The 56,190-nt window shown below is 52.5% G+C and carries 55 protein-coding genes, 1 tRNA gene, 1 rRNA gene and 1 pseudogene (1 of these 58 only partly in view); 44 read left to right on the forward strand and 14 right to left on the reverse strand.

The features are described from left to right. Positions 1–238 precede the first annotated feature (238 nt). From rrf to IE076_RS14265, 6 genes are all read left to right on the forward strand, one after another. Positions 239–353, forward strand: a 5S ribosomal RNA gene (gene rrf, locus IE076_RS14240). Positions 354–444: 91 nt separating this feature from the next. Next, positions 445–521: transfer RNA gene (locus IE076_RS14245), tRNA-Met, on the forward strand. Positions 522–735: 214 nt separating this feature from the next. After that, the gene (locus IE076_RS14250) at positions 736–1,206 is read left to right on the forward strand and encodes a GNAT family N-acetyltransferase (RefSeq protein ID WP_189437470.1); all 471 of its coding nucleotides are present in this window, start codon (positions 736–738) and stop codon (positions 1,204–1,206) included. Between the two features lie 237 nt (positions 1,207–1,443). Next, complete coding sequence (locus tag IE076_RS14255) at positions 1,444–2,157, forward strand: sulfite exporter TauE/SafE family protein (protein WP_189437471.1); 714 nt, start codon at positions 1,444–1,446, stop codon at positions 2,155–2,157. 221 nt (positions 2,158–2,378) lie between these two features. Then, complete coding sequence (locus IE076_RS14260; RefSeq protein ID WP_189437472.1) at positions 2,379–2,753, forward strand: MmcQ/YjbR family DNA-binding protein; 375 nt, start codon at positions 2,379–2,381, stop codon at positions 2,751–2,753. Positions 2,754–3,133: 380 nt separating this feature from the next. Then, positions 3,134–3,655 (forward strand): hypothetical protein, encoded by a 522-nt coding sequence (locus IE076_RS14265; RefSeq protein WP_189437473.1) that lies wholly within the window; start codon positions 3,134–3,136, stop codon positions 3,653–3,655. Positions 3,656–3,663: 8 nt separating this feature from the next. On the opposite strand, the gene IE076_RS14270 is transcribed toward IE076_RS14265, so the two are convergent. Next, positions 3,664–4,470: a class I SAM-dependent methyltransferase gene (locus tag IE076_RS14270; RefSeq protein ID WP_189437474.1), complete on the reverse strand. Its 807-nt coding sequence runs from the start codon at positions 4,468–4,470 to the stop codon at positions 3,664–3,666. Between the two features lie 266 nt (positions 4,471–4,736). Here IE076_RS14270 and IE076_RS14275 point away from each other — a divergent pair, with 266 nt between their 5' ends. From IE076_RS14275 to IE076_RS14290, 4 genes are all read left to right on the forward strand, one after another. Further along, positions 4,737–5,468 (forward strand): energy-coupling factor ABC transporter ATP-binding protein, encoded by a 732-nt coding sequence (locus tag IE076_RS14275; RefSeq protein ID WP_189437475.1) that lies wholly within the window; start codon positions 4,737–4,739, stop codon positions 5,466–5,468. Next, complete coding sequence (locus IE076_RS14280) at positions 5,465–6,076, forward strand: energy-coupling factor transporter transmembrane component T family protein (protein WP_189437476.1); 612 nt, start codon at positions 5,465–5,467, stop codon at positions 6,074–6,076. Before IE076_RS14275 ends, IE076_RS14280 begins: the two co-directional genes overlap by 4 nt. Positions 6,077–6,173: 97 nt before the next feature. Next, a complete protein-coding gene (locus tag IE076_RS14285) occupies positions 6,174–6,740 on the forward strand; it encodes a biotin transporter BioY (RefSeq protein ID WP_189437477.1) in 567 nt (188 codons plus the stop codon). A gap of 10 nt (positions 6,741–6,750) precedes the next feature. Continuing rightward, positions 6,751–7,362: a GrpB family protein gene (locus tag IE076_RS14290; protein ID WP_244649683.1), complete on the forward strand. Its 612-nt coding sequence runs from the start codon at positions 6,751–6,753 to the stop codon at positions 7,360–7,362. Between the two features lie 57 nt (positions 7,363–7,419). On the opposite strand, the gene IE076_RS14295 is transcribed toward IE076_RS14290, so the two are convergent. Next, complete coding sequence (locus tag IE076_RS14295; protein WP_189437478.1) at positions 7,420–8,628, reverse strand: ROK family protein; 1,209 nt, start codon at positions 8,626–8,628, stop codon at positions 7,420–7,422. Positions 8,629–8,772: 144 nt separating this feature from the next. Continuing rightward, positions 8,773–10,011, reverse strand: a complete 1,239-nt coding sequence (locus IE076_RS14300; RefSeq protein ID WP_189437479.1) for an MFS transporter — start codon at positions 10,009–10,011, stop codon at positions 8,773–8,775. 128 nt (positions 10,012–10,139) lie between these two features. Here IE076_RS14300 and IE076_RS14305 point away from each other — a divergent pair, with 128 nt between their 5' ends. The 3 genes from IE076_RS14305 (at position 10,140) to IE076_RS14315 (ending at position 14,054) form a co-directional block, all read left to right on the forward strand. Then, complete coding sequence (locus IE076_RS14305; RefSeq protein WP_189437480.1) at positions 10,140–11,411, forward strand: ArsB/NhaD family transporter; 1,272 nt, start codon at positions 10,140–10,142, stop codon at positions 11,409–11,411. A gap of 415 nt (positions 11,412–11,826) precedes the next feature. Beyond that, entirely contained in the window at positions 11,827–13,206 is a 1,380-nt protein-coding gene (locus IE076_RS14310; RefSeq protein WP_189437481.1) for an AAA family ATPase, read from the forward strand. Further along, entirely contained in the window at positions 13,203–14,054 is an 852-nt protein-coding gene (locus tag IE076_RS14315; RefSeq protein WP_189437482.1) for a DUF4435 domain-containing protein, read from the forward strand. The genes IE076_RS14310 and IE076_RS14315 overlap by 4 nt, the downstream gene beginning before the upstream one ends. Before the next feature lie 281 nt (positions 14,055–14,335). Here IE076_RS14315 and hppD read toward each other — a convergent pair whose 3' ends face one another. Beyond that, complete coding sequence (gene hppD / locus IE076_RS14320) at positions 14,336–15,448, reverse strand: 4-hydroxyphenylpyruvate dioxygenase (RefSeq protein WP_189437483.1); 1,113 nt, start codon at positions 15,446–15,448, stop codon at positions 14,336–14,338. A gap of 135 nt (positions 15,449–15,583) precedes the next feature. Here hppD and IE076_RS14325 point away from each other — a divergent pair, with 135 nt between their 5' ends. From IE076_RS14325 to IE076_RS14355, 7 genes and pseudogenes are all read left to right on the forward strand, one after another. Next, positions 15,584–16,051 carry an Lrp/AsnC family transcriptional regulator gene (locus IE076_RS14325; RefSeq protein ID WP_189437484.1) on the forward strand — a complete coding sequence of 156 codons (468 nt, stop codon included), beginning with the start codon at positions 15,584–15,586 and terminating at the stop codon, positions 16,049–16,051. A 121-nt stretch (positions 16,052–16,172) separates the two neighbouring features. Continuing rightward, entirely contained in the window at positions 16,173–16,952 is a 780-nt protein-coding gene (locus tag IE076_RS14330) for a tellurite resistance TerB family protein (protein ID WP_189437485.1), read from the forward strand. Positions 16,953–17,037: 85 nt separating this feature from the next. Beyond that, positions 17,038–17,505 (forward strand): DUF1203 domain-containing protein, encoded by a 468-nt coding sequence (locus IE076_RS14335; RefSeq protein ID WP_189437486.1) that lies wholly within the window; start codon positions 17,038–17,040, stop codon positions 17,503–17,505. Positions 17,506–17,588: 83 nt separating this feature from the next. Beyond that, a complete protein-coding gene (locus tag IE076_RS14340) occupies positions 17,589–19,196 on the forward strand; it encodes a GMC family oxidoreductase (protein ID WP_189437487.1) in 1,608 nt (535 codons plus the stop codon). A gap of 103 nt (positions 19,197–19,299) precedes the next feature. After that, positions 19,300–19,869, forward strand: coding sequence for a GNAT family N-acetyltransferase (locus tag IE076_RS14345; protein ID WP_189437488.1), 570 nt, complete (start codon positions 19,300–19,302; stop codon positions 19,867–19,869). A gap of 134 nt (positions 19,870–20,003) precedes the next feature. Next, positions 20,004–20,420, forward strand: a pseudogene (locus tag IE076_RS23095) (carbon-nitrogen hydrolase family protein); the annotation flags it as partial. A gap of 51 nt (positions 20,421–20,471) precedes the next feature. After that, the gene (locus IE076_RS14355) at positions 20,472–21,359 is read left to right on the forward strand and encodes an NAD(P)/FAD-dependent oxidoreductase (RefSeq protein WP_189437489.1); all 888 of its coding nucleotides are present in this window, start codon (positions 20,472–20,474) and stop codon (positions 21,357–21,359) included. A 73-nt stretch (positions 21,360–21,432) separates the two neighbouring features. Here the strand turns inward: IE076_RS14355 and IE076_RS14360 are convergent, their stop codons facing one another. Beyond that, complete coding sequence (locus IE076_RS14360) at positions 21,433–22,131, reverse strand: helix-turn-helix transcriptional regulator (protein WP_189437490.1); 699 nt, start codon at positions 22,129–22,131, stop codon at positions 21,433–21,435. A gap of 113 nt (positions 22,132–22,244) precedes the next feature. Here IE076_RS14360 and IE076_RS14365 point away from each other — a divergent pair, with 113 nt between their 5' ends. Next, entirely contained in the window at positions 22,245–22,709 is a 465-nt protein-coding gene (locus tag IE076_RS14365) for an SRPBCC family protein (protein WP_209009132.1), read from the forward strand. 58 nt (positions 22,710–22,767) lie between these two features. On the opposite strand, the gene IE076_RS14370 is transcribed toward IE076_RS14365, so the two are convergent. Then, positions 22,768–23,454 carry a helix-turn-helix transcriptional regulator gene (locus tag IE076_RS14370; RefSeq protein ID WP_189437491.1) on the reverse strand — a complete coding sequence of 229 codons (687 nt, stop codon included), beginning with the start codon at positions 23,452–23,454 and terminating at the stop codon, positions 22,768–22,770. Positions 23,455–23,641: 187 nt separating this feature from the next. Between IE076_RS14370 and IE076_RS14375 the strand changes: the two genes are divergently transcribed. Then, positions 23,642–24,085 (forward strand): RidA family protein, encoded by a 444-nt coding sequence (locus IE076_RS14375; protein WP_371871509.1) that lies wholly within the window; start codon positions 23,642–23,644, stop codon positions 24,083–24,085. A 48-nt stretch (positions 24,086–24,133) separates the two neighbouring features. On the opposite strand, the gene IE076_RS14380 is transcribed toward IE076_RS14375, so the two are convergent. Further along, on the reverse strand, positions 24,134–24,589 hold the full coding sequence (locus tag IE076_RS14380; RefSeq protein WP_189437722.1) for an acetyltransferase: 456 nt from the start codon (positions 24,587–24,589) through the stop codon (positions 24,134–24,136). A 162-nt stretch (positions 24,590–24,751) separates the two neighbouring features. On the opposite strand from IE076_RS14380, the gene modA reads away from it, so the two are divergent. From modA to IE076_RS14455, 15 genes are all read left to right on the forward strand, one after another. Beyond that, on the forward strand, positions 24,752–25,537 hold the full coding sequence (gene modA, locus IE076_RS14385) for a molybdate ABC transporter substrate-binding protein (RefSeq protein ID WP_189437493.1): 786 nt from the start codon (positions 24,752–24,754) through the stop codon (positions 25,535–25,537). Then, positions 25,534–26,238 (forward strand): molybdate ABC transporter permease subunit, encoded by a 705-nt coding sequence (modB, locus tag IE076_RS14390; RefSeq protein ID WP_189437494.1) that lies wholly within the window; start codon positions 25,534–25,536, stop codon positions 26,236–26,238. The genes modA and modB overlap by 4 nt, the downstream gene beginning before the upstream one ends. After that, entirely contained in the window at positions 26,231–27,298 is a 1,068-nt protein-coding gene (gene modC / locus IE076_RS14395; RefSeq protein ID WP_189437495.1) for a molybdenum ABC transporter ATP-binding protein, read from the forward strand. The genes modB and modC overlap by 8 nt, the downstream gene beginning before the upstream one ends. A 203-nt stretch (positions 27,299–27,501) precedes the next feature. Further along, positions 27,502–29,298 carry a sensor histidine kinase gene (locus IE076_RS14400; RefSeq protein ID WP_244649698.1) on the forward strand — a complete coding sequence of 599 codons (1,797 nt, stop codon included), beginning with the start codon at positions 27,502–27,504 and terminating at the stop codon, positions 29,296–29,298. Beyond that, entirely contained in the window at positions 29,279–30,646 is a 1,368-nt protein-coding gene (locus tag IE076_RS14405) for a sigma-54-dependent transcriptional regulator (RefSeq protein WP_189437723.1), read from the forward strand. The genes IE076_RS14400 and IE076_RS14405 overlap by 20 nt, the downstream gene beginning before the upstream one ends. A gap of 179 nt (positions 30,647–30,825) precedes the next feature. Continuing rightward, on the forward strand, positions 30,826–31,827 hold the full coding sequence (locus tag IE076_RS14410; RefSeq protein WP_189437497.1) for a DctP family TRAP transporter solute-binding subunit: 1,002 nt from the start codon (positions 30,826–30,828) through the stop codon (positions 31,825–31,827). 142 nt (positions 31,828–31,969) lie between these two features. Beyond that, a complete protein-coding gene (locus tag IE076_RS14415; RefSeq protein ID WP_189437498.1) occupies positions 31,970–32,602 on the forward strand; it encodes a TRAP transporter small permease in 633 nt (210 codons plus the stop codon). 5 nt (positions 32,603–32,607) lie between these two features. Then, the gene (locus IE076_RS14420; protein WP_189437499.1) at positions 32,608–34,008 is read left to right on the forward strand and encodes a TRAP transporter large permease; all 1,401 of its coding nucleotides are present in this window, start codon (positions 32,608–32,610) and stop codon (positions 34,006–34,008) included. 202 nt (positions 34,009–34,210) lie between these two features. Beyond that, a complete protein-coding gene (locus tag IE076_RS14425) occupies positions 34,211–35,227 on the forward strand; it encodes a DctP family TRAP transporter solute-binding subunit (RefSeq protein ID WP_189437500.1) in 1,017 nt (338 codons plus the stop codon). Between the two features lie 83 nt (positions 35,228–35,310). Next, a complete protein-coding gene (locus tag IE076_RS14430; RefSeq protein WP_189437501.1) occupies positions 35,311–36,495 on the forward strand; it encodes a citrate/2-methylcitrate synthase in 1,185 nt (394 codons plus the stop codon). A 345-nt stretch (positions 36,496–36,840) separates the two neighbouring features. After that, the gene (locus tag IE076_RS14435; protein ID WP_189437502.1) at positions 36,841–37,773 is read left to right on the forward strand and encodes a LysR substrate-binding domain-containing protein; all 933 of its coding nucleotides are present in this window, start codon (positions 36,841–36,843) and stop codon (positions 37,771–37,773) included. Between the two features lie 304 nt (positions 37,774–38,077). Then, the gene (locus IE076_RS14440) at positions 38,078–39,724 is read left to right on the forward strand and encodes a U32 family peptidase (protein WP_189437503.1); all 1,647 of its coding nucleotides are present in this window, start codon (positions 38,078–38,080) and stop codon (positions 39,722–39,724) included. A gap of 344 nt (positions 39,725–40,068) precedes the next feature. Continuing rightward, entirely contained in the window at positions 40,069–41,448 is a 1,380-nt protein-coding gene (locus IE076_RS14445; protein WP_189437504.1) for a methyl-accepting chemotaxis protein, read from the forward strand. 476 nt (positions 41,449–41,924) lie between these two features. Next, positions 41,925–42,473, forward strand: coding sequence for a hypothetical protein (locus tag IE076_RS14450; RefSeq protein ID WP_189437505.1), 549 nt, complete (start codon positions 41,925–41,927; stop codon positions 42,471–42,473). Position 42,474: 1 nt separating this feature from the next. Next, positions 42,475–42,915: a hypothetical protein gene (locus IE076_RS14455; RefSeq protein WP_209009135.1), complete on the forward strand. Its 441-nt coding sequence runs from the start codon at positions 42,475–42,477 to the stop codon at positions 42,913–42,915. Between the two features lie 95 nt (positions 42,916–43,010). Here IE076_RS14455 and IE076_RS14460 read toward each other — a convergent pair whose 3' ends face one another. Next, on the reverse strand, positions 43,011–44,093 hold the full coding sequence (locus tag IE076_RS14460) for a MaoC family dehydratase (protein ID WP_189437506.1): 1,083 nt from the start codon (positions 44,091–44,093) through the stop codon (positions 43,011–43,013). A gap of 531 nt (positions 44,094–44,624) precedes the next feature. Here IE076_RS14460 and IE076_RS22550 point away from each other — a divergent pair. From IE076_RS22550 to IE076_RS14470, 3 genes are all read left to right on the forward strand, one after another. Next, a complete protein-coding gene (locus IE076_RS22550) occupies positions 44,625–44,816 on the forward strand; it encodes a hypothetical protein (protein WP_194539864.1) in 192 nt (63 codons plus the stop codon). A gap of 108 nt (positions 44,817–44,924) precedes the next feature. Beyond that, the gene (locus IE076_RS14465; RefSeq protein WP_189437507.1) at positions 44,925–45,308 is read left to right on the forward strand and encodes a RidA family protein; all 384 of its coding nucleotides are present in this window, start codon (positions 44,925–44,927) and stop codon (positions 45,306–45,308) included. A gap of 146 nt (positions 45,309–45,454) precedes the next feature. Then, positions 45,455–46,162: a carbonic anhydrase gene (locus tag IE076_RS14470; RefSeq protein WP_189437508.1), complete on the forward strand. Its 708-nt coding sequence runs from the start codon at positions 45,455–45,457 to the stop codon at positions 46,160–46,162. A 35-nt stretch (positions 46,163–46,197) separates the two neighbouring features. Here the strand turns inward: IE076_RS14470 and IE076_RS14475 are convergent, their stop codons facing one another. From IE076_RS14475 to IE076_RS14490, 4 genes are all read right to left on the reverse strand, one after another. Then, the gene (locus IE076_RS14475; protein ID WP_189437509.1) at positions 46,198–47,637 is read right to left on the reverse strand and encodes an APC family permease; all 1,440 of its coding nucleotides are present in this window, start codon (positions 47,635–47,637) and stop codon (positions 46,198–46,200) included. After that, positions 47,634–49,067 (reverse strand): amino acid permease, encoded by a 1,434-nt coding sequence (locus IE076_RS14480; RefSeq protein ID WP_189437510.1) that lies wholly within the window; start codon positions 49,065–49,067, stop codon positions 47,634–47,636. Before IE076_RS14480 ends, IE076_RS14475 begins: the two co-directional genes overlap by 4 nt. 127 nt (positions 49,068–49,194) lie before the next feature. After that, positions 49,195–49,530, reverse strand: coding sequence for a VOC family protein (locus IE076_RS14485; RefSeq protein ID WP_189437511.1), 336 nt, complete (start codon positions 49,528–49,530; stop codon positions 49,195–49,197). Further along, positions 49,527–49,868: a winged helix-turn-helix transcriptional regulator gene (locus IE076_RS14490; protein WP_189437725.1), complete on the reverse strand. Its 342-nt coding sequence runs from the start codon at positions 49,866–49,868 to the stop codon at positions 49,527–49,529. The genes IE076_RS14485 and IE076_RS14490 overlap by 4 nt, the downstream gene beginning before the upstream one ends. An 83-nt stretch (positions 49,869–49,951) precedes the next feature. Between IE076_RS14490 and IE076_RS14495 the strand changes: the two genes are divergently transcribed. Then, positions 49,952–50,842 carry a DMT family transporter gene (locus IE076_RS14495; protein ID WP_189437512.1) on the forward strand — a complete coding sequence of 297 codons (891 nt, stop codon included), beginning with the start codon at positions 49,952–49,954 and terminating at the stop codon, positions 50,840–50,842. 47 nt (positions 50,843–50,889) lie between these two features. On the opposite strand, the gene IE076_RS14500 is transcribed toward IE076_RS14495, so the two are convergent. Beyond that, the gene (locus tag IE076_RS14500; RefSeq protein WP_189437513.1) at positions 50,890–52,269 is read right to left on the reverse strand and encodes an MATE family efflux transporter; all 1,380 of its coding nucleotides are present in this window, start codon (positions 52,267–52,269) and stop codon (positions 50,890–50,892) included. A 325-nt stretch (positions 52,270–52,594) separates the two neighbouring features. Between IE076_RS14500 and IE076_RS14505 the strand changes: the two genes are divergently transcribed. After that, the gene (locus IE076_RS14505; protein WP_189437514.1) at positions 52,595–52,990 is read left to right on the forward strand and encodes a VOC family protein; all 396 of its coding nucleotides are present in this window, start codon (positions 52,595–52,597) and stop codon (positions 52,988–52,990) included. Positions 52,991–53,023: 33 nt separating this feature from the next. Here the strand turns inward: IE076_RS14505 and IE076_RS14510 are convergent, their stop codons facing one another. After that, positions 53,024–53,947 (reverse strand): NAD-dependent epimerase/dehydratase family protein, encoded by a 924-nt coding sequence (locus IE076_RS14510; RefSeq protein ID WP_189437515.1) that lies wholly within the window; start codon positions 53,945–53,947, stop codon positions 53,024–53,026. Between the two features lie 188 nt (positions 53,948–54,135). Here IE076_RS14510 and leuB point away from each other — a divergent pair, with 188 nt between their 5' ends. Together leuB and IE076_RS14520 are read left to right on the forward strand one after the other, a co-directional pair. After that, complete coding sequence (gene leuB, locus IE076_RS14515; RefSeq protein ID WP_189437516.1) at positions 54,136–55,257, forward strand: 3-isopropylmalate dehydrogenase; 1,122 nt, start codon at positions 54,136–54,138, stop codon at positions 55,255–55,257. Positions 55,258–55,810: 553 nt separating this feature from the next. Further along, positions 55,811–56,190, forward strand: the beginning of a protein-coding gene (locus IE076_RS14520; protein WP_189437517.1) for an FkbM family methyltransferase. 421 nt of this gene lie beyond the right edge of the window; only the first 380 of its 801 coding nucleotides appear in the window; its start codon is at positions 55,811–55,813; its stop codon lies off the right edge, out of view.

Raw genomic sequence — 56,190 nt, forward strand, 5'->3', positions numbered from 1 at the left:
GTCGATAGGAGGCATGTGGAAGGGTGGTAACATCCGAAGCTGAGCCTTACTAATAGCTCGATCGAGCTTGATCACTCCCATTAAGCTATAATCATAAAATGACACTTCAACGAAGTGTCAGAAACAACAAGCAAAACGACTTCAACAAACAGACCAGTTCATAAAACATACTCAGATCAACCTGACGAGCGATAGCGAGACAGATAAGTTGACCTGACAAATATGTGCTTTATTCCTGCCCGGTGGCTATGGCGGGGCGCCCCCACCCGATCCCATCCCGAACTCGGAAGTGAAACGCCCCTGCGCCAATGGTACTTCGTCTCAAGACGCGGGAGAGTAGGTCGCCGCCGGGCATGAATAAAACACATATAAAATCTCGACAAAATAATCAGAACAACAAATCAGATATAAACTCTCTAAAATAACCAGAACAACACAATTTACCGCGGGGTGGAGCAGCCCGGTAGCTCGTCAGGCTCATAACCTGAAGGTCGCAAGTTCAAATCTTGCCCCCGCAACCAAATATTAACCCGCTAACTCTTCGAGTTGGCGGGTTTTTTCGTTGTGTGGAACTGGGCGTGGCCTAAAGACCGGTATGCAGGGGCTAAGCAAACTTTTCTCTATAAATTTGGCGATAATACAAGGTGGTCACGCTTGGGAGGACCTGTTCAATTTGTCGTTTTGCATGTTGTGAAGGCGCGTTGGTGGGTTACCATGGCCTTTTGGGTTTGAGATATGCAAGATTTGGATGTTCTGGTTCGGGATGCAGGTCCTGGTGATGCGGATGGGGCTGTTCGTGTTTTGCGGGAGAGTATTTCCCGGTTGTGTGAGGCGGATCATGAGAATGAGCCGGGGGAGGCCTCCAGATGGCTGGCGAATAAGACGGTTGATACGTTTCTGAAGTGGCTGGGTGATCCTAATCTTGTCATGCGGGTGGCAGTTCGCGACGGTGAGATTGCCGCAGTGGGTTCGTGCCATATTTCTTCGCGCAGTGTGGTCCTGCTGTATGTGGCGCCTGAACATCGGTTTGCTGGTGTTAGCTCCTTGTTGCTCAGTGATCTTGAAGAGGTTTTGAGACATCTCGGGAGTGGTCAAATGAGCTTGGAAAGTACGGCTACCGCGCTGGAGTTCTATAGGGCGCGGGGGTGGAAGCCTAAGAGTGAGGATGCACCTTCGACGCTCTTGGTGAAGCAGGTTGGTGTGTAGCTCAGGTCGGGGCTCAGAACCTTTCTCAAGCTGCTTGCAATTTTTGAGTGGCTCGTGGGAGCTATCCCTCTTGGTTCGGGGCGATACGTGTCGGCGTTTTGGGGAAATGGGCGGGATTGTGCTTTTAGGACCTGTTATTGTTCTGATTGCCATGCGAACTTGATCGGGCTATTGGCATTGGACTTATTTGTTTGTTGTGGCGACGGGAATTTGCTGCTTCTTAGGACGGGTTTTCATTTGGATTTCCTGATTATTTTTGTATCAAGCATTCTGGCGGGTCTGTTGTCCGGGATTGTCGGTACAGGCTCTTCGATTGTTTTATTGCCAGTGCTTGTGGGCATTTATGGAGCGAAAGCGGCTATTCCCATTATGGCAATTTCCGCTTTTCTGGCGAATATTGGGCGCGTTTGCGTTTGGTGGCGTTCTGTGAATTGGAAGGCTGTCTGGTTCTATGCTGTGCCGAGTATTCCAATGGCGGCGTTGGGCGCAAAAACGCTTATTGAACTTCCTGATTCAATGGGTAGCCTTTTGCTCGGTGTCTTCTTGCTTTGCCTTATTCCGGGGCGTTATTTTCTCAGGGCGAAGCAATTTGGAAGTAAGCCAATTCATCTGATTGCAGGTGGGGTTTGCATTGGGTTTCTAACTGGTCTGGTTGCTTCAACGGGGCCGCTTAGTCTTGCTGTGTTTTCCGGCTTTGGTCTGGTCAAAGGTGTGTTGATTGCCACTGAAGCTGCTGGCTCTCTTTTTGTGTTTGGGGCGAAGGTTTTTACGTTCAATCATCTGGGCGTTCTGCCCTATGACATCATCGTCAGTGGGGTGATGGTGGGCGCTTCTATAACTGTTGGGACCTATGGGGCGAAACGTATTTTGAGCAGGATGAGTACGCGCCAGCATGACAGGGTTATTGACCTTGTCTTGGCGGGCTCTGGTGTGTCGTTGGTTTTCGCCTAGCGGGATAGCAATGATGCCGGTGGGATTGGGCATAAGGGCTTGCTGCAATCGTGGTGGGGTGTGTTATGTTTTCTGGGGTTCTTTGTTTGAGTTGATTGTTTTTGGAGCATGTTGCGTTCATGTGCATTCACGCATCACGCTCTAAAACCTTATTATTGCGCGTATTTTTTATCCGAAAACCGGAACCACTTTTCGGAAATACGCTCTAGGGAGTTGTTGCTTTGACCCGGGATGAGTTTGATCAGTATTGCGCGTCTTTGGTTGGTGTGAGCCACGTCATCCAGTGGGGGAATGCGTCTGTCTGGAAGGTTGGAGGGAAGATCTTTGCGATCTGTTCCAACTGGGGGGAGGATGCCCCGGAAAAGGATGGGATCAAGATTAGCTTCAAGTGCTCTGAGCTTTCCTATCAGATCCTGACGGAGCAGGCCGGGATTATTCCGGCGCCTTATCTGGCGCGGGCAAAGTGGGTTCAGCTTGAGACTGCGGGGGCTATGTCTGATGAAGATATCAAGGCGTATATCTCTGAGGCACATCGCATTATTGCGTTGAAACTAAGCAAGAAATTGCAGAGAGAAATTGGGTTTGTGGACGCCTGATTATCAGCTGCGCGCTTGTTTGCGTCGGTTTGCGTTATTTGCGTGTGAACTGCGTTGAAAGCGTATTTTCTGAGTTGTTTTGTTGCTGGCTGCTGTGCCGGGAGAGACTGGCGGGCCTGAGGTTTATTGCTGGGCGTGTCTGGATGGGTTGTATGCGGGCGAGGGGCTACCATAAGGCTGCGGGGCGGGGATACGTTTCCCACGGGGAATTCCAGTGATCTTTTATGCCCGCTTTTGCTGAGGCTCGATTGAAACCACGGCTTGAGCGTTATCCCCCTGTTTACTGCAGTTGAGTGCTTTGGCCTCTGAATTAGTATTCTACATACACTAGTGGCTTTAGATCGCTTTCGTTGACTTTGGTTTTGTGTCAAGAAGGCGCTATGGATCTGAACCAACTTGATGAGCGCCTGAAGGCGGACTGTGAGGCATGTGCGTCCCTTTGCTGTGTGGCGCTGGCCTTTGATAAGTCGCCTGTTTTTCCGTTTGATAAAGCGTCTGGTGAGGCGTGCCGCAACCTTGAGGATTGCGGCAAGTGCCGGATCCATGCTGATCTGGCGACCACAGGCTACATGGGCTGCGTTCAGTTTCACTGTAACGGGGCTGGGCCGATTGTCACGCGGGATCTGTTTTCTGGTAGCAGTTGGCAAACGCAGCCGCACTTGCTGCGGCCTATGATGGAAGCCTTCTGGGTGTTCTTGCGGCTTCAGGAGCAGGTGCTGTTATTGAGACATGCCGCCAATCTGCCGTTGCCAGAATCCAAGCAGAAAGAGCTGCATGCCTTCTTGGAGGAGCTTTGCCCCGAGGATGGGTGGAGCTGGGATAAGTTTGAAGCGCTGGACCATGCGAGGGTGTCAGCACGGGTGAAGGACTGGCTTGCGTCCTTGCGCGATGTGTTGGCGTAGTCTTGTGACTATGCTGTGTCAGGTTTCGTTGCTTTGACCATCAGGAGGAAAGCGGAGAGATCTTTCCAGCGGTGGAAGCGTGGTTCCTGCTGAATAGCGTCTTCTGTTGGTTTTGGTTCCTGAACTTCTTTGATTTGGAGGCCTGTCTTGATGATGGGGTTCAGATAATCGCTCAAGGTGCGCGGGAATCTGGGCACGCTGAAGCGCTGGACATCTCGATTGTCACCGTGCCGCGCGAATTTCCATTGATCAGCAAAATGGTTCTGGTCGTAGTACTTTGAGACGATTAGGCCCGTCGTATGTCCGTTCTCATCTTTTTGCCAAGCTAGGCCAGGGGTAATGAAGCAGGGGTGCAGAATGGAAAATGCGAGCGTACCGCCCGGTTTGAGAAGTCTGTAAGCTTCGCGCATCGCTCCTTCAAAATCAGGGCCATCCATGAGTGCGAGTGTGGAAATGACCATGTCAAATGCACCGGCGGGGAAGCCTGTGTTGGCGCTGAATGAGCTGGTCGCGTAGGTGATGCCCAACGGCGTTTTCTGCTCTTCGGTGATTGCATGTTTGATCATCTTGTCAGAGAGATCAACGCCAGACATGCGTGCGCCGGCTCGAGCGAGTTTGCGGGTGTTGGTGCCTTCACCACATCCCAGATCAATCATATGCTTACCGGTGATATCGCCCAAAAAGCGCTCAAAGGCTGGCCATGTGAACAAGTCGCGGTAGACATCCAAGCCTGCCTCGACGTCTTTCTTCCACTGATCAGCATTTTGGTCCCAATGGTCGGCAACAAGGGTGTCGGTGAACTGCTCTGCTGACATGGCAATACCTCAAACTGAATGACTGGCTGAAAAGGCTCCAAAGGTTACACAGGCAGACCTGTATGTCACGATGTGATGGTGTTACCTGCTTTGCTAGTTTTCCGTGGTGTTGCGATTGCGCATTGTGTATAGAAAGGCGAGTCTTGTTAAAGCCCTTTGCCGGAAGACGATCAGGTGAACGGCTTTAGCTTTTTGCTTTAAGGCGCAGCCCTTTTTGAAAACCGGTGTACCCGTTTAGGGACTGCGCGCAGACATGAAGATACGGCGTGAACGACACTTCAAAATCCATCAGTTTTGACCATGTTTCCATTGAACGGGGCGGTGCCACGATCATCAGCGATGTGAGTGTTGCGCTGCCGGATCAACGGGTCGGGATTATTGGGCGTAATGGTTCCGGCAAATCCACGCTTGTGCGCAGCCTGAATGGGTTGCTGCCAATCAGTGCCGGATCATTGGTGGTGCATGGAGTTTCTTCCGGTGAGGGTGCAAAGAAACTGGCGCGGGTAACTGGCTTTGTGTTTCAGAACCCGGATCATCAGCTGATCTTTCCGACTGCGCTGGAAGAGCTGAGTTTTGGTTTGCGCCAGCTTGGCGTTGGCAAGGCCGATGCGAAGGCGCAGGGGCTGGCTTTGCTGAAAGAGCACGGCATTGCGGAGCTGGCGGAACGGCCTGTTCATGAGCTTTCTGAAGGGCAGAAGCAGCTGATCTGCATTCTGGCGGTGCTCATTATGGAGCCGAAGCTGGTGGTGCTGGACGAGCCGTTTTCCAGTCTGGATTTGCGGACGCGGGCGGCACTGCGGCGCAAGCTTGAGAAGCTGGATCAGCAGATCATCTTTGTCAGCCATGAGCTGGATGCGCTGAGCGATTATGACAAGGTGCTCTGGATTGAGGACGGCCGCGTTAAGCAGTTGGGGGCGCCGGTGGATGTGCTGGCGGCCTATGAGGAGCACGAGCTTTCTGGGGCTCACCTTCATTTTGAGGGAGTGGCGCGCGCATGATTTCGCTTTACATGGCGGGTAATAGTTGGGCGCATCGGCTTCCTGCCAGAGTGAAGCTGCTGTTTCTGTTTGTGTTGAGTCTGCTGATCATCCCGTTCAACACGCTTTGGTTCTCAGCTGCTCTGCTTGCATTTGTGGTGGCGCTGTATGCGACGCTTGGTAGGCGGGGGCTGGAGAAGGTGAAGGTGGTGCGCCCGCTGCTCTGGATGATGGTGATCATCTTGCTTGTGCATGCGTTTTTGGGTGATATTGAGCAGGGCATTATTGCTGTGTTGCGCCTATTGGCGATGGTGCTGCTTGCCAACTTTATTAGTATAACAACGCATATGGAGGCCTTGATGGACGCGGTAGAGCCGTTGTTCCGGCCCCTGCGTGTGTTTGGCATTTCCCCGATGCGGATGTCGCTTGCAGTTGCTTTGGTTATCCGGTTTGTTCCGGTATTGTTGGCGGTTTATGCCTCGCTGCAAGAAGCGTATAAGGCCAGAACCGCGCGCTCGAACAGTTGGCGTTTGCTGGCTCCGTTTGCCTTACACGCGATTAAAATGACAGATCATGTTAGTGAAGCTCTGACAGCCCGTGGTGGGGCTGATGGCTTTGACAGATCCTAGAGTATTCGTGCTGAATGCACTAAGAAGATAATTTGAGCGCACTCCTGCTGGTCAGTCTGTGTCCATGTTGCGGGATGTCGCTCCAAAAGAAGTTAGGATGACAATGTCCAGTGATCGTTCTCTTGTTCAGATTGCATTTTATGCGGCGCTGATTGCTGCTCTGGGGCTGGTGCCCAAGATTGAGTTGGGTCTTGCCGGCGGAATTCCAATTACGGCGCAGTCACTTGGTGTGATGCTGGCGGGTATGATGCTTGGTCCGGTGCGTGGTGGGCTTGCTGTTGCTTTGCTGCTGTTCCTCGTGGCACTTGGCTTGCCGTTCCTGGCGGGTGGCCGTGGTGGTATCGGCGTGTTTTACGGCATGACGGCTGGCTATCTGGCTGGTTACTTTTTTGGAGCGGTTGCTGTTGGCGCGATCATGCGAGCTATGCGCAATATGAACGTGGTGTTTGGTGCGATTGTTTCCGGCGTGCTGGGCGGTATTGTTGTGGTGCATGCATTTGGCGTGCCGGTGCTGGCTTACAAAGCAGACATGACTTTGTATAACGCGTTCTTGGTTGGCAGCTTGCCGTTTATTCCGGGTGACCTGATCAAGGTCGCGCTGGCAACCTTGGTGGCGCATACCATTGCGCGCGGTTTACCGTCTGCGATGTTGTCGCGCAGTTAAGCGAACTACAATGAGTTTTGGGAAAGCCGGTTCTTATGGGACCGGCTTTTTCTTTGGTTGGTTGCACGGTAATAATGGAAATTGCAATGCCTGTTCTGAGAAGGAGACATTGGTGCTTACCAGCAAGATTACGGCGTTTGATCCAGCTTGGTCAAAAAAGTTCGAGAAGGAGCGAAATTTGATCTCTGATGCTTTTGGAGATCGTCTTGTTGCTATCTATCATGTTGGTAGCACAGCGGTTCCGGGACTAGCAGCCAAGCCTGAAATTGACATGTTAGTCGAAGTATCAAATCTCCATCGTACACCTGAAGCCGATAGGTTCATGCGTTCGTGTGGCCACATTCGTGGTAATGACTTATCGCCCGAACATCACTATTACCGGAAGGACGTTGCTGGTGTTCGGACACATAAGGTGCATGTCTGCCCGATTGGGCATTTGGAGCTCTCAAGAATGCTGTACTTCCGTGATCTTCTGCGACAGGATGTTGATTTAAGAGAGCAATATCAGCGCCTCAAGCTTAAGCTAGAGGCCGAAAACACTGCTGGGATGAGTGAGTACCTAGCTGGTAAATCGCCATTCATTGATGCTGTTTTAAGCGCAAAACCTGACACGGGGGAATGAAAGCAGCGGCCTCACCATAGCAGTAGGGAAACCACAGATTTCTCTTTTGCCGTCATATTAATGTACCAGTGCTTGGTCCAGGTGTTTCAGGGCTTTGATGAGGAGGCCCTGGAGGATGAAGTCTTCGTCCCATGGGAGGACTTCCAGATTAACTGAGTCCAGCAGCGGGGCGAGCAGGCCGCTTTCCAGGCCTTTGTTCATGCCGTGTTTGAACAGGTCATAGGCCTGCATTGCCTTGCCGGTGAGGATGATGCGGCTTGGGTCTAGCAGTGAGATTGTACGGGCGAGGCTGACGCCCAGTGCAAAGCCCGCGTCGGTAAAGACCTTTTGCGCCTGAGCATCGCCCATGCGGGCGCGGGCTCGCAGATCCTGAATGTATTCAGGCCCGTAGTACATGGCGGAGGGGGCGGTCTCTTTGGGCAGCCTTTGTGCTTCGCGATAAAGTGCGTAGTCGGCGATGTAGGCCTCCAGACAGCCTTTATTGCCGCATCTGCAGGCCGCGCCGTCTGGTGTGTACGGGGAGTGGCCGTATTCGGCAGCAGCTCCGGTTTCACCGCGATAAAGTGCATCCTTGATGAAGATACCCATGCCGACGCCACGGTCGATATAGACTATGACGAAGTTGCCGCTGTACTTCTCAGAGTCCTGCCGGTGCAGGGCCTCTGCGATCATGTTGGTGTCGTTGTACAGCGTGCAGGCGATGCCGAGGGTTTTGGAAAGCTTGGCGGTGAGTTCCACTTGCCGCTCTACAATGGTTGGCGACCAGATGATGGACCCGTTGTGTTTGCCGACAATGCCCTGGGTTGCCACGGTGATTTCCATGACGCTACGTGCGCGGCGGGGCTCGGCTTTCATCAGCTCTTTGATTTCTCGGGCGAGCAGGGCGATGAAGGCATCTCCTCCCATATCGGAGGATTCCACCATGAATTTGGCTTCGGCGTGCTGATGGCCGGTGTAGTCCATCATAGCAAGAGAGACGCGGTCCAGCGATATCTTTACGGTGATGACGTGGGCGACATCGTCCCGCAAACGCAGGTAAGTGCGTGGACGGCCGCGTGTGGTGTTATCCGAATTGGGCTGTTCTTCCACCTCTGCAATCAGGCCGCGATCCTTGAGATCTCCCGTAATGGAGGTGACGGCGGCAAGGGAAAGACCTGTGAGACGACCAAGCTCAACCCGCGCCAGACTGATATGACGCCGCAACGTGGACAATACCACGAACCGGTTTTGGCGACGAACCTGCTCTCTACTGGCTTTTTCGATCATTCGCGTACTGGCCTGCGATTCGCATTAATGCGCATTCATATATGTGTGCAGATAAACATAAGTTTCTGAGGGTGCTCAAATAAAGGGAGTAACCGTATAAATCAATGTTTTCACCTGAAAGTTGCGGTGCCCTAGCCGTCAGTATTAGCTGATTTGTGGGGTGGCGGTGCCATCATCCTCATTTTTTTGAGCTGGCAAAGTTTCTGGCATGAGGAAAAGGTACATGCTGCCGCCGATGAGAGCCAGAATGGCGAGGGTGATAAAGGCGGGCGAATAGCCGAAGAACTGGACGATCTCCTCGGCCATCAGATTGGAGGCGGCAGACCCAATGCCGACCACGGCTGCAAGAGCACCTTGCACCAGATTGAAGCGGCCTGTGCCGCGGGTCAGGTCTGCGGCGATGAGCAGGATAATCACGCCGAAGATGCCGTTGGCGATGCCATCCAGAGACTGGATAGAGATCAGGATGACGGGGTCCTCAAACCACATGAAGAGTATACCGCGGATGGGCAGAATGAAGAAGGCGAGCAAGAAGAGTGGTTTGCGGCCCCAGCTATCAGCTTTGGCAGCGCAGAGGATGGACATGAGGGTCATCCAGAACTGCGCGACAATGATACAGGCTGATGCAAACGCAATGCCGATGTTGACGTTGGAGTTGACCGACAGCTTTTGCCCGACTAGTGGCAGCATGGCGGCGTTGGCAAAGTGGAACATGAACACGCACATGACGAGCGTAAGCAAGCGTTTGTCTGCCAGAATGGTGCCGATGGTGGAGGGTGCATCGCCGTCATTGGGGTTGTGATGCAGACCGCCACGGGCAGTCTCGTGGTTGATGGCCGAGCCGCTGACCATTCCAATGCTGACAGCCATGCCCAAGGCCATGATCGCCACCAGCCAGAACACGCCTTCTGCCGAGATCCACAGTGCCAGACCAATGCCCAGAAGGGCGGCGAACACATTGCCGGTGTGGTTGGCAGCCTGATTGGCGCCCATTTGCACCGTAAAGTGCTCCGGCCCTGCAATGCCAAGGGTTATGGCGGCGATACAGGGGCCGACAAAGGCCACGGCCACGCCCATGAAGATCTGCGCAATGTAGATGACCACCGGAAATTGCGGAAAGAGCAGGATTGATATGGTTGCGCAGCCAATGAGCAAGGCGCAGGAGGCGAGGAGCAGGCGTTTTTTGCGGGTGCTGTCGATAAAGGCGCCTGCAGGGGTTTGCAGTGCGACCGTTGTCAGCGAGCCGATGGCCAGTGCCAGACCGATGCTGCCGGGAGACCAGTGCAGGCCGGTGAGCAGGTAGATTGCCAGATAGGGCCCGATTCCACCAACGACATCGCCAGCGAAAAAGTTGGTCGATAGCATTGCCCTGTTGAGTTTCATGAAGACCCTGACTGTTGTGCTGTCTGCGGCGAGAATAGGTGAGAGTTCTCTCCAAGCCCCCAAAGATTTCCCTCGATTGCGGGCCCCTTGATTAAGCTGCTGTCAAACCACGGCGGCTACGGTGAGGCATGTCGGTCTCTCTTGGCGTTTCCGCGCTTATCTTTTTGGGCATTGCTGTTCGCCAGTGGCTTCCACCCATGGTGCGGATTTGGCACATAATGCTCGCGGGGGCGATTGTGTTGCTGCTGTTGGGCGAAATTACGCCAGTTGCTGCGCTTCAGGCTGTCGACTGGCATCTGATTATCTATTTGTTTGCTGTGTTCAGCATCGCTTCCTCGCTGTATGACACCGGCCTTTCTCAGGAAATTGCGGATCTGTTGTTGAAGCGGGTCAATGCGGGCGCGGTGCTATTATGGTTTATTGTGGCTTCTGCGATTTGCGCAGCGGTGCTGACCAATGATGCCGCGGCAGTGATTGGTGTGCCGATTGCGATTATTCTAAGCCGGGCTTTCAAGTGGAAGCTGACGGTGGTTCTGGTGGCGCTGTGCGCGGCGGTGACGGTTGGTTCCATGGTGTCGCCGGTTGGCAACCCGCAGAACATTCTGGTGGTGAATGCTGCGGACTTCCCCAATATGCTGGCGACCTTCATCGTTTGGGCACTGGTGCCCGGTGTGATTTGCCTTGTGGCGGTGTTCTTCCGTTTCCACTCATTGGTGAAGAAGAATGGATCGGACGAGAGTGCGCTGGTTTCGAAGGAAGTGGAGAAACAGGCAGAAACGGTTGAGGTGAGCCGGAGGCAGTGGCCTGCGATTGTCTCCGTTGTGCTGCTGGTGGGCATTATCACCGGTGATAGTTTGGGCCGGACGTACTTCCACCTTGGCCCGCTGTCGTTTGGCTGGGTGGGGCTGGTTTCCTGTTTGCCGATTTATCTGGCGGGGGATGAGCGCCTGCGGGTTTTTCGTGAGGTGGACTGGCCGACGCTGATCTTCTTTGTGGCTATGTTCATCGTCACCGGATCACTTTACGCTTCTGGCTCCCTGCAATACCTGCTTGGCCCGTTACAAGGTGAACTGACTGATTTGACTGTGACTGCGCTGGTGAGTTTCTGGGCCAGTCAGCTGTTTTCCAACGTGCCTGTGGTGGAGCTTTACCTGAAGCTGGTGGATGGAGCGGGAACAACGGGCACCTTCATGATGCTCTCCACCATCTCCACCGTGGCCGGCAACCTGTTCATCATCTCCGCCGCCAGCAACGTCATCGTGGTGCAGCAGGCCGAAAAATTCGGTGCCACCCCTTTCACCTTCTGGCAATTCTGCTGGTGGATGCTGCCGATTACGGTGTTCTGCGTGGTGGTGAGTTATGGTTGGATCGTGGGGCTGACGATGCTGGGTTTGGGGTGAGGGAGTGTGTTGTTAATTGCTTAGCGAACAAAGTCTTTGTTCACTGCACGTGCGAGAAATTAATGCTATGTATTCTAGTATCAGATGCAAAGTGCCGAATGCAGATCTCTGCTGTGTTTAAGGCCAAACAACGAAAATTTCGGAAATGACCATTTAATACAATATATTGAATACACACGAGGTTTCAGACTTTTAACCTGAAGCTCGTAGGTCTAAGTCCTACTCCGCAACCAAAACGTATTCAAAAAAGAATGAGCAAATAATATATGCGGCGATGTATTAAAACATAAATTCTGTGGGGGGCTGAAATTTTACATTTCACCTATTGGTTGCAGGCATTACCTTCGAAATGAACTACTTTAATCAGCTCGTTTCGTTTTACTTGCTGCTGACTTTTTGCCCATTGGATAAATATATGCGTATCTTACGTTTTATCGGTCGTAAAATTAATGGTTACATAAATCTAGATATTAACTTTAATAGTGACCTCACTTTCATTACCGGGATCAACGGAAGCGGAAAGACCACTGCGCTAAATTGCATGACTGCTCTACTCATGCCGCGTTTAAATTATCTTGTTGGTCAGCAATTTGAACAGATCTCAGTTTGGATCGAGCATGAAGGTAAAGAGCTCCAGATTTCTGCGGTTAAGGAAAATCGGGTAACTGAACTGACATGCTCTGCTTTCGATAGCTCTATAAAATTGCATGATAAGCAGTATGAAGAATACTTTGCGGATGGATTAGAGGATGAGGAGATCGAGAGACAGAGAACGTTTGAATTTCGTTATAAAAATAAAGATATAATGCGCTTTATTCATAGTTTGCCAACGCCAATGTTTCTGGGGCTAGATCGGCGCATGATCAGCTCTGGCAACCAAGTAAATCCAGATAGGAAATATGTTAGAAGACAGCGCTATCTTGAATCTCGATTAATGAAAAAACGTCGAAATATTTTCGGGAAAGCCCCAGAGCAGGGTCTGACTGAGGCCTTATATTTTCTGCAAGAGAATTATCGCATCCGTGAGCGAAAAGTGGCCGATCTGGAAAACTCCTTAAGAAAAGATTTAATTTCAGAGTTGGTGAAATTTGCACCTATTTCGCTACACGACTCCATGAAAAAGCCGAACAAGAAAGAGTTGCAATCTTTTGATGACGCAAAACAGAACATTTTGCGGCTACCTAGTCTATTAGGGATCTCGGATTCTTTGACAATCGAATTAGATGCGTATTTCTCTTATTTAGATGATAGAGCGGAAAAGCTAAATCCCAGCAAAACAAGGAATACTGGGTTAGTAAGCCCTGATTCCCCTGATTTCGAAGCGCAAATAGAGTGGTCCTATAACAAAGCCCATTTTAATAAACTGATATCGATTTCTGACGTCATTACGGAGTATAATAAATCATTAAATGATATTAGCCGTGATACGGATGATTTTGTTTCTTCAATTAATATGTTTTTCGAAGATAGCGGTAAAGAGCTAATAGTAAGCAGCTTTGGTGAAGCTACTTTTCGTGTTTTTGGTGAGAACGTCGAGCGTGAGCTCCATACTTTGTCTTCCGGTGAGATGCAGTTATTTGTTATATTAACGCATTTACACTTTAATCCTGAAGCTAATAAAGTAAATGTACTTATAATTGATGAGCCAGAACTATCACTTCATATCGAGTGGCAGGAAAAATTCGTAGATGGTGTTATCAAGGCCAACAATAATGTTCAATTGATAATGGCAACCCACTCCCCATCAATAATCCTCGAAAAGACTAATTATTGCAGAGATATTTCCGTTCAATGAATACCACACTTAGATACTCTCCGCGTGCGGCTGGTGCGGTCGCATATTTCAAGAGAAGAAATAACGACATTGATATTTTTGTAGAAGACAAGGCTGCTCCCAATCTCTGGGTTAAAATGCTCAATAATTTCTTGCCTGAAGGGACTAAGTTGGAATCTGTGACACCTTTAGGAGGGCGTAAAGAAGTAATTGAAGCCTGCAAATTAGATCAGGATGTTTCAGAACGGAGAGCGTTATATTTGATTGATGCCGATTTCGACTTGCTGCATGGTAAACCGAAAAAGAAATTAAAGAAGTTGTATCGTTTACGGTCGTATTGTGTTGAGAATTATCTACTGAACGAGGACTCCATTCTTTCTGCGGCGACCACTTTTGATGATGCAGCCACAGTTCAAGAAGCGAAGCAACGGCTTGGCTTTTCTGAATGGGTTCGTGAAAACAATAATCCGCTTCGAATGCTGTTTGTGTGTTATGCTGTTGCGAACAAGCTTGATGAGAGCATTGCAACAATAAAATTAAGTGTTCATCCGCTGTTTAGAGATTGCCGGGTTAGTTTATGTCCGCAAAAGACGTTCGTAAGGGTCTTAAGCATTTACCGTACTCTAAGAGCACAGTTTGACCGGTCGGTGATAGAGACGATAAAAGCTGAAGTAGAAGAGCGTTTTGATCGTCTAGGATTGTTGGCCGTGGTTTCAGGGAAGGATTACCTTTTCCCAGCGTTCAGAAACCAGTTTAAAAGTCAATTTGGCTTAACGGTAAAAGATGATGTTTTCAAAGTAATGTTGGCTGATAAATCTGGATGTCAGATTGATCCCTATCTGAAACGAAGATTGACGCAGATACTGTAATATTTGATTTACATACTTCCATGCGCCCATTGGTACTTTTTGCCCTCATGTCTACGTAAGCATGGATATAATAGCGTTTATACCTTGTGAAGCAGCTGCTTATGTCGGTTTATCGTTTCACTCGTTCTACGACACTTGGGAGCTGGCAAGTATGAAGATCGGCTCCTCCAACCCTTGACTGATTTCTGACCATTGTTGCTTGACCCACTCCCAAAACACAAAAAGCCCGAAAGCGTCCCCCCACGCTATCGGGCTTTTTTCAGCAGTGCGGGTACTGCTGGTTATTCGGCGGCGTTTTGTTTGATGACGCCGCGTTGGATTTGGTCTTCTTCTATGCTTTCGAAGAGGGCGCGGAAGTTGCCTTCGCCGAAGCCTTCGTCGCCTTTGCGTTGGATGAACTCGAAGAAGATTGGGCCGATGACGGTTTTGGAGAAGATCTGTAGCAGGATCTTGGTCATGCCGCCGCCGATGACGCCTTCGCCATCAATGAGGATGCCGTGTTTGGCCATGCGGTCGAGCGGCTCGGTGTGGCCGTGCACGCGCTCGGCGCTGCGGTCGTAGTAGGTTTGTGGTGGGCCGGGCATGAACTTGAGGCCATCGTCTGCCAACTTGTCGGTGGCGTCGTAGATATCATCAGTGCCAACGGCAATGTGCTGGATGCCTTCGCCTCTGTACTTCTTCAGGTACTCTTCGATCTGGCTGGTGTCGTCCTTGGACTCGTTCAGCGGGATGCGGATTTTGCCACAGGGTGAGGTGATCGCGCGGCTGACGAGGCCAGTGATGCGGCCATCAATGTCGAAGAAGTGGATCTGCTTGAAGTTGAAGAGCTCGCGGTAGAACGCCCACCACTTGTCCATATTGCCGCGATAGACGTTATGGGTCAGGTGGTCGAGGTAATAGAAACTCTTGCCAGCTGGCTTTGCGTCTGCTTCTCCCAGCCAGTCGAATTCCTGAGAATATGCGGAGCCTTTGTCGCCGTACTTGTCGATGAAGTAGAGCAGGGAGCCGCCGATGCCCATGATGGCAGGGGCATTGAGGGTTTTGTCGGTGCCGGTGTACGGTTCTGCGCCGCAGCTCACGGCATGTTCAAATGCGTGCTGCGCATCAACAACGCGCCATGCCATGGATGGTGCACACGGGCCGTGCTCGTCGATGAAGCGGGAGGCGAAGCTGTTTGGCTCTGCGTTGAGGATGTAGTTCACGTCGCCCTGACGGTAGACCGTGATGTTCTTGCTCTTGTGTTTTGCGACAGGAGTAAAGCCCATGCGGCGGAAGAGGATATCCAGCTTTTCCGGCTCGGGATGTGCGAACTCAACGAACTCGAAACCGTCGGTGCCAGCGGGGTTTTCTTTTGTGATTTCAGCTGGTCCTGCATCGTGCGGAAATGGGCCCATTTGTTCCTCCTCAAACAAGGCGATTTCAGTTTAGAGTTATTCTGAAATATCTGTGATGCGACAGGTTTGCATTCTTACGTGAAATCACGCAGTATACGCACAAATTGTGCGTCATATATAGATTTGGTGCGAGATATGATTGATCTTGATCAGTTTGACCTTAAGTTGCTTGCAGCGCTTCAGGAGGATGCCAGCCAGACCAATCAGGAGCTGGGGGAGGTGATTCACCTGTCGGCCTCTCAGGTTTCGCGACGGCGAACGCGGTTGGAGCAGGAGCGGGTGATCCGCCGGTACAAGGCTGATCTGTCGCCGGAATATCTGGGGCTGGATGTGATGGCGTTTGTGGGGGTGGCGCTCGCCACGCACAACAAGGAGAACGCCAAGCTGTTTCGGGATTTGGTGCGCACCATCCCCAGCGTGCAGGAGGCCTACGCCATGACGGGGGACATGGATTACATGCTCAAGATCAGGGTGAAGGATTTGAAAGCGCTGGGTGAGGTGATCAATAACGAGTTGCTGCCGCACGAGGCGGTGCAGAATGTGCGCAGCTCCATCTCCATGGAGACGCTGCGTGATGATAATCATCTGCCTTTAGGTGGGTGAACATTACAGTTTTGTTAGGTTGCAATTTTGCAGGCAGGGGCATCTTGACGTGGAATCCCCAGCTTCCCATCTCCATATGAGCTTGGCGTGAAACGTCAGGATCAACGAGATAGGATTATCGATGTTCGACAGCAAGGCACTTCTTGATCAGTTCTTAGGTTCCAACGGAGGCAATCAGGCCCGTGGTGCTTTGGACAAAGGGCAGTCGTACGTCAAAAACAATGCTGGCGGTCTTGCTGGTGGCGCCGTTGCCGGTGGCTTGGCCGGATACCTTCTTGGCAGCAAGAAGGGCAAGAAGCTGGGCAAAAAGGCCGTGAAATACGGCGGTATGGCGCTTGTCGGCGGCCTTGCCTACAAAGCTTTCCAGACATGGCAGAGCAACCAGAATAATGGCGGCAGCGGTGGTACTGCTGCGCCTCAGGGTTCTGCTGAAACGCAGACCCAGTCTGCGCGCGCAACAGTTATGCCTGTGCCAGAACCGCTTGCCTTGCCGGACCCGACCGGTACTGCCTTTGACCCGGATACCGGGAACGGTGATGGCAAAGAGTTTGCCATGGCGCTGATCACTGCGATGATTCAGGCGGCCAAAGCGGATGGCAATGTGGACGGCGTAGAAATGCAGCGTATCTTTGAAAAGCTGGATGAGCTTGGTCTGGGCGCTGAAGAAAAAGCGTTCGTTCTGGATGAGATGCGTGCACCGTTGGACATTGACCGTGTGGTTGCGTTTGCGACCTGTCCGGAAACGGCGGCTGAAATCTATACGGCTTCCCGTCTTGCAATTGATCCGAATACTGCCGCAGAGCGGGCTTATCTGATGATGCTTGCGGCGCGGCTTGAGCTGGATAGCGGCTTGGTTGCAGAGCTGGACAAGGCGATCGCGGCGGCCCAAGCGCAGGCTTAAATGCGCTAAAGTTTTGTTTGCTCGCAAATCGGGTGGTTACGGTTTGCAGTAGGCCATAGGTTGTTCCCAACTTGAGGAGGGACCTATGGCCTTTATTATTTCTGGACTGAAATCTGACGAGTTTAAAACGCTGAACGGCCTGAGTGACGAGCAGCTGGCAGAGCGTAATGTGGTTGTTTATGTGGCCAATGAGAAGCCGGGCTTTCCCTGCCGTGTCACTCTGGATGATGCGGAGGTCGGCGAGCGCGTGTTTCTGCTGAACTATACCTACCAGCCTCATGATACGCCTTACAAAGCCTCCCATGCGGTTTTCGTGCGCGAGAATGCCTCTGACGCTGCGCCTTATGTGAATGAGGTTCCGGTGTCGCTGTCTTCCCGCTTGCTCTCACTTCGTGGTTTTGATGCAAACCACATGATGGTTGAAGCGGATATCGCGCAGGGGGATGACATCAAGTCGATGCTGGAGAGTTTTTTTCAGAATCCGGAAGTCTCTTATATTCAAATGCATTATGCGCGGCGTGGTTGTTTTGCAGCAGTGGCACATCGGGATTGATCTAAACCTATCTTACTAGTGCAATTGGTAGGTTCAGTTTCTATCCTAGGTCCCAAAGAGGATGGGGGCTTGGGAGGGCTAGTATGCGCACGTTGGGAACCTGGGATTACATCGTGGTGGGAGCCGGTTCGGCGGGCTGTGTCGTTGCCAACCGACTTTCTCAGGACCCTGATGTGAAGGTGCTGTTGCTGGAAGCTGGCGGCAACGATAGGCATCCGTGGGTGCATATTCCGGTTGGCTATCTCTACTGTATGGGCAATCCACGCATGGACTGGGGGTTCCAAACGGAAGCTGAGCCGGGGCTGAATGGCCGCAAGCTGAATTACCCACGTGGCAAGTTGCTGGGCGGGTGCTCGTCGATCAACGGCATGCTGTATCTGCGCGGGCAGGCGCAGGATTATGACAACTGGCGCCAGCTGGGTTTTGCTGGCTGGGGCTGGGATGATGTGCTGCCGTACTTTTTGAAATCAGAGGATCATTTTGCCGGCTCTTCTGCCGTGCACGGTGAGGGTGGAGAATGGCGCGTTGAGGAGCAGCGTCTGTCATGGCCTATTCTGGACCGGTTTCGTGATGCGTGCGAGGAAGTGGGCATTCCGAAGATTGATGATTTCAACGGCGGCGATAATTTCGGCTCCTCCTATTTTCAGGTGAACCAGCGCAAAGGGGTGCGGTGGAATGCCTCCAAGGGGTTTTTGAAGCCCGCTGCAGGGCGCAGTAATCTGAAGGTTGTGACGAATGCGCAGGTGACGGCTCTGGAATTTGGCGGGCGCCGTGCGACTGGTGTTTGCATGATGGTGAAGGGGGAGATGACCTCTGCCAAGTGCACGGGTGAGATCATCCTGAGTGCAGGCGCAATCGGGTCACCGCAGATATTGGAGCTGTCTGGTATTGGATCCGGTGAGCAGTTGAATCAGCTTGGCATCGATATGGTGTTGGACCAGCCTCAGGTGGGGGAGAACCTGCAGGACCATTTGCAAATCCGCAGTATCTATAAGGTTCAAAATACGGTGACGCTGAATCAACGGGCGAACTCGTTGATTGGTAAGGCGAAGATTGCGGCGGAGTATGCGCTTAACCAGTCTGGGCCAATGTCCATGGCACCTAGTCAACTTGGGGTGTTTGCGCGCTCTGATAATTCCTTTGAGACACCGAATATCGAATATCATGTGCAGCCGCTTTCTCTGGACAAGTTCGGTGAACCGCTGCATGATTTCCCGGCGATTACGGCCAGTGTTTGCAATTTGCGGCCAGACTCGCGGGGCAGTGTCCATATCGGCTCTGGCAATGCGACGGCGCATCCGAAGATTCAGCCGAACTATCTTTCGACTGAGAGCGACCGGCGGGTGGCTGCTCAGAGTTTGCGTCTCACGCGGCGGGTTATGGAGACCAAGGCGATGGCCGAGTTCTCACCGGAAGAGTATCTGCCGGGTGCGCATCTCGTCAGCGATGAGGAGCTTGCTGTTGCTGCTGGTGATATTGGCACTACGATCTTCCACCCTGTTGGTACGTGTTCCATGGGTACCGTGGTTGATGAACGGCTGAAGGTGAAGGGCCTTGAGGGCCTGCGCGTCGTCGACGCCTCCATCATGCCCCGCATCACCTCCGGCAACACCAACTCTCCCACCATCATGATTGCCGAAAAGGCATCTGATATGATCCGTGAGGATCGAAGGAGAGGTGGGACTGCATAAGGGGCTTGGTTTAGTGCTTCTTTGTGCCTAAAGTCGGCTCTCTAATCGTGCCTTTTCAGGCTGGTATATTCTAGTTTTACATTGAGAATATTGAGGTTTTCCTTTGTCTTTTACCGAGCTTCCTATCCCTAGAATTGAAACCGAACGTCTTATCTTAAGAACCTGGCTTGAGCGGGATTTTGAGTGTCTTACGAGCATTTTTTGCAATGAGGCGACGGCCAAGTACGTCGGTGGCGCTCGCTCCGAAGCTACGGTCTGGAGGCAAATGGCAACCCTTATGGGGCATTGGCATTTGCGCGGTTACACCGTTTTTGCGGTTGAGCGGAAAGAGGATGGTCAAACTATCGGTTACGCTGGGCCTTGGTATCCGCTGGACTGGCCGGAGCCGGAGATGGGTTACGGGTTCAGGGCAGAAGCTCATGGTAAAGGCTACGCCTCAGAGGCGGTACTGGCCGCTCTGCAATACGCTTATGATGAGTTGGGCTGGAAAACCGCGATCAGTCTGATTGATGTCAGAAATGAAGGTTCCAGATCGCTTGCCAAACGGCTTGGTGCTCAACACGAAAGCAACCTCAGCTTGCCTGAGAAAACACCAGCCGAGATCTGGAGGCATGTGTCTCCCGAGGTGCTGAAGGAGCGGATTGGCAGTCGTGTTATGCTCGATGAGGCTTAGGGACGTTTTCGTGTCTGTTGGGGAGGAAGGCTATGGCAAGCTGCATCTCTGTGGCAATTGCGCAAACTCTGATTACGGCAGATATTGATGTTAACCGCCAACATATTCGTGAAGCTATGTAAGAGGCGAGCCGACGGGGAGCGTGGCTCGTTCATTTTCCTGAGTGCGTTCTTTCTGGTTACGTTAAGGCACAGATTAAGAGTTGGGAGGATGTGGATTGGCGGCAATTAGAAGATGCTTTGTCGCTGATTGTTGAGACTGCAAAGCGCCTTGGAATTTGGGTGGTGCTGGGATGCAGTCGCTATCGGGGAGACGCTTTCAGGCCCACCAATAGTCTTTTTGTGATCAATGATCGTGGGCAGATTGAGCATCGTTACGACAAAAGGTTTTGTTCGCACTCCGAGATTACCGATTGGTATGCTGCGGGGAGTGAACCCTCTTCTTCATTGTGTTGCATTAAGTCTTCGCCACATCCAATCGGAAGCTGTTTCCTCCATAAGCAATCCCTAACCACAGTGCTTAAGGATGCCTTTGCAGAAATTAGGGCATGATTGGGGAGTGTTTGAGCGGAGTGTCTAAAGCCAGCGACGGGAAACGAGAGCATGCATGATGTGATTGTGGTTGGGGGGAGTTACGCCGGGATGGCGGCTGCTTTGCAATTGTTGCGGGCTCGCAGGTCAGTGCTGGTGATTGATGCTGGTGAGAGGCGGAACCGCTTTACCGAGCGTGCTCACGGTTTTCTGGGGCGTGATGGGGCAAACCCTGATGACATATGGCAGGAAGGACGGCGGCAACTTGCGGCCTATCCTGATCTGACCTGGTATGAGGGAACGGTTCAGGAGATCTCAGGCGAGATTGGCATGTTTCGTGTTCGCACGGATATGGGAACGGACTTTACATCTCACCGACTATTGCTTGCCACTGGTGTTCGTGATGAGCTTCCGGATATTCCGGGGCTGGCAGAGCGTTGGGGCAAGTCGGTTTTCCATTGCCCTTATTGTCACGGCTATGAGCTGGATAAGGGGCCGATTGCTGTGATTGCCTTTAATTCTGTCTCAATGCTGCAGGCTGAGGTTATGCCGGATTGGGGTGCCACGACCTTCTTTACAAACAATGCCATGCCGCTGGATGCAGAGCAGCGTGAAAAATTGCTTCGGCAAGGGGTCGTGCTTGAGGAGATCGGGATCAGTCGCATTGAGGGGGCAGCGGATATTGTGCTTGAGGATGGCCGTAAACTGTCATTCTCGGGCATCTTTGTTGTCTCAAATACGTTTCCATCCAACTCTTTAGCCGAGGCTGCGGGCTGTGGGCTTGAGGAGCACCCTATGGGGCAGCAGCTGGTGACGAATGAGTTTCAGGAGACAACGGTTCCCGGGATTTTTGCCTGCGGTGATGTTGCCCGTATTCCGCACTCGGTTTCGCTTGCCGTGGGTGATGGTGCCTTGGCTGGAATGCAGGTGCACCACTCATTGATTAATCCGCATATGTAAAGCGGCAGAGCCAGGCTTATTTGGCGCGCGTTCAGGTTCTTCATCGGTAGGGTCTAGGGATCGGTAAGGCGTATCAGGCAGGCGCTTTTTGCTTTGCGGCCATTGCTTCTTCCCAGCTTTTGATCAGAGCAGCGCGGCGTGCGGGGTATTTGTCGCTCTGGACCTCTAAGGAGCGCACCCGATCCGTCTTGAAATGCCGATAGTCCTGTCGTGTTTCGCACCAGGCAACGATGTAGCGGACGTTGTCCAGGTAGGCGATGAGCAGAGGCCAGATCAGGCGGTTGGTTAGTTGATTGTTCTTGTCCTGATAGGTGAGTTGCAGTTTGGAGCGGTCTCTGATGGCGCGGCGCAAGAGGGTGCCGTCGAACTGTTCGTGGATAGTCGCCGTTGTTGAGATGGGTTTGAGGCCAGCGTCCAATATGATTGGGCGCAGCTCCTGCGGAATGGCAGCAGATAGCTTGGCCACCAAGTCTCTGGCGGAGCGTGCAAGTGATGGATCTGCCTGTGTTGCAACCCATGCGGCGCCTAGCGCTGCGGCTTCCAGCTCGTCAGCTGTCAGCATCAATGGTGGCATGTCGTAGGCATTATCAAGCACATAGCCTGTTCCCGCTTCTCCGGTGATCGGAACCCGCTGGGCCATGAGTTCAGCCATGTCGCGGTACAGTGTTCGCAGGGATATTTCGAGCTCGTCTGCGAGGGCGCGTCCTGTCACAGGAGACCGGCTCGACCGCAAAATCTGGATAATGTGGAAAAGGCGTTCCGTACGACGCATTGCGGGCTCCTGCTGTCATGCTGCTGCCATAACGGTGTCAGCAGCGCAACTGTATCAATGGTTCAGCACCAAAGCGCAATAGCAACATATTTGCCACGTCAGAGGAAACCAAAATGATACGCCGTGAACGAACCATGATGATTGATGCCCGTCCTGATGTTGTTTGGGATGTTATCGGGCGGTTTATGCATGTTGATGAGTATGCCCCGCTTGTGACGTCTGTTGACGCTATGACGGAAGGGCCCGATGGGGTTGGCTCAAAGCGGCGTTGTCACTTTGAGGATGGCAACTCCGTTGTTGAAGAAGTGACAGAGTGGGACCCCAATCACCGCTACCGGGTCCGGCTGAGTGAAACTTCACCGATGCCGCTGAAGGAAGCGTATGCTGAGATTTGCATCAAGCCGCAAGGGCAGGGACGGACGCTGGTGGTGTGGAGCATTGAGTTTCGCATGAAGTACGGTCCCCTCGGGTGGTTGATGGGTCAGACGCTCCTGAAAATCATGATGGGCAAGGTTATTGACGGAAACCTGAGGGGTCTGGCTGATAAGGTTCGGGTGCCGCGGGCACTTGCAGCATAGGCAAGGGTCGATAGGGAGCAGGTCCGGGTGGGGAGGAGATGATTGCGTCAGTTGAGGCTTACTCACACTCTCTTTCGCGCTCAAAGTAATCGCGCAGCAGTCCGACGCGTTTCGGGCGGAAGAATTCTTCCAGAAACTCAACGGACTGGATACGGTCGAGCCGGAACATGCGGAAATCTTCGCGTAGGCAGCACCATGCGATCAGGGCCTGCACCTCGCTGAAGAAGTAGATGGTGAGTGGCCAGACTTTGCGTTTGGACTGGCGGTCGTTCAAATCCAGATAATCCAGACGGACCGCCTGTTCATTCCAGATTGCCTCGCGAAGGCCAGGGAAATCGGCTTCAGATGTGGGCGTGTTGCGCAAGATGTGGCTGCCAACTGTGGCGTGACGCAAGCGTTGGCGCATGCTTTGCGGAAGGCTTGCCTCCAGTTTCACCAGAGCGTTTTGTGCTGCGTAGGTGAACTCAGTGTTGCCAAGTTTAGCTACGGTATGCAGGCCAAGAGCCAAGGCCTCCACCTCATCGGCTTCAAAATGCATTGGCGGCAGTGAGGGGTCTTCCGTCAGCGTGTAGCCAAAGCCTGCTTCGCCATCGATTATTGCGCCAGAGGAGCGAAGGCTTTGAATGTCGCGGTAGATGCTACGCTCCGAGACTTCCATTTCCAAAGCCAGCCGTGATGCCGTTACCGGCGATGGTAAGCGCCGCAAGACTTGCATCAGGCGAATGAGGCGATCTGAGCGGCTCACAAACAGTCTCCAGTTTCAACCTGCCAACGGGAATGAGTCTGAGCATAGCCATGCTGACAGGAATTGTCAGGAGCCCATTCGTATGAAGGAGCGGCACAGAGCTGACATTTCACGCTCTGGGAGATGAGCCAGGGAGACCGGCATGTTGCGCTTAAAACCTATTCATATACTTGGAGGATTCCTCATAATGTCTACCAGCTTTCCAACTACTGCTTCAGCTTGTGACGAGATGGACAAGCTAACCATCGTTAATCCAGCAAACCTTTATGATCCATCCGCTCACGGCTATAGCGTTTCAGTGGTTGCGCCAACTGGTGGGCGGGTTGCGTATGTGTCCGGGCAAGGAGGTGTTGATGACAACGGTGCTTATTCGCCAGAGTTTGCGGTGCAGGTGAAACAGGCTTACGCAAACTTAGGAAAGGTGCTTGATGCGCTTGATGCCACCCCAGCGCAGGTTGCTAAGCTTACCGTCTTTGTGGTTGACCATGATCCGTCGAAGCTCGGCGTACTGACGCAAACCGTCGCTGAGATGTTTGGCAAAACGCTTCCGGCACAGACGTTGGTGCCTGTTCCCAAGTTGGCAATTGAGCCGATGCTGTTTGAGGTGGATGCGGTGGTTGTGCTGCCATAGCGCCAGCACTTGTAGTGACCGTTTAGACGGGCTGGTGTTGGGTTGCTTTTACGCAGTGGTGCATCTGTTATTTGCAAAACGCATGTGGATGAGGGGATAGGGGCGGCCTTGAGCGTCGAGTTCTGAGCGCCCTGTTTCCTGAAACCCAATGCTACGATAAAAACCAACAGCCTGAGTGTTTTGCTCGTTTACATCCGTTGTCAGGTTCGGGTGCTCAGCAAGTGCGGCTTTGATGAGCTGTTTGCCGATGCCTTTGCCATGATGTGAGGGATCAACAAACAGCGCCTCCAGGTGTCCTTCATGTAAAAACATAAAGCCGAGTGGCTTATCTTGATCGTCCACTGCTAGGACAAAACGCACTTGAGGAAAGAAGGCGGCAACCTCTTGCTCAATTGCTTTAAGGTCATGCGGCTCAAGAAAGTGGTGTGTTGCGTCGACAGCTCTGCGCCAGATTTCCAAAATTTGGGCGGTGTCTTGCTCGTTTGAAGGGCGAATTTGAAACATATGCGTCATTACAAGTTTGTATAGGTGCTCGCAAGGTTCTTTGATTGCGCTTTTCTTGAATGTGTTTGGCGAAAGCTATAGAGATCCTGATATAGGTCAGTTGTTTAGGTGGGGCAGGTGGTTATAGTTCAAGCCTGACTTGCGAAATGGAGTGTGCTGGTTGTGGCTGGTATCTGGCGTTTTCTTGGTGCGGTTGTTGTGAGCCTTGCGCTGGTTGGTGGAGGCAGCGTTGCTGCGTTTGCGCAGGAGCGGGAGCAGATATTGGTGTTTGCGGCGTCCAGCTTAAAAGATGTGCTTGAAGACGCTGGTGCGGTGTTTGACCAGACCCACAACACGGATACTGAATTTTCCTTTGGTGGCACGCAAACGATCACCCGCCATGTGGTTGCTGGTGCGCCCGCTGATCTGCTGGTGACGGCGGATGATGCGTGGATGGAATATGCGGTCCGCAATGGTGTTCTCGTGGATGACAGTGTGGTTGAGCTGGCGTCAAACGGGCTTGTGCTGGTTGGTTCGCAGGAGCTGGACGCCATGCCGGTTGAGCTGGAGCCTGAAGCGTTGCAGGCAGCGCTGGCGAATGGGCGCCTTGCTATGGGCGAGCCGGAGACGGTGCCGGCTGGGCGCTATGGCAAAGACGCGCTGATTAATCTTGGTTTGTGGGAGAGTGTGGCACAGCGGGTAGCGCCGGTTGAGAATGTGCGTATTGCTCTGGCTGCAGCTGCACGGGGGGAAGTGCCGCTGGCACTGGTGTACGCATCTGATGCGCAAGTGGAGCAAGGGGTTCGCGTGCTTGCGAAAATTCCGCAGGACAGTCATGATCCCATTGTTATTCCCGGAGCGTTGACCTCTGTGCATTCGAAAAGTGGCGTAGAGTTCCTGGAGTTTTTGAAGAGTGCTGAAGGGCAGGAGATCTTTCGGGTCCATGGTTTTAAAGTGAGTGGCGATTGAGCTTTTATCTGACGGATGCAGAATGGGAAGCGATCAAGCTGTCGCTGCAGGTTGCTGGCCTTGCAATAACAATTGCGCTGCCGCCTGCGGTTCTGCTTGGCTATGTTCTCGCCCGCTGGAAGTTTCCCGGTCATACGCTGGTTAATGCGCTGGTGCATTTGCCGATTGTGCTGCCGCCTGTGGTGACAGGGTATGTTCTGCTGGTGCTGTTTGGGCGGCAGGGCGTGCTGGGTGCCTTTTTTGCTGATGTGTTTGGCATTGTGTTTGCCTTCCGCTGGACGGGGGCGGCGCTGGCTGCCGGGGTCATGGCGTTTCCGTTGATCATTCGGCCTGTAAAGCTTTCCTTTGAGCTTTCCGATGGGCAGCTGGAAGAAGCCTCCCATTCGCTGGGGACCTCGCGCCTTCGGACATTCTTGCTGATTACGCTGCCGCTGGCGTTGCCGGGCATTCTGAGTGGCGCGATCCTTGGGTTTGCCAAGGCGATGGGTGAATTTGGGGCAACGATCACGTTTGTTTCCAACATTCCCGGTGAAACGCGGACGCTGTCGCTTGCGCTTTATACGGAGATGCAGAGTCTTTCGGGTGAGGCTGGCACGATCAGGCTGACTGTGATTGCGATTGTCGTTTCCATCTGTGCGCTGGTGTTCTCCGAGATTATCTCTCGTCGTCTTTCCCGCAAGTTGGGAGGGCGACATGATTGATGTCGATATTTCCAGCAGGCTGGGCGACTTCTCGCTCTCCGCGAAATTCACGGTGAACAGTGGGATTACGGCGATCTTTGGTCGGTCGGGGGCTGGCAAGTCCTCGCTGATCCGTATGATTGCGGGGCTGTCTGCTCCGGATCGCGGACGCATTGCGCTGGGCGAGCGGGTTGTGTTTGATCGGGCAGCTTCCATCAATGTGCCTGTTCAGCAGCGCGGGGTGGGTATGGTGTTTCAGGATGCCCGCCTGTTTCCGCACATGAGCGTGGAGCGGAACTTGCTTTACAGCCAGTGGGCTGCGGGGCGTCAGTCTGCTGTTGGTTTGGGTGAGATTGCTGAGCTGTTGGGGATTGCTCATTTGCTCAAGCGCCGTCCCCATGGGCTTTCTGGTGGCGAGAAGCAGCGAGTGGCGATTGGGCGAGCGCTGCTTTCCAATCCGCAGATCCTTGTGCTGGATGAGCCGCTGGCTTCGCTGGATGCCTCCCGCAAGGCGGAGATCCTGCCGTATCTTCTGAAGCTGAAGAACGAGTTCGGCATTCCCATGCTTTACGTGAGCCATAGTCTGGGCGAGATTGAGCAGCTGGCGGATACGCTGGTGCTGCTGGATGCGGGGACTGTGGTGGCGCATGGGCCAATTGCGCAGATGCTGAGTAATCTGGAATTGCCGCAACTGGCGAGTGGGCCGGATGCGGGCTCACTGTTGTTTGCCAAGCTGGACCACTATGATGCGCAGTGGCAGATCACCGAGTTTGGTCTGGAAGGGCAGATCTTGCAATTGCCCGGTATGCTGGGCGAGGTGGGGCAGGATGCACGTATTCGCATTAAGGCGAAGGATGTGGCTCTTGCGCGCAAGGCGCCTGATGAAGCTTCTATCCGCAATGTGCTTTCTGTTGTGATTGAAGGCATTACGGAGACCTCTGGCCCCTATGCCGAGGTGGATTGCCGGGTTGGGGAGCAGCACTTGCGGGCGCGGCTGACACGCCACTCGGTGCACGAGCTGCAGTTGACCGCCGGACAAAAGGTATTTGCTTTGATTAAAAGTGTTGCGCTGGACCAGTGAACAAACACGGGTTAAACCGTAGATGATTGAGCGTATTTCAGCGATGTCACGGGAGGCGTCGCGGTTACAGCATATCTTCACGCGTATCCTTTTTGGAGAACCCTCGAGTTTTCGGGGATGCGCTCTAACCTGCGTATCGGACAAGTGACGTGAGACGGAAGAGCAGAACAGAGCGATGGCATCGGGTGTCCAGAGTGGCGCTCATGATGTTTGTGCTGTTTGCTCTCATTGTTGCCTGGGTCGCGATGAAGCTGAGCAGCCAGTTTTATATGGCTGATTTGCAGTTGCGCAGTCAGGCGACTTTGTCCGTACAGGCTGCCGGGCTCGAAAAGTATCTCGACAAATACCGTTTGCTGCCGCCCTTGCTGGCGCAGCGCTCTGACATTGTGCGTATCCTTGCCGATAATGAGCATGAGCGCGGGCAAAATGTTGCCAAGGTGATTGCGGGAATGTCCGGTGCACAGGAGGTGTGGTTTCAAAAGCCAGAAGGCGAGATAGTTGCTTCCAACCTGATTGAGCATGCCAGTGTGGCTGGACTGGGCGTGTCCTCGTATGGGGATGCGTTGCAGGCTGCGCGGCAGGGGCGGCTGGGCCGGCAGCTGGTGCTGTCACGAAATGGTGGAGCCGCCAGTTATGTCTTTATCGCGCCTGTGCGGCAGGGTGAGCAGGATTATGGTTTCATCGCTGTGCGCGTCAGCCTTGAAGAGGTGGAGCAAAACTGGGCGCTTTCCAAGGACCGGCTGGTTGCTGTTGATCAGAACGGTATTGTGGTGGCGACCAATCAGGCGAGCTGGCGTGGTGAGCGTCTGGATGCTGAGCGTACCGCACGGAATGGGCGTGCAGCGGGTGAGCAGAACGGTGTTATTGATCGACGCTGGGAGGATCAGGATTTCCAACTGGTGCGTCTGAACCCGCCGCTTAATAAGACCAACTTCCAGATGATTGAGCAGGATCTGCCCGTATTGAACTGGCAGGTGGTGCTGTTTGCGGACACGGCACAGGTTCGTCAGCAGGCGATCTGGGCGGCGCTGGTTGCTGTGCTTTTGTGCGTGGTGAGTAGCGGTCTGTTCTGGATGGCCGGGGAGCGGCGGCGGCGGTTGCTGGAGCGCATGCGGCAGGACAAGGATTATGCGGAGAGGCTGGAAGCGCGGGTGCATGAGCGCACGCGTGAGCTTTCCACCATGAATGCTTTGCTGGCGCAGGAAGTGCGAGAGCGCGAGGTGGCCGAGAAGGAACTGCAGCACGCGCAGGCAGGGCTGGTGCAGTCTGCCAAGCTTGCGACGCTGGGTGAAATGTCTGCCGCGATCTCTCACGAATTTAACCAGCCGCTGGGCGCGATCCGCACCCACTCTGAAAATGCGCAGGTGCTGATTGAGAGTGGCAAGTCTGATCGGGCACTCAAGAGCCTTGGCAAGATCGTTGCCATGGTGGAGCGGATGGCGGCGATCAGTCAGATCCTGAAAGGGTTTACCCGCAAAGCGGGGCGTGATCTGATGCCGGTGAAGGTTTCTGCCGTCATTGACGAAGTGCTGATGCTGACGGGTCCGCGCTGCAAGCAGATGGGCGTGAACCTTGAGGTGGTGCAGGATGATAAATCCATCGAGGTTCTTGCGGGTCAGGTGCGGCTGTCACAGGTGCTGATGAACCTGATGGGCAATGCGCTGGATGCGATGAAGGCGCAGGACGGTCCGTTGATCCGGATTTCTGTTTTGCGCGAAGAGCAGCAGGCGGTCATTCGGTTTGAGGACAATGGGCCGGGTGTGCCGGATAATGTTGCCGCGAGCATATTTGATCCGTTCTTCACTACAAAGGATGTGGGGGAAGGATTGGGGCTTGGTCTGTCCATTGCCTTTAAAATAATCAAGGACCTTGAAGGGGAGCTGCGCTATGAGCAATCCGAGCTTGGCGGTGCCTGTTTTGTGATTGTGCTGCAGGATGCAGCGGCCCTTTCCGGCGATCCTAAGGAAAAAGAAATTGAGTATGGACGTATGGGCGATTGATAAAGCCACCATTCTTCTGGTCGATGACGACGAGGACATGCGTGAGGCGCTCGTTGAAGGGCTGGAACTGGCCGACTACAACGTGATGGCGTTTTCCCGCGCTGAGCAAGCACTGGAGCACATTACGCATGAGTTCTACGGGGTTCTGGTCAGCGATATCCGCATGCCGAAGATGGGTGGCTTTGATCTGATGAAGGCTGCCTTCGAGATCGACAGTGCTCTGCCTGTGGTGCTGATCACAGGTCATGGCGATGTGCCGCTGGCGGTCGAGGCCATGCGGGCAGGGGCCTATGATTTCAAGGAGAAGCCGTTTCCTGTCAGTGGGCTGGTCACCGTTCTTCAGCGCGGGTTGGAGAAGCGTCGCCTGACGCTGGAAAACCGTGTTCTGCGTGAAGAGCTGGGAAAGCTTTCTGGGCTGGAAGAGCGGATTGTCGGCAAGTCGCCTTCGATGGAAGCCTTGCGCAATATGATTACGGCGCTGTCTGGCACGGATGCGGATGTGCTGATTTTAGGTGAGACTGGCTCCGGCAAAGAGGTGGTTGCCCGCGCTTTGCACGAGGAAGGTGTGCGCAAGGATGGACCGTTTGTGGCGCTGAACTGCGGGGCGTTGCCGGCGGATATCATCGAGAGTGAGTTGTTTGGCCATGAGAAGGGTGCCTTTACGGGTGCCAGTGGTCAGCGCATTGGTAAGCTGGAACACGCCCATGGTGGGACTGTGTTTCTGGATGAGATTGAGTCCATGCCTTTGGACTTGCAGGTGAAGCTGCTGCGGGTTTTTGAGACGCGGGCGATTGAGCGGCTTGGGTCGAACAAATCGATTCCGCTGGATCTGCGTTTTGTGGCGGCAACCAAGGAAGATCTTGAAGCGGCATCCAATGAAGGGCGGTTCCGGAAGGATCTGTTTTACCGCCTCAATGTAATCACACTGGCTATTCCGCCGCTGCGGGAGCGGCTGGAGGATATTCCGGTGTTGTTCCACTATCTGACTCGAGGAGCTCGGGCGCGGTATCGTAAAGAAGTTCCGGAGATTTCGAGAGAGTTTCTTTCAGAGTTAATGCAGCGGGATTGGCCGGGTAATGTACGTGAACTGCGCAATGTGGCGGACCGGTTTGTGTTGGGGCTGGAAGGACAGGTCAAGCCAGTGAGCGCCGGTGATGGTGTTTCCGGGGCACAGAGCGGGACACTCTCTGAGCGTGTAAGTGCCTTTGAACGCGATATTATTGCTGCCGAGCTTGAGAAGAATGAAGGTAAGATCAAGCCGACTTATGAGGCGCTCTCCGTATCTCGCAAGGCGCTTTACGAGAAGATGAAAAAGTACGGCTTAAGCAAGGATGAGGTTGGTGAATAGATATGTGTCGAATTCGACACATTTTTGAGTAATCAATGTTACTTATTCGTAACAAATGCAAAATGAATAATTAGGTGAAATTCCGTAAGTGTCTGTAACTATTGGAACTATTAAAACTGGCACGCAGTTTGCTTTTAGTGTCGCGAGGAGCATCGCTCCGTTCCATCTGGGAGGATACTATGAAGAAAATGATTACTGCTGCCACCGTTGCAGCTGGAATGTTGACCGCGTCTCAGGTTTTTGCTGCTGAAGCGTGTGATCCGGGTGAAGTTGTTATCAAGTTCAGTCACGTGGTGTCTGCGACAGGCCACCCGAAGGGCGATTTTGCGACTGCACTTGCTGAGCGCATCAACACCGAGATGGATGGTAAAGCCTGTATGCAGGTGTTCCCAAGCTCTCAGCTGTTTGACGACGATAAAGTGATGGAAGCTCTGCTGCTTGGCGACGTTCAGGTTGCTGCGCCTTCTCTTTCAAAGTTTGAAGCTTACACCCTCAAGTACCGTGTGTTTGACCTTCCATTCCTGTTCTCCGACATGAATGCAGTGAACAACTTTACTCAGGGTCCAAAGGGTCAGGAACTGCTGGGTGCGATGTCTGACATCGGCTTTGTTGGTCTGGGTTACGTTTACAACGGCATCAAGCACTTCTCCGGAAACAAGCCATTGGTGGTGCCTGCTGATGCGAAGGGCCTGAAGTTCCGCGTTCAGACCTCTGACGTTGCTGTTGCGATGATCGAAGCACTGGATGCAAACGCACAGAAGCTTGCGTTTAAAGAAGTGTATGGCGCGCTGCAGACCGGCGTTGTGGACGGTCAGGAAAACACCTGGTCCAACATCTACACCAAGAAGTTCTTTGAAGTTCAGGACGGTATTACCGAAACCAGCCACCAGCTGCTGTCTTACCTTGCTGTGACGTCTCAGGAATGGCTCGATAGCCTTGAGCCGGATGTTCGTGATCAGTTCCTCACCATCTTCACCGAAGTGACCAACGAGTCCAACGCTCGCTCTTCCGCTATTAATGAAGCGAACAAGCAGAAGATCATTGAATCTGGTGCAGTCGTGCGCACTCTCACGCCAGAACAGCGTCAGCAGTGGGTTGATGTGATGAAGCCTGTATGGGGCAAGTTTGCTGATGACATCGGTCAGGACGTGATCGACGCTGCTGTCGCGGCAAACAACTAATCCAAAATACAATGAGGTCCGTCCGGTCATTAGATCGGGCGGACCCAGAAAATCCACAATGGTTTCTTTCTTTGTGCCGCCACACACTGGGATCTGGCGACACACACCGGGAAAAGAGAATGCTGTTGCGGGGGAGGGTGCTTTGTCTCGACTAAACAAAATAATTGATGCTTTCGAAGAAGGGGTTATCGCCACCATCCTTGCGTTGATGACGCTGGTTACCTTCTGGCAGGTTGTCATGCGGTATGGCTTTAACACTGGCTGGGGGGGCGCCCTGCAGTTCACCCGCGTGCTGTTTGCATGGCTTATTCTTTTCGGCATGAGCTACGGCTTGAAGATTGGTGCGCACCTTGGCGTTGATGCGTTTATCCGCCTGTTTCCCAAGCCAGTCTTCCGGGCTTTCGGACTCCTTGGCGCGCTGTTGACACTGTTGTATGCGGCGCTGCTGTTTGATGCAGACTGGTTTGGCTGGTTGCTCGGGCTTGATAACCGCGGTTCTTCCGGCGGTGCGTTCGACTACGTGGCGCGGTACTACAAGCTTCCAATCGGCATGGAAGATCTGAAGTTTCCTGAGTGGTATCAGGAGATGTTTGGCGTGAAAGAGCGCGTTCCGCGCTGGTGGGGCTATGTGATCCTGCCTGTCGGTCTTGTCCTTCTTGGTTTCCGGTCATTGCAGATGTGCTGGCTGATCATCACGGGGCAACGGGACACCATGATTGCCGCGCACGAAGCTGAAGAGCTCGTTGAAGAAAATAAAGACGTTCTGAAGGACTAAGCTCAATGGAAACCGCTGTTCTCTTTTTGCTGCTCTTCGGGCTGCTTCTCATCGGGGCTCCAATCGCGATTGCGCTTGGCTTGTCTTCCGTTCTCTTTATCGCACTGTTTTCTCATGACTCCATGAGTTCCGTGACCATTCAGATGTTCAATGCGTCACAGAACTTCACCTTGCTTGCGATTCCGTTCTTCATTCTTGCGTCCAGCTTCATGTCCACGGGTGGTGTGGCGCGCCGTATCGTGAACTTCGCGGTGGCGACTGTTGGTTGGGTGCGTGGTGGTCTGGCCATGGCTGGCGTGCTGGCCTGTATGATCTTTGCGGCGCTGTCTGGCTCTTCGCCAGCGACTGTGGTGGCGATTGGTACCATTGCGATTGCTGCGATGCGTCAGGCTGGGTACTCCAAGGAGTTCGCTGCCGGTATCATCGCCAACGCCGGTACGCTGGGTATTCTGATCCCGCCTTCCATCGTGATGGTTGTTTATGCGGCGGCGACGAACGTTTCCGTTGGCCGTATGTTCCTGGCAGGTGTTGTTCCGGGCATCGTTGCTGGTCTGATGCTGATGGGTGCGATCTACTTCATCGCACGCAAGAAGAACCTGCCTTCGCAGCCGTTCCCGAGCTTTAAGGTGTTGTGGTCCACGTTTGCCCAGGCAGCCTTTGGCATGTTCCTGATTGTGATCATCCTTGGCGGTATCTATGCGGGTATCTTTACGCCAACAGAAGCTGCGGCTGTTGCTGCTGTTTACGCGTGTTTGATCGCTCTGTTCATCTACCGCGACATGGGTCCGCTTAAGGAAAAGAAATGGCGCAAGCCGGGTGAAAGCCTGATTGAATCGGTGGGTCGTAACGTCGGTTTGATCACTCTTTACTTCGTTCCAGCGCTGTTCCACCGGGATACACGCAAGGTGCTGATTGAGAGTGGTAAAACCACGATCATGCTGATGTTCATCATTGTGAACGCCTTGCTGTTTGCGCATACGCTGACTGCTGAACGTATTCCGCAGGTCATCACCGATTGGATGGTTGGTGCTGGTTTCGGCTGGTTCACCTTCCTCGTTGTGGTCAACATTATCCTGCTGATTGGCGGGCAGTTCATGGAGCCGTCTGGCCTGCTGCTGATCGTGGCGCCTGTGGTGTTCCCGATTGGGCTGGAGCTGGGCGTTGATCCAATTCACCTGGGTATCATCATGGTGGTGAACATGGAAATTGGCATGATTACGCCGCCTATTGGGCTCAACCTGTTCGTGACCTCGGGGATCACGGGCATGAGTCTGGTGCAGGTCGTGCGTGCTGCTGCTCCGTTCGTGATGGTTCTGCTGGTGTTCCTCGTTATGGTCACGTACCTACCGTGGCTCTCCACAGCGCTGCCCACCTACATGATGGGGCCAGAGGTTGTGCTTAGATAGCTGACACTAACTTGCGTTGAAAATTATTTTGAAAGGCCGGGGCATCAGCTCCGGCCTTTTTGGTTTCCCCGCTTATTCGAGAAAAATGCCTCCCAATATTTTAGGGTAATTTTTGTGGGCTGAACTGATAGTTCAAGTTTGGTTTAACCCGGTCAGTCAGGTGCTGAGGGGGGTGTTGCTCTAGCTCTTGAGTGAGGTGCCTATGTGGAGAACTTTTGCTGCTATTAGCCTTGCGATGGTGCTTGGTTCCGCTGCACCAGCCTTTGCTCAGGAGCCGTGCAAGCCGGGAGAGCTGGTCATTAACTTTAGCCATGTTGTGCAGTCTACCGTCGACCCTAAAGGGGATTTTGCAACGATGCTGGCTGAGCGTGTGAACACAGAGATGGATGGCAAGGCCTGCATGCAGGTGTTCCCGTATTCCCAGCTTTTCGATGATGATCAAGTGATGGAAGCCATGCTGATGGGCGATATGGAAATCGCGGCTCCCTCCCTTTCCAAGCTTGAGGCTTATACCCATAGGTACCGTGTGTTTGACCTGCCGTTTCTCTTTGAGGACATTGATGCTGTCGATCGTTTCACCCAGAGTGAAAAGGGACAGGAGCTTTTGCAGGCTATGTCTGATGAGTATGGGGTCGTTGGTCTTGGCTATCTCTACGAAGGGCTGAAGCACCTTTCTGCAGGTCGGCCACTTGTCGTGCCATCTGATGCGAATAGGCTGAAGTTCCCGGTTCAAAACTCTGATGTGTCGGTTGCTATGATTGAGGCGATGGGGGCGAGTGCCCAGAAGCTGGAATTCAGGGAAGTGTACGGTGCATTGCAGATAGGTGTGGTGGACGGACAGGAGAACAGTTACTCCAATATACTGACCTCACGTTTCTTTGAAGTGCAGGATGGGGTGACGGAGACCAATCATCAATTGCTGGCCTACGTGGTGTTTGCGCACCAGGTGTGGCTGGACAGCCTTGACGCTGACGTGCGCGAGCAGTTTCTGACGATCTTCAACGAGACGCTGCAAGAGGCCAATGCGCAGGCGGCCAAGACCAATGAGGAAAACCGCCAGAGGCTTATTGATGTGGGCTACGCTGTGCGTGAGTTGACACCTGAACAACGGGCGAAATGGGTTGATCTGATGCGGCCTGTGTGGAGGAAGTTTGAAGAGGAAATCGGGGTAGACCTGATTGAGGCTGCGGAAGCGGCCAATCAGTCGAAGCCGGACTGATCGTTTTCTGCATGACCATTTAAGAGTATTGCGTGTACGTATCCACGTTCTATGATCAATGTTGATCATTGAATAGGTGCGTCATGTCCGAGGTTATTTATCTTTCCGCCAAAGAAGCTGCCAATGAGCTGGGCGTGCGCCCGGCAACGCTCTACGCCTATGTGAGCCGTGGATTGATCCGTTCCGTTCAGGGGGCGGGTCGGACGCGGCTTTATGATGCCTCCGACGTCCGTTTCCTGCGCAGCCGCCGTGCTGGGGAGGGGACAGAAGAGCGGGAGGGGCAGTCGCGTAGTGCAGCGGCGAAAGGTGTGCTTGAGACAAAGCTCACGCTGCTGACTGATGAAGGACACTATTATCGTGGGCAGTCTGCTTTGGAGCTGGCAAGGGCTGGGACGCTTGAAAGTGTGGCCACGTTGCTGTGGGATTGCAAGAATGACCCGTTCGCTCAGCCTGCGCCGCAAGCTGTCGGGCTGCTGAGCGAACATCAGCAGCCTGTGGAGCGGGCGATTATCGCTCTTTGCTGCTGGCCTGAGCAGGATACGGCTGCCTATACGCTGTCTCAGGAGCTGCTCAAGCAGAAAGGGGCGAGCCTTACTCGGCTTGCAGCCAGCGCGCTGCTGTTTCAGGAACCAAGCACCGCCCCGATGCACCGACAGATTGCCCATGCCTGGGGCATCCACGATGAGAAGGCGATTGATCTGATCCGGGCGACGCTTGTCTTGTGCGCTGACCATGAGCTTAATACCAGCGCTTACGCGGTGCGGTGTGCTGCTTCGACACGCGCGCCGCTGCATGCGGTTCTGATTTCCGGGCTGGGAGCCTTTATGGGCCCACGTCATGGCACAAACGCAGAGCGTGTTCTGAGTTGGCTGAAGCACATTCATGCGAGGGACGATATAGAGAGCGTGCTGCAGGAAAGATGCATGAACGGTGAATATCTACCGGGACTTGGCCATTCTGTTTATGGCGGGCCAGATCCTCGTGGCGAATTTCTATTAGACATGCTCATGCAAAGTGAGCTGGATCACCCGCTCATCGAACTGATTCCACCCTTGCTGGAAAGATCACGTGAGCTTTTTGGAAAGCACATGAATGTGGATTTTCCACTAGCTCTTTTGGTGCAGGTTTTGCATCTCCCAAAAAAATCTGCAGGTATTTTGTTTGGTATATCAAGAATTAGCGGTTGGATTGCGCAAGCGCTAGAACAATACCAATTGCAAGAACAAATACGCCCACGTGCTGCATACGTTGGTATTCGTCCGAGCTAAAAAACCATTCAAGTGAATAGTTAGTTTTTTTGATCTTTAACCTGAGCGTGTATCTAAATATAGTTCAATGTTTTCCTAGCGTAAGATTATGTAGTTTATGTAATTATGGTGTAGTAAAGTTTGTATCGATTATTTTAGCTCGATGCCTAGAAGTATTTTCGAGATTATCAATAATCGAGTAGTTTGTAATCGATGTTATCTATTGTGGAAATTTGTGTTTTTACATGTTTTTGACGTCTACTAGTCGTTTTGGGGGTGTTCAAATTGGGGAGGCTCTATGTTACGTCTACATCGTCATTCGAAATATTTGATGTATTTCTCACTCTATCAAGAATAAGGCATTTCATGAATCGTTTGCCCCCTTTGAATGCTTTGGTCGCGTTTCGTGCAGTTATGGAAACTGGGAGTTTGGTTTCGGCGGCCCAAAAGCTGGCAATTACAGCTAGTGCGGTCAGTCACCGGCTCAAGGCGCTGGAAGATCATCTGGGGCTGGAGCTGTTTGAGCGGCGTTCCAGAGCTGTCTTTCCAACAGCTGCAGCGTATCGTTATGCCTCCGAGATCGCCGAGGCGTTTGACAGAATTTCTACGGCTACGCGCACCATTGAAGCAATCGGAAACAGAGATACCTTGAGTATCCATTGCTCCTCGAGCTTTGCGAGCAATTGGCTGCTGCGCCGACTGCGCTCTTTTACAGCGCATAACTCTGAGATCACAGTTACTGTTTCCAGCAGTAGCACTGATCAGAGTATTGAAGGCGGGCTGTATGATCTTGTCTTCACACGCGAAGCTGATGCTCCTGACGAGTTCCGTGAGTTGTCGTTGGGGCGGGAGAAGTTCCGTCCGCTGATCTCGCCAGAACTGCTGGATTCGCTTGGTTACCCAAAGAAGCCCAACGAGCTGCTTAAGCTTCCTGTCATTCGCAGTGAGGGTGCTCCGGTTTCCTGGGAAACGTGGCTGACGGAAGCTGGTGTGTCCAACCCAATCGTCAATGAGATGATGGTGTTTGAAAGTGCAGCGCTGGCGCTTGATGCTGCCAATAAAGGGTTCGGGATTGTTCTAGAGTCCAACCTTTTGAGCGCTGAAGCTGAAACTGCCGGGCGTCTTGTTCCGATCTTCCCTGAATACCAGCGAGATGGCCGTGAGCATAAGCTGATGTGGCGTGAGAAGCGTGGCGCTGAGCCGAAGATCCGCAGTTTCCGTGACTGGCTTGAAAACCAGCTGCGTTATGATTTCGTGGATGATGAAGCTTATGAGCCAGCTGACGCTCTGGTTGACTAATCGGGCGTAGTGATGTGCGGCTGGTCGCAGGGGCGAGCGACGGCCAGTATTCAGTGATGTTTTTTGAGTTGGGTGGGTGCTTCGGTATCCACCCAATTTCGTTTTAATGCTTGCTAGTTGATGGTGCGGATCCGTCGCAGGAGGCGGGGCCCTGAGGCAAATTTCTTCTGTTCAACTTCGATTAAATCCCTTAGAAGCACCCCTAAATACGCGCCCTTTGATTTTCCCCAATGCAAAGCGTGAGGCGCGGGACAATAGCTCACTGTTAGAGCTATAGAAAACACCAGAGAATTTGGTCGCCACCATGAGAACTTCAGAACTCCTGATGCCTGCGGGCAACTTGCAGAAACTCAAGATTGCCGTTCTTTACGGCGCGGATGCAATCTATCTTGGTACGCCGGACATGTCGTTGCGCACGAAGGCAGAGTTTACGCTTGAGCAGGTCGTTGAAGGCATTGAATTTGCGCATAAACATGGCAAACGTGTTTATCTGACGCTGAACCTGTTCTCGCACAACAAAGACGTTCCCAAGCTGAAGGAATATGCGGAGACCATCCGCGATATTAATCCAGACGGCTTGATCATTGCAGATCCGGGTGTGTTCCAGTTCATGCGCAAAGAGCTGCCAAATGTGCCTCTGCACATTTCCACGCAGGCAAACGTGTGTTCCTGGCTTTCCGTTGATTTCTGGAAAGAGCAGGGTGCAGACCTGGTGGTGCTGGCGCGTGAAGTTTCGTTCCCTGAGCTTTCTGAAATTCGTGAGAAGTGCCCGGACATCCGTTTGGAGGCGTTTGTTCATGGTGCAATGTGCATGACCTATTCCGGTCGCTGCCTGCTGTCCAACTTTATGGCGGAGCGTGGCGCGAACCAGGGGAACTGCGCGAACTCCTGCCGCTGGAACTACAAAGTGCGCATGCGCATGAAAGATGGAACCATCAATGAGCTTGAGCTGAACGAAGACAACATCGACATGTTCGAGTTCCTGCTGGAAGAAGGCTGTCGTCCGGGCGAATTGATGCCAATTCTGGAGGATGGTCGCGGGTCTTACATTCTGAACTCCAAAGACCTGTGCCTGATGCCGAAGCTTGATGACTTCCTGCGGATCGGTGTGGATTCTCTGAAGATCGAAGGTCGTAACAAGTCCATGTACTACGTGGCGGTTGTCGCGCGCGCTTACCGGATGGCGATTGATGATTACTATCGTGATCCGGAGAACTGGAACCCGCAGAAGTACATGGATGAGATGTACAGTGTTGCCAACCGTGGCTACACAACAGCCTTCCATGAGGGCCGCCTGAATAACTTCGCTCACAATTATGAGGACACGCATTCCATCGGTGAGTGGGAATTTGCCGGTATCATTGAGGATGTGGCGGACGATGCCTTCTATATGAAGGTGAAGAACAAGATCATCGCTGGTGAGGTGCTGGAATTCCTGCAGCCGATGTCTGACGACAGTGTGTTGTTGCGTATCTACGAATTTGAAGATGCTAAGTCCGGGGAGATGACGCAGGAAGTGCATGCTGGCAAACAGCCTGTGGTGCGTATCCCGTTCTCCCTGTTTGATAAGGAAGATGCGGCGACGTTTAAAGAGCGCTTTCCGGTCAATACGGTTGTGCGTAAGGAACGGCCGCTGACGCCTGAGCAGTGGAGCCGTTTGAAGCTGGACCGGACGGCCGAGCGCATTGAAGCGCGCGGTGAGGCGACCGATGCGCAGCAGAACAAGTACGAGAGCCAGCGCGACAGGCTGATTGATGCGATTGCTGAAGGCAGTCAGGATCGTAAGCCGAAGTCTCCGCGCCTTGGACTGGAAGGATGTTGTGGTCGCGGCTGTAACGGCTGCATGATCTTCTGGGAAGATCCCAAGTTTGAGAAGGCGCGAGAAATCCTGAAGACCAAGAAACAGGGTGAGATGCTGGCCCGGAATGCGTTGAAGCATGAAGTAAGCTGATAGCTTAGAAGAATTGATTGATCTGATGCCCTGGCCGCAACGCTGGGGCATTTTTTTATCTTGATGCTGCGAGCCTCCACTAAGATTTTTTGATAAGGCTAGAATAATTAGTAATATTAACTAATATTAGCAAAAATTGATGTATGTATTAAACATGGGTTCTACGCGTTGCCACGTCCAATGCCGGGGTGTTTGGGCTGGTCATCTCGTGGGGCCGCATGGGGCAACAAAATACGCCGATCTTACCTGTTTGGATGCTGGCAAACTGGCTGTAGCGTGCTGATCGGAAAGTGGCGTGCAAGGGGTTATCTGCATCTGAGATGCAGTTTGGAAGGTAATTCGAGATGAATTGGTCCGGTAGGTTGAAGAGCGCGCCTAAAGCACAGGCATCTGATCAGGCAGGTGTGGGCGGCATTGATCCTAAGGGAATTGAAGTGCTTCTGTCGGCTTTGGAGGAAAAGCAGCCACTTCCCGAGGTGGAGGGTGTGCCAGCAGAGCTTTTTGAGCGCTTTGCGGCACTGAAACAGAAGCTGGACGCTCAGGATGAGCGCACTCTTGGTCAGACGGTCGAGTACTCAGTACAAGCCAGTGAGGCGATGGCGGCGATCTCGCAGATTACATGGCACATTCGCAAGACCGATGAAGGGTCACAGACGATTGCGACCGGTGTGGAAGAGCTGAACGTCTCGTTCTCCGAGATTGCATCCAGTGCGCAAGGAGCTGCTGATGCGATGGACTCTGCAAATGAGGCCATGCAGCAGGGAGAAGCTGCGACCCGTGAGTCTGCAGAGGCCAGCGAGCATATCGGACAATTCTTCGAGAGTATGATTGCGGCTGCAAATGAGCTGACGGAGGCTGCTGTTCAGATTGGCACCTTTGTGGGCACCATTGAAGGGCTCGCCAAGCAAACCAACTTGCTGGCACTGAACGCGACGATTGAAGCTGCGCGCGCTGGTGAGGCCGGGAAGGGCTTTGCAGTGGTGGCGTCTGAGGTGAAGGATCTTTCCGGTCAGACACAACAGGCGACGGACGATATTCGCTCACGGATCGAGACGCTGCAGGCGCATGTGAATGGTGTGAACTCTGCTGTCAGTGATGCACAGTCTTTGGTCGGCAAGAGCGTCGATAACTCGCAGAATGCCGAGAGTTTGATTTCTAAAGTGCTGCGCGATGTGAGCGTTGCGAGTACTCAGATGCGAGAGATTGCCCATCAGCTTTCCCAGCAGGAAGAGGCGACAGGCGAGATCAATCGCGGTGTTCATGTGATTGCAGCACATGCGCGTGATGTGAACGAGCGCATTGAGTATGTGATCAATACGGTTGCGCAATCTGAAAGTATTGTTGAGGCGCAGTTTGCTGAGTTTGAGAAAAGCAGCGTGCCGAACTTCATTCTGCATCGGGCGAAGGCTGACCACATAATGTGGAAGAAGCACCTTGCAGAGATGGCCGTTGGAATTGGAAAACTCCAGGCGGCGGAGCTTGCTGATCATCATCAGTGCCGCCTTGGGAAGTGGTATGACAATGTAGAGGATGCACGCATTCGGGATAGTCTGGCGTTCCAGAAGTTGCTTCCGGTTCATGCAGAGGTTCACGAACAGGGCAAGGCCTGCGCGCGCTTACTGGAAACCGGAGACCATGAAGGGGCAGACGCAGCTTACAAACGTATGGAGAATGCCTCTACTGAGGTGCTGCGTTATCTGGATGAGTTGCTGAGGAAGCGGTGATTGCATCGTTCTAATCAGAAACCAGAGCGGTCGTGCGATACGAGCACTCTGGTTTGCTGACTTGATCGAACTGGCAAAGTGAAAATCACTTTAGTGTCAGAAAAATGCGACAGTGTTTTTGATGTTTGTTTGTTTTTCTTGATGTTGAGATAATAAATCTAATGCAAATATTTAGAGTAGCTCATTTATAGGAGTGGTATTGTTTAACACGCTGATATTTAAGCGCATTTATTACTGAATTTGAAAAGTAGGTAATATGTGTTGCACTTCAATTTAAGAGCGCTCTGTGTATTAACGAGCAGCAAAGTCATGCTTTCCGTTGTAGCTGCGATAACTACTAAGTAGGTGTGTCCAGAAAACCATTTTTGTTAGGTGAAATTAGCATTTCACATTCAGCTAACTCCTTTTAGTAGATACTAAAATTATGAGGGGTGTATCTCAACTAAGCGGAGTTTCGTGCTGATTTGGGGTCACACATGAAATCCGGATTTTACGCATTAGCTGGTTGTACGTTGCTGCTAACAAGTGCTTGTGCACAGATGCCTAAAGATGTTCTGCAAGTGACTGAGCAGCACAAAGCTATGAAAGCGGCTCAGTCCAGAACTATCGCTTCACCAAAGAAAAAAGAAGTGCTTCTAGCTGGGGCAGCTGCTCTTCAGGATATGGGCTTCTCCATTGACAAGACAGATCCAGAATTAGGGCTCGTTGTGGGCTCGAAGCAACGTGATGCGAAAGAGGGTGAGCAAGTTGCATTAGCCGTTGTTGGTGCTGCAATTACGACAATACTTGCTGGGCCGGTCGCTGGGGTACACAACTTTAAATATGATGATGAGCAATTTGTGCGTGCTTCAATCACTGCTGGTAGTGAGGAAAATGCTACCGACCTGCGCATTAGCGTCCAGCGGATTGTGTTGGACCAAAGAGGTGACGTATCCAAAGCAGAAACAGTTAAAGACGAGAAGCTCTATAGCCAGTTTTACGAAACGCTGGGGGCGTCAATCCCTTGGGAAGTCACAGGAGGTTAATATGCTGTTTGATCAATCTAAAGCCCTTGTGAGTGCTTCTGTTCTCGCTGTCGCCTTTGGTACTGCTGGCTGCCAAATGTCTTCGAAAGACAATGTGTTTGACATTGCTGTAGAGGAACAGAGCGGACTACGACAGATTCAGTCAAGGACCTTTAAGACCAAAGATAAAGATAAAACGATCCAGTCGGTTATGACAACTATGCAGGACATGGGATTCGTTATCGGCAATGCTGATAAGGAACTAGGAACTGTAAGTGGGATGAAACTGGATGGATATCAGTTGCGAATGACAGTGAGTGTGGTTCCAAGGAATGATGGTGAGATGTTGGTGCGCGCGAACGCGTCCTATAACAATCAACCAGTAGATTCAGAAGCTGCCTACAATGATTACTTTAATGTTTTAGAGCAAGAGCTGAAACTTCCGGCGCAGGAACTGGGATAGCTTGAAAAGTTGGAAAAGCCCGGGCAGGTGGTGCGCCGGGCTTTTTGTTTGTCTTTTCTCGAGAAATGCTGCAACCTCTCGCCAATCTCGATGGATCAGACTGGGATGATTGTCCAGTAATCCAGATCAAGGATCACGCCGTCCTCGTATTTCCCTTCTTCATTCTTGAACGGGAAATCTTCGCAAGTGCGGTCCTTGGTGGCGACGAGGCGCAAGCGTAATGCAGCGACGTCGTCCCGGCCTTCAATCTTCTTTTTGTCCAGCACTTCAGACCAGGCGTAGACGGTGTCGCCTGCAAACAGCGGTGCAACGTGGCGTCCGGCGTTGATGCCTGTGATGTGGAAGGCGTTGCCCAGTCCGTTGAAAGATAGAGCGCGTGCCAGCGAGATGACGTGGCCGCCGTAGATCAGGCGTTTGCCGAAGCGGCTGTTTTTCTCGCTGTGATGATTGAAATGGACCTTCGCCGTGTTCTGGTACAGACGTGTGGCGAGCTGGTGTTCTGCTTCTTCCACGGTCATGCCGTCGACATGGTCAATTTTCTCACCGACTTCGTAGTCGTCGAAACGGAATGGCGAACCGGACAGGTCAAAGTCCCATTCATCGATGGAAAGCTTTGGTACGGCTTGTCCGAGACAGTCCTCGGAAGTACCCTCTGGCAAGTCCGGCAGGGTGGTTTGTGGTGCTGGCGCAGTTTCATCGCGCTTCTTCACCATCACCCAGCGGGTGTATTCCAGAACCTTTTCCGGGTTTCCGGGCTCTTTGTGGCGATAGCCAGTTGAGCGCACGTAAACAACACCGGTTTTTCCGTTTGAGTTTTCTTTGAGCCCGATGACTTCTGATTGAGCGGAGAGTGTGTCTCCGGCATAAACAGGCATCAGGAAACGGCAATCGGAATAGCCCAGATTGGCAACAGCATTTAGTGAAATGTCGTTGACCGTCTTGCCGAAGACCACATGAAACACCAGCAAGTCATCCAACGGATAATATGGGTATCCAATAGCTTCTGCAAAAGCAGTTCCTGATTGTACCGCAAAGCGAGTTCCGTACAGCGCAGTATAGAGAGCTGTATCCCCCTCGTTTATTGTCTTTGGTGTGCCATGTCTTATGACTTGGCCCACGTGAAAATCTTCGAAAAAGTTACCGCAAGACGTTTTAGTCTTAACCGCAGTTAACGTCATGTTTGTAGTCCCCCAACAACAACACGGCAGGCATTCAATAAGAAGTATTTTTAGTTAGCAAGCAACACCTTAGAAAGTTGACAGATTGCATAGAAGATGTCGCCTTTGATCTTTTTTGTTTTGCCCTCGTATTTTCCTTGGTTATCCAATTGACTTGTTTAATTTAACAAATTCAAAGGGTTGACGGATAATGTGGTGGTTCCAGCATTCCGTGCACCAGATGTCCGACAAAAATACTTGAAAGAAATGAGCAAGCTTTCTGTCGGTTTGAGGCCCTTTATATCTCAAAAGCAGTAGAAATGGGCAAATTATATGTAGATAGTAACTAGGTAATTAGGTCACAGTTCTGCCTTAGGCTTCAATATCAGATTGGGTTTGTAGGATTGTGCAAGCGAGTCGATGCCAAAATTCGTAAGAGACTGTGATTCACCTGAGGCGATTTGAACGCAGAATCCGGCACGGCACCCCTAAGAACCCGTAGTCTTTTCCTCCGCTTTAATGGGTTATCATGGGGGATGGAGGTTTGGGCCCATGGTGAGCTTGTTCTGGAGGGTTATAGGGGTTGTTTTGCTGGCATGGGTCGTGTGGGGGCTCTATGAGGGATACACGTTTCTCTACGACGTAATTTACAAGTCCGCAGACCCGGTGATGTACTGGATTGGTCTGGCCTTATGGAGCGCTCTTGGCTTGAGCTGCTTTTTCTCGTCAACTAATCAGGAATAAAGGGCCAATTTCTCAATTGATCTGAACTACACCGGTAGTATTCTACCGTCGTCGAATGCTGCTGGCAGTTTTGCTGCGGCATGTGGTTTTGAGTTCAGGGAGGTTGCTATGTCGAAGAAAACCCTAATTTCTTCAGGTTCACCCTTTGAAAAGACAGCTGGGTATTCTCGCGCAGTTATTGATGGTGACTTCGTCCATGTTTCCGGCACCACCGGCTATGATTACTCTACCATGCAGATGCCAGAGGATGTGGGAGCTCAGGCGGTTAATGCGCTGGAGACCATTAAGGGGGCGCTTGCGAAAGCCGGGTGCTCGCTGGAAGATGTGGTGCGCGCGCGCTATTACGTGACTGACCGGAGCCACGTTGAGGCTGTCTTCGCGGTTGTTGGTGAGTATTTTGGAGAAATTCGCCCTGCAGCGACGATGGTTATCTGCGATCTCATCAAAGAAGAGATGAAGGTTGAGATAGAAGTGACCGCTCGCAAAGGCTGATTATTCTTCCGTCTACACCACTGGCAGTGCCCCTGCTGATAAGTCTATGCAAGAAACTTCCGTTTTCTTGTCTTTATTACCCGTTGAAAGATGGTTTGCCTTAGCTATATAGGCAAGCAGTAGTGGCAATAACGAGATGGCGACGCATGACTGATTTTCCGAAAGAACTGCTGACTGGATATAACCTTTATAGAGAGCGCATTTATAGTCAGCTCGAGGAGGAATATCAAAACCTCGCCATCTATGGGCAAGAACCGCAGGTGATGGTGATTTCGTGCTGTGATAGCCGGGTCACGCCTGAAGGTATTTTCCATGCGCAGCCGGGTGAGTTGTTTGTAGCTCGTAACATAGCGAACCTTGTGCCGCCGTTTGTTGAGGGTGGAAGCACGCACGGTACCAGTGCAGCACTAGAGTATGCTGTGTCTGGCCTGAAGGTGAAGCACCTTGTCATTCTGGGCCACTGCAAGTGTGGTGGTGTTCAGGCGTTCCGTGAAAGCAACGGCAAGCTCAGTGAAACCGGCCAGTTTGTTGGTCCGTGGATCAAGATGCTGGAACCAGCTGCGATTACGCTGGCCTGTACTCCGGTTGACAAGAACGAAGACCCTCAGCTTGCGCTGGAATATGCTGGTATTCGCCAGAGCCTGAAGAACCTGATGACCTTCCCGTTTGTCGAGGAGCTGGTCGCCAAGGGAGAGCTGCATATCCATGGTGCGTGGTTTGATATCGGGTCCGGCACGTTGCGGGTCATGAACTCAGAAACTCAGGTCTTTGAGGATGCGCAGGATCTGTTGCCGCGCCTAAAGGAACAATCCGCAGAGACGCAGGCTTCCAAAGAAGCTGCAGAGAGCAAATAAACCTGCTGATTTGAGATGTTTTGTAAGGCCGCGTTCTACGGTGTAGGGCGCGGCTTTTTTGTTTGTTTGCCAGATTTCCAGCTGGTGCGTCTGATCTTCCAGAGAATGAGCGGTACGCTGAGGGTCAGGCAAACACCAGGAATGATGATTGAGAGATAGGTGCTGGCCAGCAAATCCGGTTGGTTTGGCGGGCGCAGGCCGATGATGAAGGCGATGAGCGAGATGGAAAAGCCGATGCTGCCCAGAACCCAGATGCCCCAGTTGCCAAATGGGACCTTATAGGCGCGCGGTACATTAGGGTATTTGTAGCGCAGTCTGATGGCAGTGCTGTAGAGCAGCAAATACATGAGGGAATAAAGCAGGACGGCTGTGGATGCGACGTACAGGAACACCTCGTTGGTATTCGGGTGCAGTACGAAAGCTGTTGCAATGAGTGTGGCGATGGTGGCTTGCACCAGCATGAGAGGCACAGGCATGTCGTGGGAATTTGAGCTCTGCAAAAATCTGGGTAACATGCCATCGCGTCCGGCGACGGCAAGGCTTTTGACAGGACCGGCGATCCAAGTACTGACCTGTCCTGCAGCACCAATGGCGATGAGAATTGCTGCGATGGGCAACAGATCAAGTACGCCGTAGTGGGCCAGCAGCACTGTATAAGTTTGCAAAACACCCAGTGTGTTTGAGATCTCGTTTGCCGGGAGGATCATAGCGATGGTTAGGCCTCCGAGGAGGGAGATTGAGAAGCCAATGGATGTGGCGATGAGGATCGCGATCGGATAGGTGCGCCGTACGTTTTGAACCTCGGTGGCATGACCAGCTGAGGCTTCCATTCCCAGAAAGCCGAAGAGGCAGCTTAGGAAGAGGAACAGGGTCGAGGTTTCAGCCAGTGACGGAATAACGTTGGCTGTTGTGATGCTGACGTCAATGACAGGGCGCGCGGGACCGGTGACGTAAAGCAGGCCCAGGGTGATCATGAGCAATGACGGAAAGATGGTGCCTGCCAGCAGGCAGTAGCTGGAGATGCGTTTGGCTACTCGTGTGCCGCGGAAATTTGCCAGCGTAGCGCCCCAGTAGATTATGATCGTGCCTGCAAACATGAGCCATGGGCTTTCATCGTCGGGGCGGTCAAAAACAAATGCGAGGGTTGCGGTGGTGTAGGCAACGGTTGCCACCATTGCAAAGATGGACTGGAACCATTGCAGGAAAATTGCCATGAAGCCAATCGGCGTGCCGAAGGCTTCCTGCACCCATGTGTAAACGCCATGCTTTGGCCAGCCTGTTGCCAATTCTGCGGAGATAAGCGCGATGGGCAGGATGTAGCAGAAGACCACTGCCGTGTTGAAGAATAGGATCTTCATGCCGGTTTGTGCCATGAGCGGCATGTTCAACATGGTCATGAAGAGTGCTGTGGTCATAAACACCAAGTTCCAAAGCGTTATGTGGTGCCTTGGTTGGGTCTGTGCAGCTTTGCTCATTCTTTACGCCCCTTGTCCGGTGAGGCGTGTTTGATGTTGTTGCGATGCAGGAACCAGATACCCAACGGAACCAGCAGGGCGAGAACGACAGCTATGATCATCAGTCGTTCAAAGTTCTCCAATGAGAATGGCAGAGCAGGGGGTGGAATGAACCCAATGGCAAAGCAGCTTATTGCGGTTAGCATGCCGATACCGCCAAGTAGCCAGATCCCCCAATTACCACCGGGCACTTTATAGGGGCGCGGGATGTGCGGATGGGTGTAGCGGAGGCGGATAGCTGCCACGAACATCAGCAGGTACATTAAGGAGTAAAGCAGGACGGCGGTTGAGGTGAGGATGAGGAACACCAGATTGACATCCTCAAATACAATGAAGCTTAGAGCGATCAGAGAGATGAGCGAGGCTTGCAGGATTAGGAGCGCTGTGGGGACGTTGTTTTTGTTGGCTTTGGCGAAGTGCTCAGGCAACAGTCCCTTTCTGCTGGCAGCCCACATGCCTTTGACTGGGCCCACAATCCAGGTGCTGACCTGTCCTGCTGCGCCCACGGCAACGAGCAGGGCGATGAAGGGCGTGAGTGTTGCAAGCCCGTATGCGTTCAGATAGGCGGAGAACGCTTGAAGGGCTCCGTTGATGTTGGAGATATTGCCTTTCTCAAGAATGAGCGACACGGCAAGGCCACCGGCAAGGGTGATGATGAAGCCTGCTATTGCGGCGGTGAAAATGGCACGCGGGTAGTTCTTTTGCGGGTTTTCGACTTCGGTTGCGTGGCTGGCCGAGACTTCGATACCGACAAAGCCGAAGACAAAGCTCATGAAGAATACAAGGCTGGTGGTGTCGGAGAGGGACGGTATCCAGTTTGCAACGGTTGCTGAGGTATCGAGGGCGATGGTTTCTCCGGAGAACAAGTAGTAGATGCCAAAGAGGATGAGCAATGCGGATGGAAAGAAGACGCCAAAGGAGACTGCGTAGCCGGAGATTTTCTCCGAGGTTGCCGTTCCGCGGAAGTTGATCAGCGTTGCAGCCCAGTACAGGGTGAGGACCGAGAAGGTGATGTAGTAGCGGTTTGAGCCCAGTTCCGGGTTAAAGGCGTACGTGAGTGTTGCAGTGGCGTAGGCGACGATGGATGTGACGCCGAAGATGGATTGGATCCACTGCAAAAACACAGCAACAAAACCGACGGGGGTGCCGAAAGCAGCCTCAACCCAATGGAACACACCATTTTGTGGCCAGCCGGTTGCGAGCTCTGCGGAAATGAGCGCTGTTGGAATAAGGAAGGCGAAGACGGTGATTGCGTTGAGCAGGACCATCTGCATGCCCGTCTCTGCCATCATGGGCATATTGCGCAGGGTTAAAAACAGCGCTGTGGTGATCAGCACCAAGGGTATGAATGCAATTTTGTGTTCAGTGCTGGGCGTTTGGTCCTGTTGCATTGGCCACCGGTGTAATCCTTGATGACCTGAACTTTAAATTGAGGGCCTGAAAAAAGACTGAGAGCGCGCGTTGGAAGCGCTTTGATGGTGTTAAGTTGCTGTTAGTCGTTGAGTCGGGCGCACTTGGCTAGATGTCTTCTTTGCAAATGTTGCGGTCCACTTCCATGAGCTCAACAGGCGCGCCGTTCACCTCGATGAACGCGACTGTCAGACCTTCGATCGGGGAGTTGGGTTCGATGATCACCTTCTGGTCCCTGATGGCTTCTTGCAGATCATCCACCTCAAACGCCACATGAGCCATCGTCTTGACGATCTCCGGGTAGGGCGCATCCTCATCAAACCGTTGCCACTGGATGCCGAACGGATTGTTCTTATGGTCACTGACGGTCATATGTAGGTGGGGAAGGGCGATTTCGTCCTCAAAGTACCCTCTGGTTGGAATTCCGATGTGGTTGAATTTCATTGGTCTTCCTTCAGTTTGGCAGCATGTGACCACGTTTGGGACCAGTGGCCGAGAGGTTGCAGATAAGTGAACAGCTCATCGCCCTCTGCTGTTAGTTCGTAACCGTTTTCGCCTTTCATGACGATCCCGCATTCTCGCAGTTCTTTCAGGCGGGTGTTGAGTACTGTTGGTGAAACGGATGCACAATTGGACTGGAGCGCCCGAAAGGTTTGTGGGCCGGTTGAAAGGTTCCAGACAATGCCGAGCGCCCACCTTCTTCCCAGCAGATCAAAGAGGACCATGATTGGCTTGCCAGAGGTTGAGCCGCGAACCGGCTCACCTGCCTTTGGGATTTTCACAGACATAGGGCTTTCCTTTTTGCTACGTTTATTGTAGCAGAGATATTGCTACATATATTGTAGCATGTATGGAGAGTTTCGCTATGGCTGTTTTTGCAGTGTGGTCCGCGATGGCTGCATCTTTGGGGTGGGCGTGTGGTTCAATGCTAGCCCACCGACCGTTGCAACGCGTTGGTGTTTTTGAGTTCACCCGCATTCAGTTGCTTACATCCAGTGCGATTCTGTGTGTGATTTGTACAGTGCTGGGATACTGGCAGAGCGTCGACTGGAGCCAATGGCCGGTGTACGTGATGAGCATCTTTGTGAGCGTGATTGTTGGTAATCTCGCTATGATGGAATGCCTGCGCCGCGCTGGGCCTCGGCAAACAGAATTGCTGCTTTCCCTAAAAACGCCAATCGTTGCGGTTTTGGCCTTTGCGTTTCTAGGTGAGACGCTGAGCTTTGCCGAGGTTATGGGTATTGCAATTGCTCTCTTTGGTATCTGTCTGGCGATTTTGTTTGGAAGTTCAGAATCGGAAGAAAAATCGGCGTGGGAAAGCGGTGGGTTGCTGCTGGCAGTTTTGCTGGGATTTGTTGCGGCTGGTTCGCAAGGGGTCGGGTTTCTTATTTTGAAGCCGCTGTTGCTTGCCGGGACTGAGCCTCTGGCTGCCTCTGCGGTGCGGATTACCGGCGCTGCATTTGTTGTGGCGTTGGTTGGTTTGATGCCGTTGTCTACGGTTCGAGCGTCCGCGCAGATGAGCTGGATGTTGCTATTCCGCGTGGTGCTGCCGGGGTTTATCGGATATGGCGTTTCGGTTTCGCTGCTGCTTTATGCTTACACGTACTATGACGCAGCTGTTGCCAGTGTTCTTGGTTCGTTGTCTCCGGTTTTCATTCTGCCGTTGCTTTGGTGGCGAACTGGAAATATGCCCGCTCCCTTGGCTTGGGGTGGTGCAGCGCTTTCATTAGGGGGGACGGCTGTAATTCTGCTTTAGGGGCGTTGTTTTGTGCCAGCAGTTGGCTTGCTGCTGGCACTGGATGCTTATGAGCTTGCTATTGCAATGGCCGGGGCCTGTGTTTTCTTGTAGGCAAGCACGATGATGAACGTTAGCCCAAGCGTCAGGATCTCTGCCAGAACGGTGCTGTACCAGATGCCGGTTTCTCCCATTGCATAGGGAACCAAAAGGGTTAGCGGGATTGCGAACAGGTAGGTTCTGGAGAGCATAAGGATGCCGGAGCGCGCTGCATCGCCGATGGCCTGAAAGAAGATGGCTATCATCATCAATGGTCCGCCGAGGAAGAACACCATGGTAACGATTGGTGTGATGCGGGTTACCTCAGCGATGATTGTTGCGTCGTCGACGAAGATCGCACCCAGCTGGGACTTCAGCAAGAAGTAGATGGCCTGAACGATGCCGCAATAGATGAGAGCGATGATGAGTGCCACTCTCAGCGTTTGTGCGGTTCTTTCATGGTTTTGGGCGCCGTGGTTGTTTCCGGCGATGGATTGCAGGGCCATGCTGATGCCCAGCAGCGGCAGGAATGTAAAGGTCTGCATTCGGGTCACGATGCCAAATGCACCAGCCGTTGCTTCATAGCTGCTGCCCGCCCAAAGCTGGATCGCAAAGAGAGTGATTGCGGCGGAGAGGGAAACGCCGGTGTAGCCGAGACTTTGCGGGACGCCGAGGGCTATCAGGGACTTCCATTGGAAGATGACGGGGCGCCACTTCAGGAAGGACGCTTCACCATGCTTTGAGGCATAGTAGGCGACCATTGCGAACAGAGACAGCAATTGGGCGGTGAGTGTGCCATATGCTGATCCTGCGACCCCCCAACCGAACTGAACTACATAAAGCCAGTCGAAGAAGATGTTCAGGACTGCGGAACTCAGCGTGATGACTGTCATGAGGGGGAGCAGACCCTCACAGCGCAGCCGGTCGATGTTGATGGACAGAACGAACCCCAGCGGCGAGCCCAGAATGAGGATCGCCATATACTGATAACCGATCTGTGCAAGTTCGTTGGAGCCGTTTGTCAGGAACAGGGCCAGCTGGAAACCCGATGAGAGGAAGCCCAGAATGAGTAGGGCGCAGAAGATCAGGGCGAGCGCGATAGAGCTGTCGATGACCTTCTTTGCGGTGCGGTGATTGTTTGCGCCGAAGGCGCGGGCATAGATGCTGGCAAACCCGTTGGACACGAGGGTGAATAGGGATACCAAAATCATGAATAGCGGGAACATGAGTGTGACGCCGGTTAGCGCCTGCGTGCCCACGTAGGCTCCCAGAAAATAGGCATCAACAACGGTGTGCAGGCCGTTCACCATCATGACGATACTGATCGGTAGTGCAGTTTTTGCAAAGAGCAAAGGTATGGAGCCGGACAGGAAAATATTGTCCGGTCTGGAAGAAGAAACTTCAGACATCAAAGCGGCTTTCGGTTCAAAAGCGGAAAAATGCTGGTGCTCGCGTTGCCAGTAAACCGCTGAAAACATGCGGTTTGATGGATAAAAAATGAGGCTTCACCAGAGCGGTATGCTTGCGAGCGGCAGGTGCCTTAACCACAGCGCGATCATAGATGGACTGCATTTTCACTGCAAGTGGTCCACCTGAATTAAGCAAGATTTGTGAAATGGCAGGTTGCGGTTTGAAATTGCGTGATGTTGCGGTTGACGGGGGCGGTGCCTGCGACCTACTGCTTTTGCAATCATTTACGTCTCCTGTTCAACCATTCTGCCGAGAGGTCTTTCCATGGCAAAAGCAATTCACATGATGGTCCGTGTTCTGGACGAGAAACGTTCGCTTACGTTTTATCGCAAGGCGTTTGGGTTGGACGTGGCGGAGAGACTGGATTTTGACAGCTTTACGCTGGTTTATCTGCGCAATGCGGAGAATGACTTCGAGCTTGAGCTGACCGTCAATAAAGCTCGAAGCGAGCCGTACTCATTGGGTGATGGTTACGGCCATGTAGCGTTTTGTGTTGATGATCTGGATGGTGAATACGAGCGCTTTAAGACAGAAGGGCTTGCGCCAGAAGACATCAAAGAGTTCGTCGTGGAAGACAAGCTGCTGGCGCGGTTCTTCTTTGTGACGGACCCGGACGGATACCGGATTGAGGTGTTGCAGCGGCACGGGCGATACCAGTAGCCGCTCTCCGTTTTCGGTGAGTCTTGCTAAGCCTCAGTACTCGATTGCTTTTTCAGCAAGGGTTGGAGGAGAGTATCTCCTAAGCTCTTCTCTGCTGTAGCTGTTGAAGGTCTGCGTGAAGCCGTCACGCAGCTTGTACTGGGGCTGCCAGTCGAAGTTCTCCAGATATCTGGTGACATCGAGTGCATTATCGCAATCCCGAAACGGGAAGTACTCCCGCGCGGGGACATCCGGTGCAATGTCCTTGCCGTAGAGAATCTCCGCTTTGACCTCAGCGATCTCGCAGAGCATCTGGACCCACTTTTCGGCTGTTAGAATGTGTGGGTCTGCCAGATTGATCGCTTCTGTAGGCATGGCGTGCATTGCCAGCAGATACACAATGAAACTGGCAAGGTCTTCCTCATGCAGGAACTGCAGTTTGGATTGTCCGTCTGATGGAAGGATGATCGGGCGGTCTGTTAGTGCGCGTGCCCAGACAAATTGCTCACGGTCGATGTCATTGTTCGGGCCGTAAAGATATGGGGGCCGGATGGCAACAGTTGGTGTGTGTTCCTGGTTGAGCAGGAAATCGTCCACCTCTGATTTGTTCTTACCGTAAGCACCCCAGGTGGGTGTGCCACCAATTGGATCTTTCTCGCTTGGCAAGTGGTCGTGGGTTTCTTTGTAAACCGCTGCCGTGGAGAGATGGATCCATTTCTTGGCATGAATGCCAAAGGTTTTGAAGGCAAGCTCTGACTGCTCTTTAGTATAAGCGCTGGTGTCAATGACAGCATCGAATCTGTCCTTTGCCTGTCGCATGGCAAAGGGGTCGTTTCTGTCTGCGACCAGCTGCTGCGTTCCCTTTATGGGGCGGGAGCCTCTGTTGAGCAGGGTTACATCATAGCCCTTCGAAAGCAGCGCCGGAATGAGGGACGCCCCTACAAAACCTGACCCACCGATAACTAACAATTTATTCATATTGTACAGTACCTTATAACGGTCCTCTCTCGAGCGCGGGAGTGTATCCTGCGAGGATTAAAGAAAACTGTCTACTGCAAAATAGTTGAGGCCCTGTCCATTTTCGTTGAAATATTGAGCCTTGCAATGGCGTGGGTGAAACGGCACAACTGGTCAACTTTAATTTGCAGATAACGGGATATTGACCCATGGCATCCAACAAGCTCCTGCTTCTTCCTGGTGACGGAATCGGTCCAGAGATCATGGAAGAGGTCAAAAAGGTTATCGCCTGGCTTAATGCGCAGGGCGGAGACACTTTCGAGTATGACGAAGGCCTTGTTGGTGGTAGCGCGTATGACGCACACGGTGTTTCCATCTCTGAAGAAGATATGGCGAAAGCGCAGGCTGCGGATGCTGTGATCTTTGGTGCTGTTGGAGGCCCTAAGTGGGATGACGTGCCTTATGAGGTTCGCCCGGAAGCTGGTCTGCTGCGTCTGCGTAAGGACCTGAGCCTGTTTGCAAACCTACGTCCTGCGATCTGCTACCCAGCGCTGGCGGATGCGTCGTCTCTAAAACCGGAAGTTATTGAAGGTCTGGATATCCTGATCGTTCGTGAACTGACTGGCGGTGTTTACTTTGGTGAGCCAAAGGAAATAATCGAGCTGGACAACGGCCAGAAGCGCGGTATCGATACGCAGGTTTATGACAGCTACGAAATCGAGCGTATTGCTGGCGTTGCCTTTGACCTTGCACGCACTCGTGATAACCGCGTTTGCTCCATGGAAAAGCGCAATGTGATGAAGTCCGGTGTGCTTTGGAACGAGGTTGTAACTGCAACACACAAAGCTAACTATGCGGATGTTGAGCTGGACCACATGCTGGCGGATGCCGGTGGCATGCAGCTGGTTCGCTGGCCGAAGCAGTTTGACGTGATTGTCACGGACAACCTGTTTGGTGACATGCTGTCTGATGTTGCGGCGATGCTGACCGGTTCACTGGGCATGCTGCCTTCTGCATCTCTGGGTGCTCCTGATGAAGCAACCGGTAAACGCAAAGCACTTTATGAGCCAGTGCATGGTTCTGCGCCAGACATCGCTGGCACAGGTGCGGCGAACCCGATTGCGATGATTGCAAGCTTTGCTATGGCGCTGCGTTACTCTTTCCAGAAGATTGCCGAGGCAGACATGCTTGAAAAAGCAATCTCCAATACTCTGGACAAAGGCATGCGCACCAAAGACATCGCAAAAGATGGCGAAGCAACTATCTCCACCGCGCAGATGGGTGATGCGATTGTTGCAGAGCTGGCTGCTCTTGCAGGTGTCTCCGCTTAAACTAACCTATGATTTTTGAGATTTGAGGCAGGGCTTCCGTTGGTTCGGAAGCCCTGTTTTTTATTGGGCTGTTGGTAGCAGTCCGCATTGTCCTTGGTGCGCTAACTGCCAGCGTTGTCGGCTTTGTGATGCCGAGCCAGTTTCCACTTTTTTCTGGATGAGTTTTTTGGCAGTAGTGACTTACTGATTGACCCGCATGCACCGCTCATCGTTCTAATATTGATGTCGATTATGTTGAAGGCTCACAGCCGACAAAAGAACAGAACCTTACCAGAAGTATGAGGGCAATTTGTCTATGATCAGAACAAGCTGGATTGGATACTTTTCTATGAATACTTCAGTTGTATTTTAATAGTAAGAAACAGTTATATTTAATTTATGGGTACCAATTACAGTTATTATCATACTTTAATGCGAGTGATTGTATCGTTTAGTATCCGAACCTTGGGTTATCTCATAGTTTATCCTAGCGTAATCGAGAACTTTTAGTTACTGGTCGTCCGACTGGATGTTTAAGTGTTGCTCTATTACTGCGTACGGGTGGAGAGTGATAATGGATTTAAAAAAATCTATCAGAAAACGTGTCGCTCGCTTGGCGGGGATACCCTTTTACAAGGGCCAGGAAACTTCGGCTGAAAGTTTGCGCCGGTTTGCCAAACTTGCGCAACCCAAGATGACAGATTTTGAACTTATACGCATTGGGGGCGCAGGAGACGGGGGATATCTGATCCCAGATGACTTAGAGGGGATTTCCGCCTGCTTTTCTCCCGGTGTAGGCCCGTTTGTCCGTTTCGAGGAAGAGTTGGCCGGAAGAGGTATCCCGTCTTTCTTAGTTGATGCTTCGGTGGATCGCCCTCCCGTTGATAACCCGAAGTTCTCGTTCCAGAAAAAATATCTTGGCGTGGAAGATTCAGGTGATTATATCCGGCTTGA

The sequence above is a fragment of the Pseudovibrio japonicus genome (assembly GCF_014651595.1).
GTDB classification, from domain to species: Bacteria; Pseudomonadota; Alphaproteobacteria; order Rhizobiales; family Stappiaceae; genus Pseudovibrio; species Pseudovibrio japonicus.

What these genes read in the sequence shown, in the direction of transcription:
- IE076_RS14480 (WP_189437510.1), bottom strand. Translation starts at nt 49,067, where the DNA reads ATGCAACAGGACCAAACGCCCAGCACTGAACACAAAATTGCATTCATA.
- IE076_RS14325 (WP_189437484.1), top strand. Translation starts at nt 15,584, where the DNA reads ATGATTGATCTTGATCAGTTTGACCTTAAGTTGCTTGCAGCGCTTCAG.
- IE076_RS14410 (WP_189437497.1), top strand. Translation starts at nt 30,826, where the DNA reads ATGAAGAAAATGATTACTGCTGCCACCGTTGCAGCTGGAATGTTGACC.
- IE076_RS14485 (WP_189437511.1), bottom strand. Translation starts at nt 49,530, where the DNA reads ATGAAATTCAACCACATCGGAATTCCAACCAGAGGGTACTTTGAGGAC.
- IE076_RS14465 (WP_189437507.1), top strand. Translation starts at nt 44,925, where the DNA reads ATGTCGAAGAAAACCCTAATTTCTTCAGGTTCACCCTTTGAAAAGACA.
- IE076_RS14355 (WP_189437489.1), top strand. Translation starts at nt 20,472, where the DNA reads ATGCATGATGTGATTGTGGTTGGGGGGAGTTACGCCGGGATGGCGGCT.
- IE076_RS22550 (WP_194539864.1), top strand. Translation starts at nt 44,625, where the DNA reads ATGGTGAGCTTGTTCTGGAGGGTTATAGGGGTTGTTTTGCTGGCATGG.
- IE076_RS14440 (WP_189437503.1), top strand. Translation starts at nt 38,078, where the DNA reads ATGAGAACTTCAGAACTCCTGATGCCTGCGGGCAACTTGCAGAAACTC.
- hppD (WP_189437483.1), bottom strand. Translation starts at nt 15,448, where the DNA reads ATGGGCCCATTTCCGCACGATGCAGGACCAGCTGAAATCACAAAAGAA.
- IE076_RS14450 (WP_189437505.1), top strand. Translation starts at nt 41,925, where the DNA reads ATGAAATCCGGATTTTACGCATTAGCTGGTTGTACGTTGCTGCTAACA.
- IE076_RS14405 (WP_189437723.1), top strand. Translation starts at nt 29,279, where the DNA reads ATGGACGTATGGGCGATTGATAAAGCCACCATTCTTCTGGTCGATGAC.
- IE076_RS14375 (WP_371871509.1), top strand. Translation starts at nt 23,642, where the DNA reads ATGTCTACCAGCTTTCCAACTACTGCTTCAGCTTGTGACGAGATGGAC.
- IE076_RS14435 (WP_189437502.1), top strand. Translation starts at nt 36,841, where the DNA reads ATGAATCGTTTGCCCCCTTTGAATGCTTTGGTCGCGTTTCGTGCAGTT.
- IE076_RS14380 (WP_189437722.1), bottom strand. Translation starts at nt 24,589, where the DNA reads ATGTTTCAAATTCGCCCTTCAAACGAGCAAGACACCGCCCAAATTTTG.
- IE076_RS14455 (WP_209009135.1), top strand. Translation starts at nt 42,475, where the DNA reads ATGCTGTTTGATCAATCTAAAGCCCTTGTGAGTGCTTCTGTTCTCGCT.
- IE076_RS14460 (WP_189437506.1), bottom strand. Translation starts at nt 44,093, where the DNA reads ATGACGTTAACTGCGGTTAAGACTAAAACGTCTTGCGGTAACTTTTTC.
- IE076_RS14295 (WP_189437478.1), bottom strand. Translation starts at nt 8,628, where the DNA reads ATGATCGAAAAAGCCAGTAGAGAGCAGGTTCGTCGCCAAAACCGGTTC.
- IE076_RS14300 (WP_189437479.1), bottom strand. Translation starts at nt 10,011, where the DNA reads ATGAAACTCAACAGGGCAATGCTATCGACCAACTTTTTCGCTGGCGAT.
- IE076_RS14420 (WP_189437499.1), top strand. Translation starts at nt 32,608, where the DNA reads ATGGAAACCGCTGTTCTCTTTTTGCTGCTCTTCGGGCTGCTTCTCATC.
- IE076_RS14510 (WP_189437515.1), bottom strand. Translation starts at nt 53,947, where the DNA reads ATGAATAAATTGTTAGTTATCGGTGGGTCAGGTTTTGTAGGGGCGTCC.
- IE076_RS14430 (WP_189437501.1), top strand. Translation starts at nt 35,311, where the DNA reads ATGTCCGAGGTTATTTATCTTTCCGCCAAAGAAGCTGCCAATGAGCTG.
- IE076_RS14360 (WP_189437490.1), bottom strand. Translation starts at nt 22,131, where the DNA reads ATGCGTCGTACGGAACGCCTTTTCCACATTATCCAGATTTTGCGGTCG.
- IE076_RS14310 (WP_189437481.1), top strand. Translation starts at nt 11,827, where the DNA reads ATGCGTATCTTACGTTTTATCGGTCGTAAAATTAATGGTTACATAAAT.
- IE076_RS14250 (WP_189437470.1), top strand. Translation starts at nt 736, where the DNA reads ATGCAAGATTTGGATGTTCTGGTTCGGGATGCAGGTCCTGGTGATGCG.
- IE076_RS14305 (WP_189437480.1), top strand. Translation starts at nt 10,140, where the DNA reads ATGTCGGTCTCTCTTGGCGTTTCCGCGCTTATCTTTTTGGGCATTGCT.
- IE076_RS14280 (WP_189437476.1), top strand. Translation starts at nt 5,465, where the DNA reads ATGATTTCGCTTTACATGGCGGGTAATAGTTGGGCGCATCGGCTTCCT.
- leuB (WP_189437516.1), top strand. Translation starts at nt 54,136, where the DNA reads ATGGCATCCAACAAGCTCCTGCTTCTTCCTGGTGACGGAATCGGTCCA.
- IE076_RS14330 (WP_189437485.1), top strand. Translation starts at nt 16,173, where the DNA reads ATGTTCGACAGCAAGGCACTTCTTGATCAGTTCTTAGGTTCCAACGGA.
- IE076_RS14495 (WP_189437512.1), top strand. Translation starts at nt 49,952, where the DNA reads ATGGCTGTTTTTGCAGTGTGGTCCGCGATGGCTGCATCTTTGGGGTGG.
- IE076_RS14500 (WP_189437513.1), bottom strand. Translation starts at nt 52,269, where the DNA reads ATGTCTGAAGTTTCTTCTTCCAGACCGGACAATATTTTCCTGTCCGGC.
- IE076_RS14475 (WP_189437509.1), bottom strand. Translation starts at nt 47,637, where the DNA reads ATGAGCAAAGCTGCACAGACCCAACCAAGGCACCACATAACGCTTTGG.
- IE076_RS14340 (WP_189437487.1), top strand. Translation starts at nt 17,589, where the DNA reads ATGCGCACGTTGGGAACCTGGGATTACATCGTGGTGGGAGCCGGTTCG.
- IE076_RS14445 (WP_189437504.1), top strand. Translation starts at nt 40,069, where the DNA reads ATGAATTGGTCCGGTAGGTTGAAGAGCGCGCCTAAAGCACAGGCATCT.
- IE076_RS14290 (WP_244649683.1), top strand. Translation starts at nt 6,751, where the DNA reads ATGAGTTTTGGGAAAGCCGGTTCTTATGGGACCGGCTTTTTCTTTGGT.
- IE076_RS14315 (WP_189437482.1), top strand. Translation starts at nt 13,203, where the DNA reads ATGAATACCACACTTAGATACTCTCCGCGTGCGGCTGGTGCGGTCGCA.
- modC (WP_189437495.1), top strand. Translation starts at nt 26,231, where the DNA reads ATGATTGATGTCGATATTTCCAGCAGGCTGGGCGACTTCTCGCTCTCC.
- IE076_RS14425 (WP_189437500.1), top strand. Translation starts at nt 34,211, where the DNA reads ATGTGGAGAACTTTTGCTGCTATTAGCCTTGCGATGGTGCTTGGTTCC.
- IE076_RS14270 (WP_189437474.1), bottom strand. Translation starts at nt 4,470, where the DNA reads ATGTCAGCAGAGCAGTTCACCGACACCCTTGTTGCCGACCATTGGGAC.
- IE076_RS14285 (WP_189437477.1), top strand. Translation starts at nt 6,174, where the DNA reads ATGACAATGTCCAGTGATCGTTCTCTTGTTCAGATTGCATTTTATGCG.
- IE076_RS14365 (WP_209009132.1), top strand. Translation starts at nt 22,245, where the DNA reads ATGATACGCCGTGAACGAACCATGATGATTGATGCCCGTCCTGATGTT.
- IE076_RS14505 (WP_189437514.1), top strand. Translation starts at nt 52,595, where the DNA reads ATGGCAAAAGCAATTCACATGATGGTCCGTGTTCTGGACGAGAAACGT.
- IE076_RS14400 (WP_244649698.1), top strand. Translation starts at nt 27,502, where the DNA reads ATGATGTTTGTGCTGTTTGCTCTCATTGTTGCCTGGGTCGCGATGAAG.
- IE076_RS14470 (WP_189437508.1), top strand. Translation starts at nt 45,455, where the DNA reads ATGACTGATTTTCCGAAAGAACTGCTGACTGGATATAACCTTTATAGA.
- IE076_RS14335 (WP_189437486.1), top strand. Translation starts at nt 17,038, where the DNA reads ATGGCCTTTATTATTTCTGGACTGAAATCTGACGAGTTTAAAACGCTG.
- IE076_RS14265 (WP_189437473.1), top strand. Translation starts at nt 3,134, where the DNA reads ATGGATCTGAACCAACTTGATGAGCGCCTGAAGGCGGACTGTGAGGCA.